Source organism: Nocardiopsis kunsanensis DSM 44524 (assembly GCF_000340965.1).
GTDB classification, from domain to species: domain Bacteria; phylum Actinomycetota; class Actinomycetes; order Streptosporangiales; family Streptosporangiaceae; genus Nocardiopsis; species Nocardiopsis kunsanensis.
This window is the reverse complement of sequence record NZ_ANAY01000019.1, coordinates 1-57,671: the sequence shown is the minus strand read 5'-3', so window position 1 is coordinate 57,671 and position 57,671 is coordinate 1. Positions and strand designations below refer to the sequence as shown.

The following is a 57,671-nucleotide window of genomic DNA, read 5'->3' as shown; positions in this document are numbered from 1 at the left end:
CAGTAATGACGACTATTGCGCGTGTCCAAAAACCGATCTCGACCGCTGTGAGTGACTCGTGTCACCGCTGTGTGACCGTTCCTGGTGGCGGGTCCTGCCCTCTGTTCAACCGGGACCAAAGTCCCAACTTTCATTCCGCAGGGCAATGGGTCTGTGACTCGGAGTAGTTGGTTCGATGAAATAGCCCCTGAAAGGGCACTTTACGTTGCCTAACGGGGGTCAGACCTACTAACTTGCGCAGGCGTCCGCCCTCTACACACGAGTAGAAATCCGAGGTGACCCTGCGTGGCCCTTCCTCCCCTCACACCCGAGCAGCGGCATGCGGCTCTCGAAAAGGCCGCCAAGGCCAGAAAAGAGCGCGCAGAGGTCAAGAACAAGCTGAAGAACGGCGGCGTCTCGCTGTCCGAGGTGCTCTCTGAAGGCCTCAAGGACGACGTCATCGGCAAGATGAAGGTCTCAGCGCTGCTCGAGTCCCTTCCCGGTGTCGGCAAGGTCCGTGCCAAGCAGATCATGGAGCGGCTCAACATCGCCGAGTCGCGCCGTGTGCGCGGGCTGGGCACCAACCAGCGTGCCGCGCTGGAAGAGGAGTTCGGCGACCTCACCAAGTAGATCCCCCGAACACCGCTGACCGCCCGCCCGCGTCCCCCCACGGACGCGGGCGGGCGCGTTCGTGTGCGGTGGTATAACTGGAGCTTCCCGCGAGCGCACGCGGAGCACCGCACATCCGTCGCGCGGGGCGGTGGCTGGGTCCGGACGGCCCCGCAGCCCGCACGGCGGCGCACAGCGAATGGAAGCCCGAACACACATGTCTGCTGAGCCCGGAGCCCAGTCCCACCCGGCCGAGAAACGGCTCATCGTCCTGTCCGGCCCTTCCGGTGTGGGCAAGAGCACCGTCGTGGCGAGCCTGCGCCGGGAGTACCCCGACGTGTGGCTGTCGGTCTCGGTGACCACGCGCCGACCACGACCGGGTGAGGAGGACGGGGTCCAGTACCACTTCGTCAGCGACGAGGAGTTCGACGAACTCGTCGCCCAGGACCAGCTCCTGGAGTGGGCCCAGTTCGCCGGCAACCGCTACGGCACCCCGCGTGCGCCCGTACAGGCCCGGCTGACCGCCGGACTGCCCGTACTACTGGAGATCGAGCTCCAGGGCGCCCGCCAGATCCGCGAGACGATGCCCGAGGCACTGCACGTGTTCCTCGCCCCGCCCTCCTGGGACGAGTTGGTGCGCCGGCTCACCGGCCGCGGTACCGAGGTGGAGGAGGTCGTCCAGCGCCGCTTGGAGGTGGCCAAGGTCGAGCTCGCCGCGGAGGAGGAGTTCGACACCACTCTCGTCAACACATCGGTTCAGGACGTGTGCGACGAGCTGCTAGCGTTGATGTCCGCGCCCAAGGTGTGATAGCTGGGCGTGTCCCCGCGGAACGCCGTACGGCGCCGCCCGAGTCCCGATCATCCACCTCACGGCTTTCGACGAGCCGGAGACCGTCCCTGGGGGTATTCGAAGTGGCTGGTACCGAGCCCGTCGCCGAAGGCATCACCAATCCGCCGATCGACGACCTGCTGGAGTGCGTCGACAGCAAGTACAGCCTGGTCACCATGGCCTCCAAGCGGGCCCGCCAGATCAACGCCTACTACGCCCAGCTCGGCGAGGGCCTGCTGGAGTACGTCGGCCCGCTGGTCGAGACGCAGGTACAGGAGAAGTCCCTGTCCATCGCTCTGCGCGAGGTCCGCTCCGGGCTGCTGACCGCCGAGCCCTACGAGGGCACCTGAGAGACCTCCGGCGGGTGACCGCCGAGGTACTCGGGAGTTCTTCGTCGGCGTGCCGTTCCGCCCCCGCACCGGGGATGGCACGGCGCGCCTGGTAGAACTCCTTGAGTGAATGACAGACACATTCCCCAGGTGGTCCTCGGAGTCGGGGGCGGCATCGCCGCCTACAAGGTGTGCGAGCTGCTCAGACGGCTGACGGAGTCGGGCCACCGGGCGCGGGTCGTCCCCACCGACGAGGCCCTGCGCTTCGTCGGAGAACCGACATGGGCCGCCCTGTCCGGGCAACCGGTCGAGACCGGAGTGTGGGACCGGGTCCACGAGGTCCCACACGTACGCATCGGACAGTCGGCCGACCTGGTCTTCGTGGCCCCTGCCACGGCCAACATCCTGGCCAAGGCCGCCGCCGGCCTGGCCGACGACCTACTCACCAACACCCTGCTGACCGCCCGATGCCCGGTCGTCTTCGCACCCGCGATGCACACCGAGATGTGGGAGCACCCCGCCACCCGGGCGAACGTGGCGACCTTGCGGTCCCGCGGCGCCCTCGTCCTGGACCCGGACGAGGGGCGCCTGACCGGGTCCGACAGCGGCCGCGGCCGTCTGCCCGACCCGGGAGAGCTCTACGAGGCCGCCCGCCTGGCCCTGCGCCGGGGTGAGAACAGCAACGATCTGTCCGGGCGCCGGATCGTCATCTCGGCCGGGGGCACCCGCGAGGCCATCGACCCCGTCCGGTACATCGGTAACCACTCCTCCGGCAAACAGGGCTACGCACTCGCCCGGACCGCCGCGGCCAGAGGTGCCCAGGTCACGCTCGTCGCCGCCAACGTCTCGCTGCCCGACCCGGCCGGGGTCGAGGTTGTTCCGGTCACGTCGGCGATCGAACTCGGCGAGGCCGTGCAGGAACGGCGGTCCGGTGCCGACGCGGTCGTCATGGCAGCGGCCGTTGCCGACTTCCGGCCGAGCAGCAGCGTCGGGTCCAAGATCAAGAAGTCCGGCGGGGAACCCGTCCCGATCGGACTGGCCGAGAACCCCGACATCCTCGCGGAACTGGTGCGGACCCGTCCTGAACGGGCCCCGGGCCAGACCGTGGTGGGTTTTGCGGCCGAGACCGACGACGTGATCGCCAACGGCCGCGCCAAGCTCGAACGCAAGGGGTGCGACCTGCTCGTGGTCAATCAGGTCGGGCAGGGGCGCGCCTTCGGTACCGACGACAACCAGGCTGTGATCCTGGGCACCGGCGGTTCGGCGACCGAGGTGCCGAACGGGCCCAAGGAGGATCTTGCCGACCGGGTCTGGGACCTCGTGGTTGAACGTCTGACCGGATAGATACCCCGACGGGTCTGGATTTCCTACCACCGGGTACTGCACACTTCACAAGGGCGACCGAGCGACCTGCCCACAAGGGAGGGTCGCCGGAAACCCCGTCGGAAGGTCCCTATACAGTGGACCGACGACAACCAACCGCGACGGTCGGTATTTCCCGCTCCGGCGGATCCCCGAAATACCGGGCGCCGCACTGTCCATGTCAGCCAGCAGCCGCTGCAAGGAGTCAGGTAACGTGTCCCGCCGCCTTTTCACCTCCGAGTCGGTCACCGAAGGCCATCCCGACAAGATGGCCGACCAGATCAGTGACGCGATCCTCGACGAGATGCTCGCCACCGACCCCAAGAGCCGGGTCGCGGTCGAGACGCTGATCACCACCGGTCAGGTCCACATCGCAGGTGAGGTCACCACCCAGACCTACGTCGACATGCCCGCCGTCGTGCGCGAGAAGATCCTCCAGATCGGTTACGACTCCTCAGCCAAGGGGTTCGACGGTGACTCCTGCGGGGTCAACGTCTCCATCGACGCGCAGTCCACCGACATCGCCCAGGGTGTCGACACCGCCTACGAGGCCCGCGTCGAGCGCGAGGAGGACCAGCTCGACCGCCAGGGCGCCGGTGACCAAGGTCTGATGTTCGGCTACGCATGCCGTGAGACCCCGGAACTGATGCCGCTGCCCATCAAGCTCGCGCACGCTCTGTCGGAGCGTCTGTCCGAGGTCCGCCGCAACGGGACGGTCCCCTACCTGCGTCCCGACGGCAAGACCCAGGTCACCGTCGAGTACGAGGACAACACCCCGGTCCGTCTGGACACCGTGGTCGTTTCCAGCCAGCACGCCGCGGACATCAACCTCGACGAGATGCTCGCCCCCGACCTGCGGGAGCACGTCATCCAGCCGGTCGTGGCCCAGTACGGCCTGGAGTCCGACGACTACCGTCTCCTGGTCAACCCGACCGGCCGTTTCGAGATCGGCGGCCCCATGGGTGACGCCGGTCTGACCGGCCGCAAGATCATCGTCGACACCTACGGCGGGTACGCCCGTCACGGCGGCGGTGCCTTCTCCGGCAAGGACCCGTCGAAGGTCGACCGTTCGGCCGCCTACGCCACCCGCTGGGTCGCCAAGAACATCGTGGCCGCCGAGCTCGCCGACCGCGCCGAGGTCCAGGTCGCCTACGCCATCGGCAAGGCGCACCCCGTCGGTGTGTTCATCGAGACCTTCGGCACCGAGAAGGTCGCCACCGAGCTGATCGAGAAGGCCGTCAAGGAGGTCTTCGACCTGCGTCCGGCCGCGATCGTGCGCGACCTCGACCTGCTGCGCCCGATCTACTCCAAGACCGCCGCGTACGGCCACTTCGGCCGCGAGCTCCCCGATTTCACCTGGGAGAGCACGGACCGCGCCGAGGCGCTGCGTTCGTTCGTCGGCGCCTGATGAGGCAACACCGCTGAACGGGGCGGACGGCTCTCGGGCCGTTCGCCCCGTTCCGTGTCGGGAGGGGCGTTCCGGGCGGGTGCCGCACGGCAGCACCAAATAAGTGCTACCACATGTTATGAGGTATGCACGTATTGTCATAATGCTGTGCGGAGGTTGCACCATGGCGGTGCCGACGGTCATGACCGCGATCGGCCTGGCGGCCGTGCTGACCCTGTCCGGGCAGGCCGTTCCGGCCGCGTCCCAGGAAGGGGCGGGGGAGGGGGCCCTGGACATCGTCCTGGAGGCTGACACCGCCGGGGACCGGCTCAACCCCGGCGACCGTGTCGAATACACGATCCGGGTGCACAACACCGGCGAGGCGGACCTGCAGGAAGCCCAGATCGTCCAGTTCGTGCCCGGGACCATGTCCTATGTCGGCGGGAGCGGCGACGCCGGCACGGAGGGTGCGCGTGTGCTCTGGGACCGTCCTCTGGGGCCGGGGGAACGGGCGAGCGTGGTCTCCACCGTCGAGGTGACCGGGACCCCCGAGAGCTCCTCGCACTCCTCCGCCACCGTGTGTGTCCGGCCCGAGGACGGTGCGGCAGTGAGATCGTGCACCTCGGTCGACCACCGCGTCCACGAGGCGCTGCCCTGGCCCATGGTGGCAGCCGTGGCCCTGCTGTTGTTCGCATCGGTCGTGGGGGCCGTGGGATACGCGCGCTACCGCAGCGCCCGCAGCCCCCGGCCCGAGCCGCCCACACCCAGTAACCACAGCCCCGGCTCGGTACCCAACGTACGTACCTTCCCAGGGGCGGCCCAGGTCTACCACCTGGACGCCCACCGCTGAGGGCGCAGACCCGCGACGTACCGACGGCCCGTACCGGGGACCACTGCGACACGAAGCGGACCGCACCCGTCCAGGGTACGGCCCGCTGTCCGGACGGAGCGGTTCAGCTCATCTCCTCCAGCGCCTTCTGCGCCTCGGCCAGCCACGAACGGCGCGCCTCCAGTGCCTCCTCGTGCTTCTTGGCCTTGCGCTCGTCGCCCTTGGCCCGGGCCTTGTCCAACTCGGCCTCCAGACCGGCGATGGCCGAGGACAGCTGGTCCACGGTGTCCTGGGCCCGCGCCCGCGCCTCCGGACTGGTGCGTTCCCACTCGGCCTGCTCCTCCTTGCGCACCCCGTCCTCGAGCTTGCGGAAGGCGCCCTCGAGCTGGTCGCGCACGTCACGGGGGAGCTGGCCGGCCTCCTCCCAGGCCTCCTGGAACTCACGCAGGCGCGTACGCGCCCGCCGCGGGTCGGAGATCCTGGGGATCTCCGCCTCGGCCTCCTCCAGGATCTTCTCCTTGGCCTCGGCGTTGACCCGCAGCTCGGCGTCACGCTCGGCGAAGACCGCGTTACGCGCGTCGAAGAAGGTGTCCTGGGCGGCCTTGAAACGTGCCCACAGCTTGTCCTCGCTGGCGCGGTCGGCACGGCCGCTGGCCTTCCACCGTTGCATGAGGTCCCGGTAGGCACGCGCTGTCGGACCCCAGTCGGTGGAGTGGCTCATCGACTCCGCTTCGGAGACCAGGCCCTCCTTGACCACACGCACCTCTTCGCGCTGCTGGTCCAGGTTGGCGAAGTAGGCCTTGCGCCGCTTGGAGAAGGAATTGCGCGCCGCCGACAACCGCTTCCACAGGCCCTGTTCGGTGGGGCGGTCCGCGCGCGGGGCCTTCTTCCACTCCTCGATGAGCTGGGTCATACGCTCACCGCCGGATTTCCAGTGGGTGGTTTCGTCCGCCACACGCTCGGCCTCGGCGACGATGCGTTCCTTGATGTCGCGCGCCTGGTCGCGGGCCTGGTCCTGCGCCTGCTTCTGCTCGACCTTGCGTTCCTCGGCGCGGGCGGTCAGGGCGTCCAGGCGCTCGGACAACGAGTCCAGGTCACCGACCGCGTTGGCCTCGCGCACCGAGCCGCGGAGCTTGTCGATGGCGGTCATGGCTGCGGAGGCGGACAGGTCGGTGCTGCGCAGGCGCTTCTCCAGCAGCTCCACCTGGGTCACGAGGGCGTCGTACTTCTTCCGGAAGAAGGTCAGGGCCTCTTCCGGGGCGCCTGCCTGCCACGATCCGACGACCCGTTCTCCTTCGCTCGTGCGCACGTAGACCGTGCCGTCGTCGTCTACGCGGCCCCAAGGGTCCGTGGTCACCGTGTCCTCCTGCTGTCATGGGCCCGGCGTGCGGGCTCGGGTCGTCGCGGTGTACAGCCCGGTTCGTACGGGATCGTGTCCTGCACGATATCCCTACGATCTGTCGGACGACGACGCGGCGTACTCGCGAACAGGGACAGAAACACCGCGGTCTGTGCCCTGCGCCTCATGTGTCGGCGGGCCGTGGGAAGCGGATCCGTGGATGCGCGGGCCGTTGCCTCGGCGCACACGATGGCGCTGACCAATATGGCATCACCGGGGACTCTGGCAAAGAGGGCTGCCGCGCGCAGTGATCGAATGGTGATCAACGCTCCCGTGGACCTGCCCTCCGAGCGGCCGGTCCGGTCCGGGGCCGCCGGCGTGCTCGGTAAGCTCGGGGGCCGGAGGGCGCACGGCCGGTACCGCCGCGCCGGGCCCCTACGATCCGTGGACACCGACCGAGGACAGGACGTCATCCCCGTGCTCATCGCCGCACTGCCCTCCGGGCCCCTCGCCGCGAACTGCTACGTACTCGCCCCGGCCGAGGGCGGTGAGTGCGTCGTCGTCGACCCCGGCCAGGAGGCCGCCGGGCAGGTCGACAAGGCCCTCGCCGAGCACCGGCTGACCCCGGTCGCGGTGCTGCTCACCCACGGCCACTTCGACCACGTCTGGTCGGCCGCCGAGATCGCCGACGCCCGCGGTCTGCCGGTGTACCTGCACCCCGAGGACCGCGGTCTGCTCACCGACCCCACCGCCGGTGTGGACTCGGGGTTCGCCGCGCAGCTCTCGGCGCTGCTGGGGACGGGGCCCTTCTCCGAGCCCGAGGACCTGCGCGAGGCCGTCGACGAGAGCACGCTCACGCTCGCCGGGCTGCAGATCGGGGTCCAGCACACCCCCGGCCACACCCCGGGTTCGGTCGTCTACACCGTCACCACCGAGGACGGTGTCCCGGTCGTGTTCGCGGGCGACCTCGTCTTCGCCGGTTCCATCGGCCGTACCGATTTCCCCGGCGGTGACGACGCGGCGATGAAGCGCAGCCTCGCCGACGCCGTACTCGCACGCTCCGACGACACCCGGCTCATGCCCGGGCACGGCCCCGGCACGACGGTCGAGCGCGAGCGGGCCACCAACCCCTTCCTGCGCCAGGCCTCCGCCTGATCCCCGGGAAGCCCCGCACGGGCCGCACCCCTGCCCCCGTCCGGTGCGGGGCGGTGCGGTGCGGCGGTTGGCGGTAAGATCCCAGGTGTTCAAGGGGTGTTCCGACGACCGGGCCCGGCCAGGGTGGTCCGGCGCTTTCGTTCAGCCGTGTAGTTAGTGGACTTGGTAACTCATGCATCGTTACAGGACTCATACGTGTGGTCAGCTCCGCAAGGAGCACGTCGGGGAGCAGGTGCGCCTCTCGGGTTGGGTGCACAACCGCCGTGATCTCGGTGGTCTGCTCTTCGTGGACCTGCGTGACCACTACGGGGTCACACAGATCACGGCCCGCCCCGAGTCCCCGGTGTTCGAAGAGCTCAGCCGGGCCCGCAAGGAGTCGGTGATCCAGGTCACCGGCCAGGTCTCCGCCCGGGACGCGGAGAACGTCAACCCGAACCTGCCCACCGGCGAGATCGAGATTCAGGCCGACGAGCTGGAGCTGCTCGGCAGCACCGAGGAACTGCCCCTCACGGTCTTCCCCGAGGACAACACCTCCGAGGACCGCCGCCTGACCCACCGTTTCCTCGATCTGCGCCGGGAACGCATGCACAACAACGTCATGCTGCGCTCGCAGGTGGTGGCGTCGATCCGGCGCCGGATGACGGACCTGGGCTTCAACGAGTTCCAGACCCCCGTCCTCACCAGCTCCAGTCCCGAGGGCGCCCGCGACTTCCTCGTGCCCTCCCGGCTGCACCCGGGGCGTTTCTTCGCGCTGCCGCAGGCACCGCAGCAGTTCAAGCAGATGCTGATGGTGGCCGGGTTCGACCGCTACTTCCAGATCGCTCCGTGCTTCCGAGACGAGGACAGCCGCGCCGACCGCTCGCCGGGCGAGTTCTACCAGCTCGACGTCGAGATGAGCTTCGTCGAGCAGGACGACGTCTTCGAGATCATCGAGGACGTCATGACCGATGTCTTCCGCGAGTTCTCGCAGGAGGGGTGGGAGATCACCTCTCCGTACCCGCGCATCGCCTATCTCGACGCCATGCAGTGGTACGGCACCGACAAGCCCGACCTGCGCGTACCCATGAAGATGGTCGACGTCACCGAACTGTTCGACAGGACCGACTTCCGCGCCTTCGCCGGCAAGAAGGTCCGGGCCCTGGCGGTGCCCGACGTGCAGGACCAGCCGCGCAAGTTCTTCGACGGCATCGGCGACTACGCCGTCGAACAGGGCGCCAAGGGTCTGGCCTGGCTCAAGGTCGGCGAGCAGGGCGAACTGACCGGGCCGATCGCCAAGTTCGTCGGTGAGATCAGCGACGAACTCCTCAGCACGCTCGGTGCGGGCCCCGGCCACGGCCTCTTCTTCTGCGCGAGTGAGAACGATGCGGAGATCAACCGCATCATGGCACCGGTGCGGGTCGAGGCGGGCAAGCGCGCGGGCCACTTCGAGGAGAAGGCCTACCGGTTCTGCTGGATCGTGGACTTCCCCATGTTCGAGCGCACCGACGAGGGCGAGATCCAGTTCAGCCACAACCCGTTCTCCATGCCCCAGGGCGGGATGGATGCCCTGCTCAACAAGGACCCGCTGGAGATCCTCGCCTGGCAGTACGACATCGTCTGCAACGGTGTGGAGCTGTCCTCGGGCGCCATCCGTAACCACTCGCCCGAGATCATGTACAAGGCCTTCGACATCGCCGGTTACGACCGGGATGCCGTCGAGGCGGAGTTCGGCGGCATGCTCAAGGCCCTGAAGTTCGGGGCCCCGCCGCACGGCGGGATCGCCCCGGGTATCGACCGCATCGTGATGCTCCTGGCCGACGAGCCGAACATCCGCGAGACCATCGCGTTCCCGCTCAACCAGAACGCGCAGGACCTCATGATGGGGGCACCCTCCGAGGTGACGGAGCAGCAGCTGCGCGACGTGCACGTGCGTTCGGTGCTGCCCCCGGAGAACACCAAGAAGTGATCCGTGGGCAGGACCGGGGGTGAAGGGGCGGTGCCTGTTTTCCGCCCCTTCACCGGTGCGGGGGCCGTCAGCGTTTGGCGGCACCGCACTGTTGGCAGCAGATGTCCTCGTCGTCGGGGTTGCTGTGCTCACAGAGGCGGCAGGACCAGTTCTGGAGTGTGCTGTCGTGCCGTGGGCTCGATAGTGCGGGCGGTCGGCGCATGAAGGTCCTCGGGGGGTAGGAAAAGGGTTTCCCTTGCGTTTCCCTTCCGGAGGGAAGTTGAACCTTCCCCAAACGACCACAAAGCCCTGACGGTAATAAATCGGACATATTTGTGTTCGAGAAAACGGCCGAAACCGGCCGCCACCCCTGTTGCGGATGCGACAGGGGTCCTTCATCCTCTAGCGTTGAGTGTGAATCACCTTTTCGTGCCGCGATGCTCCGGAGTGTCGCCGAAGAACACCGGACACGAGCGGGCACAAGCTTTTCTGTGGGGATCGGCGGAAAACAGACCGCCGAGGGGCCGCCGCATCACGCGAGCGTGACGAGCCTCCGTTCCCGAACGGATCCGGTCCTCGTGCCCACGGGCCCGGGCAACCCCAGGTCCCACTGCCGGTACGGGCCCTCCCGTGCTGGAACCACGCGATCGCCCCGGGCATCGACGTGGACCCGACCGGCCCCGAGACGCCCCGGGGCGGCCCTTACCTCGGACACTAGAATGAACCGATCGGAACGTTCCCAACGGGTGGCCGCGTCAGACGCGGGTGTGACGTCCGAGACGACATGAGGATGAGTCATACGTGAACCGAATGCGCGCCTCAGGCGATGACTCCGAGACCGTGCTCGCGGGAGCGTTCGAACACGCCCCTGAACCAATGGTGCTCACACGCACCGACGGCACCATCGTGCACGCCAACGGAGCCTTCACCGACCTCTTCGGGGAGCATGACACCCTGGTCGGACGCGCGTGGCACGAACTCCTCGACGGGGACGACGCCCAGCGCGGCGCCGCACTGCACTCCGAGGCCCTGACCGGGCGCCGGGAACGCCGGGTCCGCCTGCGGCTGGTGCCCCCCGGGGGCCATCCCCTCATATCCGAGGTCGAACTGCGTCCGCTGCCCGGTCAGGAGCGCGTCGTCGTCCTCACCCACCTGCTGTCCTCGGAGGAGGCCGACCTGCGGGTCGTCGGTGAACTGCGTACCGACAACTCCGACTCGGTCCTGTGGAGCCTGGACCTGAGCACCGGACACATGGACGAACTCTTCGGCCCCACCCCGCTGGGCGCCCTCCTGGTCGGGAACGAACCCGAACTGGAACGCATCCTCGAAAGGGTCCACCCCGACGACGTCGCCCGCGTACGCGACGCCGTCTCCGGAGCGTTCGCCGGCCGCGACTACGAACAGCGCTTCCGGGTCTTCGACCGCCTGGGCGACGAGCGTTCCCTGCACGTACGGGCCCGGTTCGTCTCCGGTGACCCCGACCGCCTCGTCGGGATCGTCGACGACGTCACCGAGCACGTCCAGCTCGTGCGCCGCCTGGCCGACCGCCGCCGTACCGAGGCCGAGCACGGCCGCCTGGTCACCGACCTGTCCGCCAAACTCGTGTCCGCGACCACCGTCGACGAGGTCATGGACCTGCTCAGCGAGGAGTTCCTGCCGATCTTCGGCGGCTTCCACGCCGTCGCCCTCTACGTCGAGAACGGCCTGCTTCGCACCTCGCCCAGTGCCCGCGAGCGCGGGAACGCCGAAGCCATAGACGGCCGTCCCGCCGACGACACCGATTACCCCATGGGCGCGGTCATCCAGGACCGTCAGCCGCGTTTCTTCGAGAGCCGGGCCGAGGTCGTCAGCCGTTTTCCGGCCGCGGTCGACCTGTTGCGCAGCACCAGCAGGTCCCAGGCCTGGGCGACCGTACCGATCTTCGGCGACGGCAAGGTCGCGCTCGGCGTATGGCAGATGGTCTGGGACCGCCCCCACCACGTCAGCCGCGACGAGCGTGCCCTCATGCTCACGTTCGCGGGTCTGGCCGGACAGGCCCTGCAGCGCATCAAGGCCCAGGAGGCCGAACTCGAACTCGCCGACGCCGTGCAGCGGCGCATGCTGCCCCGCCAGGTCGCCAGCTTCCCCGACATGGACATCGCCACCAAGTACCTGCCCTCCCGCGCGGGCTGGCGCGTCTGTGGTGACTTCTACGACGTCATCGAACTGCCGGAGAACAAGGTCGGCCTGCTCGTGGGCGACGTCCAGGGCCACGGCGTGGAGGCAGCCGCCGCCATGGGCCAGATCCGTGTCGCCTTCCGTGCCTACGCCAGCAACCAGTCCGACCCCGGGGTGGTCCTGGGCGAGACCAACCGCCTGCTCACCGATACCGGAGAGATCGTCTTCGCCACCTGCGGCTACTTGGTGGTGGACCGCGAGACCGGTGTCATGCAGGCAGCCTGGGCCGGACAACCGCCCGTGGTCCTGGCCTCGGCCGCCGGATACCGCATCTGGGAACCCGAGACCGGGCCTCCCCTGGGTGTGCTGCCCGACACCGAGTACACCGTGACCACCAGCGTCCTGGCGCACGACACCACCCTGCTGCTGTGCTCGGACGGCCTCGTGGAGAGCTCCGAGGTCAACATGCAGGAAGGCCTGGACAAGGTCGGGCAGGCGCTCTCCGAGAACGCCGCGGCCCTCGAGGAGGCCGCGCACGTACTCGCCGACATGGCCCCGGCCGGCCGCGGTGACGACATCGCGCTCCTGATCACCCGGATGACCCGGTCGGTGCGCAGCGTCCCGGAGACCTTCTCCACGGCCGTGCCGGCGACCTGACGCGCCGCCGGCACACCTCGCCTACCCTGAAGGGGTGTCCGAAACTCTCTTCGACGATGCCGGGGCCGAGGCCGCCAAGGGCCAGGAGCCCTTGGCGGTACGCATGCGACCGCGTGACCTGGACGAGGTCGCCGGCCAACGCCACCTGCTGGGCGAGAGCAGTCCTCTACGCCGCCTGGTCGAGGACGACGCACCCATGTCGGTGTTCCTGTGGGGGCCGCCCGGGACCGGCAAGACCACGCTGGCCAGCGTGGTCAGCCGGGTCACCCGGCGCCGCTTCGTGGAACTCTCCGCCGTCAACGCCGGGGTCAAGGACGTGCGTACCGTCGTTGACGAGGCCCGCCGCCGTCTGGGCATGCACGGCATCCGCACCCTGTTGTTCGTCGACGAGGTGCACCGCTTCAACAAGACCCAGCAGGACGCCCTGCTGCCCGCGGTCGAGAACCGTTGGGTGAGCTTCATCGGGGCCACCACCGAGAACCCCTTCTTCTCCGTCGTCAGCCCGCTGATGTCGCGCTCGCTGCTGCTGAGCCTGGAGTCGCTGGAGGACGAGGACGTCCGCCTGCTCCTGCAGCGCGCCCTGACGGAGGAGCGCGGTCTCAACGGCGGTTACGTGCTCTCCGAGGAAGCCACCGAACACGTGGTGCGCCTGGCCGGAGGGGACGGACGCCGCTCCCTGACCTACCTCGAGGCGGCCGCGCTCGTGGCCGGTCCCGCCGGGGACGAACCCCGCACCATCACGGCCGAGGACGTCGAACGCGCCGTCGACCGCCACGCGGTGCGCTACGACCGCTCCGGCGACCAGCACTACGACGTCATCAGCGCTTTCGTCAAGAGCATGCGCGGCAGCGACCCCGACGCCGCCCTGCACTACCTGGCGCGCATGATCGAGGCGGGGGAGGACCCCCGTTTCATCGCCCGCCGCCTGGTCGTGCACGCCAGCGAGGACGTGGGCATGGCCGACCCCACCGCGCTCCAGACCGCCGTGGCCGCGGCCCAGTCGGTGCAACTCATCGGCCTGCCCGAGGCCCGCATCAACCTCGCCCAGGCCGTCATCCACATCAGCCTGGCACCCAAGTCCAACGCCGTCATCACCGCCATCGACGAGGCCATGGGCGACGTACGCGCGGGCCGGGCCGGTGCGGTCCCCGCGCACCTGCGGGACTCGCACTACAAGGGTGCCGCCGACCTCGGGCACGGGAAGGGTTACCGCTTCGCCCACGACTACCCCGGCGGGGTCGCCCCCCAGCAGCACGCCCCTGAGGGCCTGACCGAACGCGAGTACTACCGGCCCACCGGGCACGGTGCCGAACGACGTTTCTCCGAGGTGTTGTCCCGGATCAAGGGCGTGCTCCGCGGAGGTTGAGGCGTGTACGGCACCCCCGGAGGGTGCGGGCCGCACACGCCTCCGGATCAATCGGTGAAGAGTTCGGTGATCTGTACGATCTCGGGGGGACCTTCACCCTCCATGGACTCCTCGTCGAAGGTGACCTCGACGATCATCACCGGGCCCCAGGAGAGGTAGTCGATGAACTCGGCCCCGGTCATCTCGTAGGTGCCGCGGAAGTCCTCGTCGAGGAAGACGTCTTCCGGCGCCGTGCAGAACTTCGCGCACAGCACCTCGGCCTCGGGGTCGATGTCGGCCTCGGCGGGTTCACCGTCCTCGTCCCACTGCAGGGCCCAGGCCTCGTGGGTGGGCACACCCTGGCCCCGGATCGGTGTGTCGTCGCGGTCGACCGGGGTGTAGACCCACGGCCCCTTCTCCGGATCTTCCTGTTCGGAGGGGTCGAAGCGTGCCACGATCGTGGTCTCCACCGCCTCCTCGGTTTCCTGCGCGTCCGCCGCGGCCTCGGCCGAGGACTCCTCCTGGTCCGAGGAGGGCAGGAACTGTCCGATGCCCCACACGCCGGCGCCGATCAGGCCGAGTGCGAGCGCGGCCGTCCCTGCGGCGAACAGCAAACGGGTGGGGCGTTTTCCGGCCATGCGGCCCTCCAGGCGCACCACTTCCGGGATCCGCGCCGGAGGTTCGATCGCGTGCCACTCCTGTTCCAGGATCCGGGAGATCTCTGCCCGGCCCGGTTGCTCTTCGTAAGGGTTGTGCTCGGCCTGCCAGACCGCGATGACCGAGCCCACGACTTCGCGCAGGCTCGGCCGGAGGTCCGGGTCGGGGGACAACGCGCGGTCCACGACCGGGCGCAGACCCGGTTCCAGACCTTCCAGGTCGAAGGCGCCCTCGGCGGTGCGTTCGGCGATCTCCCCGGCCTCACCGGTGCCGAAGGGCAGTCGGCCGGTCCCGGCGAAGGCGACCACGGCGCCCCAGGCGAAGACGTCGGAGGCGGGCGAAGGTGAGCCGCCCCGGTACCGTTCGGGGCTGAGCCAGGTGGCGCCGTTCCCGCGTATCCGCAGGGCCGACGGCGCCACCGCGCAGTCCATGATGTGTGGTCCGTCCGTCCCCAGCATCACCTCGCTGGGCCGCAGCGCCCCGTGGGAGACCGAGCGCGCGTGCAGGACGGACAGGCCCTCGGCCAACCCGACGGCCAGGGCGATGAGCTTGCCGCTGCCGAGCCCGCCCCGTTTGGTGACGTAGTGGGACAGGCGTTCCCCCGCCATGTACGGCATCGCCGCCCAGGGAGGGTTGGCGTCGGCGTCGTGGGCCAGGGGCGTGACCACCTGTGCGGCGTCGATCGCGGCCAACGAACGCAATCGGCGTGCCAGGGCCGGGTACGCCGAGGGGTCCTCCAGCTCGGGGGAGGTGAGCGTCTTGACCGCTACGAGGCGGTCGCCTGCGTTGTCGGAGGAAACGTCCACCGCAGCGTAGACGGTCCCGGCGCCCCCCTGGCCCAGCCGTCCCAGGACCAGGTAGGGGCCGATTCTCGACGGGTCGTCCGGATACAGCGGGGCGAGGCCCGGGGGTACCAGTACGGAGATCTCACGGGGAGAACGTGGGCTCATGGGGATCCTGTCGGTGCATCAGGGGCGGCCGTCAGTGGGCGGAGTGTCCGGACATCGTAATGAAGTCCGGGAGGAGGGGCACTCCGCCCGATGTCTCGATTGTCTTGCAGGAGCGGGCGGCCGTCGAACCCCCGATCGTGTACCGGGACCGGGTAGCGGGGGTTTCCGGACAGTCGTGGTGGTGACAGCAGAGGCGTGCCGTCGCTGTTCCCGGGCCGTGGACGCGATAGGGTCGGCCGAAAATCGGCCGAGTCCGTAACCGTTGACGGACGGCCGAGGACGTGGGAGGGCCGGACGCCACCCCCAGGGCCCCACCCTCCACTTCAACCCTCGATCTGCCTACGGAGCCCCACCAATGCTGACCGGAGGAGAGGTCGCCGCGCTCGTCGCAGCGGTGGTCTGGGCGGTGTTGGCCACCTTCTTGTGCGTGGCCCTCGTCAAACTCATCAAACTCATCAACGCGACGACCAAGGTCGTCTCCGAGCTGGGGGACCGTACACCGCCGATCCTGGAGGACATGTCCTCCACCGTCGATCGGGCCAACACCTCCCTGGAGCGCGTGGAGGAGATCACCGCGAACATGCAGTCCTCCTCCGAGGACGTCTCCTCCATGACCGCGCTGACCCGCTCGGTCTTCACCGGACCACTGGTCAAGATCGCCTCGTTCAGTTACGCGGTCCGCCGCGTGATGGGCCAGCGCCGCACCCTCGCCCTGGTGCGCACCCGCAAACGCAAGGAGGCGAGCCGGTGATCCGCCGTCTGTTCTACCTCGCAGCAGGTGCCGCCGTGGGCGGTTACGTCGTCCACCGGGTCGAACGCGCGCGGCGTGCCCTGACTCCGGACGGGATCGCCCACCGGGTCGGGGGCCACGTGACCGAGTACAGGGGTGCCCTGCGTGAGCTCAACGAGGACCTGGCCGACGCCGTGCGCGACCAGGAGGAAGAGCTCATGCGCAGGTACGCGCCCCGTGACCGCGGCCGGACCCTCACCGAGGGCGAGGCCGCGGGCTGAAGGGTTCCCCGTGAGTGAACCGGTCGTGGCGGGTATATGTCCAGGTGGGTGCAGGTAAGCGCGGGGCACCCGTTTTGTAGGGTTGGCCCTGCTCCCTCGAGCACCATCCACGTATACACACGGAAGGCTGGGCGATGCAGCCGCACGATCCCTACAACAACCCGGGCCAGGGCGGATACCCGTCGGGCCCGAATCCCCCACAGGGGGGAGCCCATCCCTCGGGAGGATACCCGCCCCAGGGCTACGGCCGTCCCGGTGCTCACCCGCCCCAAGGGCAGCCCGGAATGCCTCCCGGTCCGCCGCCCATGGGCCCCGGCGCGACCCAGCCCGAGGGCAAGATGCCCGGCACCGTGATCACCGCTCGGGTGTTTCAGTTCATCGGCGGGATCACCGGCCTGCTCATGGGCGGTGTGATGCTGTTCGCGGCCTTGTACATCACCGGTGACGACCAGGCCCTCCGGGAGATGGACGCCGTCCTCGACCAGGACGCGGCCGTCCCCGGCGGTATCGGAACGAACGAGGTGCTCGGAGGCCTCGCCGTGGCCGGGGCGATCCCCTTCGTCTACGGGCTGATCTCCACCCTGTTGGCCTCGTTCATGGGGAAGCGCAGCGGGATCGTCCTCTGGGGCACCGTGATCTTCCAGATCCTGGCCGCGTTGATCCTGGTCGTCTCGCTCGTGTTCGCGATGAACGTCCTTGCGATCGTCCCTCTGCTGTTCACCGTCGGCATCATCATCCTGATGGTGGTGCCGGTCTCGCGGGCCTTCTACTCGCCCGCTCCGCAGGGTTTCGCTCCCGGCCCTCAGTACTGATCCGCGGGCGGTGCACACGGACCCGGATCCGTGTGCACCGCCCCGATCCCTCCCGTGGCCGGCGCGGAGCAGGACCGGCACGGTGTCCTCGTCCGCCCCCGCCCTACGGAAGAAGGACCACGGTTCCCGGCCCCTCCCCGGAACCGCAGATGCATCCCTGCAGCCGCCGATCCGGCGTGCTCACGCGGCTCCCGTCGGTGCCCGGCGGCGTTAGCCTTGGAACAACGAGGCCGCCGCCGTTGTCGTCAACAGGACGGGTTCCCGGCGGCCACCCGCAAAAAGCACACGCGTTGGTGCGGATACACAGGAGGGCATCAATGGAGACGGCTGAGATCGCGCGCCGCTTCCTCAATTTCTTCGAGAAGAACGGACACACCGTGGTGCCCTCGGCAAGCCTCGTCGCCGAAGACCCCACGCTGCTGCTGGTCCCGGCAGGCATGGTCCCGTTCAAGCCCTACTTCCTCGGCCAGCGCACGCCCCCGTGGGAGACCGCCACCAGCGTCCAGAAGTGCATCCGCACCATCGACATCGAGGAGGTCGGCAAGACCTCCCGGCACGCGACCTTCTTCCAGATGATGGGCAACTTCTCCTTCGGCGACTACTTCAAGGAGAAGGCCATCCCCCTCGCCTGGGAGCTGGTCACCAGCCCCGTGGAGGAGGGCGGTTTCGGCATCGACCCCGAGAAGCTGTGGGTCACCGTCTACCTCGACGACGACGAGGCCGCCGCCATCTGGCGCGACAAGGTGGGCGTGCGCCCCGAGCGCATCCAGCGCATGGGCATGGACGAGAACTACTGGGACATGGGTGTGCCCGGTCCCTGCGGCCCCTGCTCGGAGATCTTCTACGACCGCGGCCCGGAGTACGGCGTCGAGGGCGGCCCCGAGGCGGACGAGAACCGCTACGTCGAGATCTGGAACCTCGTCTTCATGCAGTACGAGCGGGGTGAGGGGACCGGCAAGGACTACCCGATCCTCGGTGACCTGCCGCAGCAGAACATCGACACCGGCCTGGGCCTGGAGCGCCTGGCGGCGGTCCTGCAGGGCGTCGACAACATCTACGAGACCGACATCATCGGCCGCGTCCTGCACCGGGCCGCGGAGCTGACCGGGACGCGCTACGGCGACGACCCCGAGCAGGATGTCATGCTCCGTGTGGTCGCCGACCACGTGCGCAGCGCCGTCATGCTCGTCGGCGACGGCGTCAAGCCCGGCAACGAGAAGGCCGGCTACGTGCTGCGCCGTCTCCTGCGCCGCTCCGTGCGCAACCTGCGCCTGCTCTCGGGAACCGACACCGCGTTCCTGCACGAGCTCACCGCCGTCAGCATCGACGCGATGAAGGACATCTACCCCGACCTGGCGGACAAGGCAGAGATCATCCACGGTGTGATCGACACCGAGGAGCAGAACTTCGCCAACACCCTGCGTGCGGGTACCGCCCTCTTCGGCCGCGCGGCCGAACGTACCAAGGAGTCCGGCGGCTCGGTCTTCTCCGGTGCGGACGCCTTCCAGCTCCACGACACCTACGGCTTCCCCATCGACCTCACCCTGGAGATGGCCCAGGAACAGGGCCTGTCGGTCGACGAGGGTGCCTTCCGCGATCTCATGGAGCGCCAGCGCCAGACCGCCAAGGCCGATGCCAAGGCCAAGAAGCTCGGCAACGCCGACCTCTCGTTGTACTCGCAGATGCACGAGAAGGCCGGTGACACCGACTTCCTCGGCTACAGCGACGCCGAGAGCGAGTCCCACATCAGGGGCCTGGTCGTGGACGGCGAGGGTGTGCCCGCCGCGCGTGCCGGCCAGAAGGTCGAGCTCGTGCTGGACCGCACCCCGTTCTACGCCGAGAGCGGCGGCCAGCTCGCCGACACGGGCACGCTCACCGTGGACGGGCGCGGCACCGTGGACGTCGAGGACGTGCAGAAGCCGGTGCCGGGCCTGTTCGTGCACCGCGGCACAGTGCGTTCGGGCGAGGTGGTCCTTGACGACACCGTGCACGCCTCGATCGACACCGGCCGCCGCCGTGCGATCGAGCGTTCGCACTCGGCCACCCACCTCATCCACTCCGCGCTGCGCAACTCGCTCGGCCCCTCGGCCGGCCAGGCCGGTTCGGAGAACCGCCCGGGCCAGCTGCGGTTCGACTTCACCGCCGATAGCCAGGTCGGGCCCGAGCGCCTGGCCGAGGTCGAGGAAGAGGTCAACTCCGTCCTGAGCGGCGACATCGAAGTACGCACTCAGGAGCGCGACCTCGACGAGGCGCTCAAGATGGGCGCGCTGGCCATGTTCGGTGAGAAGTACGGCGACCGTGTGCGCGTCGTGGAGATGAGCGACTACTCCGTCGAACTGTGCGGCGGCACCCACGTGGGCTCCACGGCCAAGCTCGGCATCGTCAAGCTGCTGGGGGAGTCCTCCATCGGCTCGGGTGTGCGCCGTGTGGAGGCCGCGGTCGGTGCGGACGCCTTCCAGCGGCTGTCCAAGGAGTCGGCGCTGGTGGGTCAGCTCTCCGAGCAGCTCAAGACCCCGCGTGAAGAGCTGCCCGAGCGCATCGACTCCATGGTCACGCGCCTGCGTGCGGCCGAGAAGGAGATCGAGAAGCTGCGTGCGGACCAGGTGCTGCAGGCGGCCGGAACCCTCGCGGCCGGTGCGCGCCGGCACGGCGACGCCAAGGTCGTGGCGGAGCGCGCGCCCGAGGGTGCCTCCGCGGACGACCTGCGCACCCTGGTCCTGGACGTGCGCGGGCGCCTGGGCGCGGAGGACCCGGTGGTCGTGGCGATGACCTCGGTGCCCAAGGACCGCCCGGTCGTGGTGGTCGCCACCAACGAGGCGGCGCGTACGGCGGGCGTCAAGGCCGGTGACCTCGTCGGGGTCGCGGCCCGTGCGCTCGGCGGCGGTGGCGGCGGTAAGCCCGACATCGCCCAGGGCGGCGGCAAGGACGCCGGCAAGGTCGACGAGGCGCTACGTGCGGTGGAGGCGGCCGTGGCCGCGTCCTGACCGCCGGAACCGACCATCGTCAGGGCGTCCGCGGAGGGTGTTCCGCGGACGCCCCGCTTCGTGCCCCACGGTCTTCTGCCCGGCCCGGCGGTACCGCGTCCCCGGCGTGGTGATGAGCGCGCGTGCTCGTGTTCGGTGGCATCCTGCCTTCCGTGCGCCAGGCCACACATGAGGAGCGGAACCGCACGTGAAGACGTTGATCCGGTTCGTGAACAGGGCCCAGGACCGCCCAGGATGCCCCGAGGTCCCACGGGGGTGGCCTACACTCGGACGGTACCCGCGCGCACGGGAGACCGCTCTCGCGCGGAATGACGAACCGTGTGCCCAGCCGGGACCTCCCATACGGCTCGTGCACGAGCGTGCTGCGTGCCGTGACGGAATCGGGCATACTGTTGCGCACCGCAGCCGAAGCCACGTCTGTCTGCGCGGTGACGCCCCCGAGTTAGTTGATGAACAGGACCACCGTGTTGAGGATTTCCCAACCGCGGTGCGGTGCCGCCGACGGCACTCACCGCCCGAGTACCGCACCCGGAGCAGGGGAGACGGCCTCTTGAGGCACGGTGCACGTTTGGCGATCGACCCCGGCAACGCCCGGATCGGGGTCGCTGCCAGTGACCCCAGCGGCATGCTCGCCAACCCCGTCGAGACGATCCCGCGTGGCCAGGGCGACAAACAGCGCATCGCCCGGTTGGTGGTGGAGCGTGAGGCACGTGAGGTCGTGGTGGGCTACCCTGCCTCGATGTCGGGTGAGGAAGGCCCCTCCGCGCGCTCCGCGAGGGAATTCGCGCAGGGCCTCGCCCACCTCCTCCACCCCGTCCCGGTCCGACTGGTCGACGAGCGACTGACGACCGTGACCGCTCAGGGGCAGCTCCTCTCCGGGGCTTCCTTCGGCAAGAAGGGCGCCAAGGGGGGACGCGCGCGCCGGTCGGTGATCGACCAGGCCGCGGCGACGGTCCTCCTGCAGAGCGCCTTGGACCAGGAACGGTCCACCGGCCTGCCCCCGGGCGAGATCGTTCGCTCCAGCCAAGGAGAATGATGACCGACAGGGATGATTACCCCAACGATCCCTATCGTGGACATGCCGCGCGCGGTCATGACCACGACCCGCTCAGCGACCCGTTGCCCGCGCACCCCCCGCCGCGGGGCCGCCGGGCGCGCAGGGAGCCCGAGGAGTGGCCGCAGCAGCCGGAGGCGTTCCAGGAACACCAGGAACCGCGCCGCGGACGCCGACACCGTCCCGAGAACCCCGGACCGGGTGGTGAACCCCCGCGCCGCAGCGGTGCCGCCGACGCCCTCCGCGGCGGACGCGCGGCACGTACCGGTGGGGAACGCCCCGAGAACCAGGCCCCTGCCCAGGACGCCTTGGCGGCGCTGGCGGGGCTCGGCAGCGACCCGTCCTCCCCCCAGGCCCCCAGTACCGACGGTTCCTCGAGCGGAGCCTCACCGTGGAACGGTGCCCCCGCCGAACAAGCCCCCGCCGAGGCGGACGGGCCCCGGCCCCGCCGCGGACGCCGGCATCGTGCCGAGACCTCGGAATCCGGCCCCCAGGACGTGGAGGAACAGCCCTCCGGCCGTCGCTCGCGCCGCCGTGCCCGGCGCGATCAGAACTCCGAGGGCGGTTTCCTCTCCGAAGTGCCCGACGAGACCGAGGCATTCGACAGCGGCAACTTCCCGGGTGTGCACACTTCCGCCGATTCCGGGGTCTTCCCCCGCGTGGAGGAGGAAGGCGAGGACGAGGCACCCCGGCGTCCCCGCAGCCGTCGCCGTCGACGGGCCGAGGACAGTGGTGCGATGCCCGCTCCGGACCCCGGGGACAGCGGTGCCCACGACGCCGAGGCCCTGCACTCGGGGGCCTTTGCGGCCGCCGGTACCGAACCGGGACCCGAGCCGGAGGAGGAGGCCCGGCCCCGCGGTCGCTCCCGGCGCGCCCGCCGCGCGGCCGAACAGGAGGCCGGGACAGCTCGGGCGGCAGAGCCGGAGCAGGAGGACGGGACCGAGGAGGCACCCCGTTCCCGCCGTCGGGGCCGGGGTCGGCGTCGTTCCCGCCGCAAGGTGACGCCGGTCGAACCGGAACCGGCCGCGGAGACCACCGGGTCCGAGGAAGAGGAACCAGAGGAGGACGAGGACTACGAGCCCGGCCTGGCCGACATCGCCGAGGCCTACGGCGGCAGCCGCAAGAGCCGCCGCAAACTCAAGGAGGCCCAGCGCCGGGCCCAGAACAAGGGCAAGAAGACCAAGGGCGGCAAGCGGGGCAGGGGCCGGATGGGCCTGGTGGCCGTGGCCCTGGTGCTGGTGATCGCCGGCGGTGGTTTCGGTGTGGCGCGCCTCTACGTCTTCCCCGCCGATCACGAGGGCGAGGGGGCGGGAGAAGTCACCTTCGTCATCGAGGAGGGCGACAGCGGCGCAACCGTCGCGGAGAACCTCGCCGACGCGAACGTGGTCGCGAGCAAGCGTGCTTTCACCAACGCCCTGAGCGCCGCGGCCGACCAGAACCTCACCCCCGGCACCTACCGCCTGGCCGAGGAGATGAGTGCTGAGCACGCCCTCGATGCCCTGTTCGACTCGGAGAACCGCCTCGGGGGCCGGGTGAGCATCCGGGAGGGGCTGCGTGCCGAACGCATCATGGCCTCGATCGCCGAACAGACCGCCCTCAGCGAGTCGGAGCTGCAGGCGGCCTACGGACAGACGGAGGAACTCAACCTCCCCGATTACGCCACGGAGGGGCCCGAGGGTTACCTCTTCCCCTCGACCTACCGCTTCGAACCCGGCACCGAGGCGCTGTCCGTACTCAAGACCATGGTCACGCAGTACCGCCAGACCGCCGAAGAGATCGACATCGAGGGCCGCGCCGCAGAGATCGGCTACGACCCCAACGAGGTCATGGCCATCGCCTCGATCGTGCAGGCCGAGAGCGGCAACGCCGAGGACATGCCCAAGATCTCCCGTGTGGTGCACAACCGTCTCGACATCGACATGCCGTTGCAGATGGACAGCACCTGCTTCTACGCCATCGACGCCTACGGCATCGCGCTCGACAGCGACCAGCTCGCCGAGTGCGAGGCCGACACCAGCGGGTTCGACACCTACTACAGCACCGGCCTGATCCCGGGCCCGTTCGTGGCGCCGGGGGAGGACGCGATCGAGGCCGCCCTGGACCCGGACGAGGGCGACTGGCTCTACTTCGTGGCCACCGACCCGGAGAACGGCGTGACCGAGTTCACCGAGAGCCACGAGGAGTTCGAGGAGCTCAAGGCGAGGTTCCAGGAGAACTGGGAAGGTGAGGAGTAGATGCGCGCCGCCGTCCTCGGCTCCCCGGTGGACCATTCCCTCTCACCCGTCCTGCACGGGGCCGCCCATCGCTCCATGGGCCTGGACGGGTGGACCTACGGGCTCCACGAATGCGCGGAGGACGGGCTCGCCCCGTTCCTGCGCGGCCTCGGTGCGGACTGGGCCGGACTGTCGCTGACCATGCCGCTCAAGCGCAGGGCCATGGAGCTGGCCGACCGGGTCTCGCCCACGGCCCGGGCCGTGGGCGGGGCCAACACCCTGGTGCGCTCCGGCGACGGTTCCTGGGATGCCCACAACACCGACGTCGAGGGCATCACCACCGCCCTGACCGAGGCAGGCATCAAGGCCCCGAGCCGCTGCCTGGTACTCGGCGGGGGAGCCACCGCGGCCTCCGCGCTCGCCGCCCTGCGGGAGCTGGACGTAGGCGGGCCCGTCACCCTCCTGGCCCGGGACGTCGGGCGCACCGGAGAGGTCTCCGAGGCGGCCCGGAGGCTCGGCCTCGCTCTGGAGGTGGCCCCCTTGGAAACACTGGAGGAGCGCCTCGACACCGACCTGGTCGTGTCCACGCTGCCCTCGGGGGCGGCCGACCGCCACCGCGAAGCGCTGGCCGCTTCCCGCACCGACCTGTTCGACGTGGTCTACGCCCCCTGGCCCACGGAAGCCGCACGCGCGGTCGCAGGACGAGGGGGCCGTGTGGTCGGGGGCTTCCCGATGCTGCTGCACCAGGCCGCAGCCCAGGTGCGGCTGATGACCGGGCGTACCGACGTCCCGGTCGAGGCCATGCGCGCGGCGGGGGAGGCCGAACTGGAGCGCCGTGGGCGTGAGCCGCGGAACTGAGTGTCCCGTGCGCTCCCGGCGCCTGGTATATTGGTGGACAACGACTTGGTCCGGAGCGTGCCGAACGCCCCGGACTCGCAAGCGGAGGTGTTCCTCCCACCCGCCGGGTGCCGCCCGAGTGGGTCCGGTCCGCCGATACAGGACCGACGTCGTACGCACCACCGGTGGACCAGTGGTGCTACCCCGTCGGGCTGCGGCGGAATATCCGGTCGGTACACCCCGCTTGCATTCGCCGGCGGGGTTTTCGCGTTTCACGGGGACCCCGACCCGGTCGACCGGAACACCCGCGGGTGGCCGTGCGGCCGAGCGGACCGCCCACCGGGCGGCCGGTCCCAGGTAATCCGAGAAAGCTAGGGAGGGGTCCCATCAGCGCCGAGCCCCGCATCAATGACCGTATCCGGGTTCCCGAGGTCCGACTCGTCGGGCCCAACGGTGAGCAGGTCGGAATCGTCTCGGTCCAGGACGCTCTGCGCCTGGCCCAGGAGTCCGACCTCGACCTCGTCGAGGTCGCACCGACCGCCCGTCCTCCGGTCGCCAAGCTGATGGACTACGGCAAGTTCAAGTACGAGTCCGCGGTCAAGGCACGCGAGTCGCGCAAGAACCAGTCGAACACGATCATCAAGGAGATCAAGCTCCGTCCGAAGATCGACCCGAACGACTACGAGACCAAGAAGGGTCACGTCGTCCGGTTCCTCAAGGGCGGGGACAAGGTCAAGGTGACGATCATGTTCCGTGGTCGCGAGCAGTCCCGGCCCGAGCTGGGCCGTCGGCTGCTGGCACGCCTCGCGGAGGACGTCCAGGATCTCGGCCAGGTCGAATCCCAGCCGAAGCAGGACGGCCGCAACATGGTCATGGTGATCGGCCCGCACAAGCGGCGTTCCGAGCACAAGGCCGAGGCCCGCGCGGCTGCTGCGGAGGAGAAGTCCCGCCGCGAGCAGCGCGACAAGGCCTAGCGGCGACAGGGCTGGTCCTCCACCGCCCGGCCGGCGCCCAGGCGGACGACCGGGTGGTGGGAAGGGCTGTACGCCCAGCGGTCCAGATGCGCGACGCGGCGCCCTCACGGGCCCGCCGTAGCAGCGGAAGAAGAGCGTGACCCGCGCCGAGTGGGGCACGCGCCGACGGAGTAGGAGACGACGGCGACATGCCGAAGAACAAGTCCCACAGTGGAGCCAAGGACCGTTTCCGGGTCACCGGCTCCGGCAAGATCATGCGCCGCCGTGCCAACAAGAACCACATCCTCGAGCACAAGACCTCCAAGCGTAAGCGTCGTCTCTCCGACGAGGTCGTGCTCGCCCCCGCGGACGAGAAGAAGATCTCGAAGCTCCTCGGCAGGTAAGACCGGCTGATACAGCCGAGCCGACGAGTCTGTCGTCCGCCGGCGGTGAAGCGCAGACGCTGTGCCGCCGCCCCCGGGGACACCCCACACTTGAAGCGAACACGGCCGCCGGGGCTCGACCCGGGCCGGTCGGCGCGCCGTGCGCGCCGGAAGAGACTATGAGGGAGTCACAGTGGCACGCGTGAAGCGGGCTCTCAACGCCAAGAAGAAGCGCAAGGTCATCCTCGACCGTGCGAGCGGTTATCGCGGTCAGCGTTCGCGCCTGTACCGCAAGGCCAAGGAGCAGATGCTCCACTCGATGACCTACTCCTACCGGGACCGCAAGGACCGGAAGGGGCAGTTCCGTCGCCTGTGGATCCAGCGCATCAACGCTGCTTCCCGCGCTCACGGGATGACCTACAACCGCCTCATCCAGGGCCTGAAGCTGGCCGGGATCGAGGTCGACCGCCGCATGCTGGCCGAGCTGGCCGTCAACGACGAGGCCGCGTTCGCCGCGCTCGTCGAGAAGGCCAAGCAGGCCCTGCCGGCTCAGGCCGCAGCCTAACGGGACGGTAGCGCCTTGGCGAGTCACGAGTTCACGAGTATCCGGTCACCCAGGATCAAGGGGGTTCGGCGGCTCGCCAAGCGCACCTTCCGACAACGTGAGCGGCGTTTCCTCGTGGAGGGGCCGCAGGCGGTGCGCGAGGCCCTGGCGGTCGGAGGACGCCGGGGCGGGGGCGTGGTGGAACTCTTCGCCACGGCCGAGGCCATGCACCGCCATGTGGAACTGGTGGACGCCGCCCACGGGGCGGGACTGCCGGTGCACAGGGTCAGCCTCGAGGTCATGTCAGAGCTGGCCCAGACCGTCAGCCCGCAGGGCATCATCGCCGTCTGCGAGTTCGTCGACGTCCCTCTGGAGAGCGTCGGCGACCTCCGGTTGGCGGTCGTCCTCTCTCACGTCCGGGACCCGGGCAACGCCGGGACGGTCCTGCGTACCGCGGATGCGGCCGGAGCGGACGTGGTCGTCTTCACCGATGCTTCCGTCGACCCCTACAACGGCAAGTGCGTGCGCGCTTCCGCCGGGAGTCTCTTCCACCTCCCCGTGGTGGTGGGTGTCCCGGTCGACGAGGCCGTCGCGGCGCTGCGCCGTTGTGATGCCCGTGTGCTGGCCGCTGACGGCAGCGGTAACGAGGACCTGCACGAGGTCGCCGACGCCGGTGGCCTCGACGGTCCGGTCGGCTGGGTCTTCGGCAACGAGGCCTGGGGGCTGCCCAAGGACGTCGTGTCCTTGACGGACGGTGCGGTCAGTGTCCCGATCTACGGCGGGGCCGAAAGCCTGAATCTGGCCACGGCCGCGGCGGTGTGCCTTTACACGACCGCACGACAGCAGCGCCGGTCCTGATCCTTTCCCGAACCCGTGTGTATCGGTCCAGCTGGGCCCGGGTCCGGCTACGTACGGTAGTTGGTTCCGGGGCTCGGGCGATGGCTGTTCCGGGGTTCCGGAATCCTTTGCACCCATGGTCCGATGACCCGATCCATCCGAAATGCACGTGCACCATTGCTCCGGGCCGATAGGGTCTGACCCGGATCGCGGTGGTTCAGGTGTAGGAGCCGCGGACCCGGGACCCGTTACCCGTGTCGCGGGTAGAACGGTGCACCCGAGCCGTCGGACGGGCAGGCCCGACGACAACGCGTGAGTGTCGGACAGGGACTCCCGGTGGCCCGGGTGCGCGGAGCGCCGTGGGCCCCTATACGCTCGATCCCCGCCACGTGCGGCCGACCGGGGAGGTCAGGCGTACCGTTCGGGGGTGCGGGGTAGACCGCCTGCGGAGTTCTCGCGGGTACGACAACGAGCCGGTCGACGGTTCGCGGCCCGGGTGCTGTGATCGTGGACCTTCGAGGGAGCGGGGAGAGGCGTGGGCAGCGGCCGGAAGGCGGACCAGCCGACGGGGGACCTGGACGGCGCGCACACATACCCGTCCAACGGGATGGTGCCGGGGGCCGAGAGGGCCGGGGGCGCCGACTCCGGTCTCTGTGCTGACGACCTGCCCGACGGCCTCGTGGTGGCCGACGCCCGCGGCCGGGTCATCCTCTTCAACAGCCTGGCCGCCCAACTCACCGGGATCCCCGCCGAGACCGCCCTGGGCAGCGATTTCCGTTCCGCCCTGCCGTTCGTGGGCCCCGACGGACACGACTGGTGGGAGGCCAGCAACCCCTACGGCGGTGCCCGTGACCGGGTCCGCCAGGCCGAGCGTTCCCTCTCCCTGCCCGATGAACGCGAGGTCCTGGTCGCCGCCCGCTACGTGCGCGCACGCCCCGAGGGCGAACTCATCCGCCTCGTGGTCACACTGCGCGACGCCGCCACCCGGGCCGAACGCAGCAGGGCCGACCTGGTCTCCGAGGTCGCCCACGAACTGCGTTCACCGCTCACCAGCGTCAAAGGTTTCACCTCGACCCTGCTCACCAAGTGGGAGCGTCTGACCGACAAACAGAAGTTCTTCATGCTGGAGACGGTCAACGCCGATGCCGACCGCGTCACCCGCCTCATCCACGACCTCCTCGACGTCTCCCGTATCGAGTCCGGCCGCCTCGAGGTGCGCCGCCAGGTCGTCGACCTGCACGAGGCCGTCCAGCGCGTGGTCGCGGGCCGTGTCTTCTCCGGGGAGGACGAAACACGCTTCGACGTCCGTGTCCACGGCGAGATCCCGCAGATGTGGCTCGACCCGGACAAACTCGAGCAGATCCTGACCAATCTCGTGGAAAACGGGGTACGGCACGGCGCTGGTACTGTCAGTGTGGTGATCGAGCCGTGTGAAGGAGGAGCAGCGGTGTCGGTGCGCGACGAAGGCCAGGGCATTGCGCCCGAGACCATTCCGCGCGTCTTCCGCCAGTTCTGGCGCAGCAAGCGTCGGAGCGGCACCGGCCTCGGGCTCTTCATCGTGAAGGGTCTGGTGGAGGCCCACGGCGGAACGATCACCGTCGGACGCGCCCCCGGTGGCGGCGCCGAGTTCCGATTTACCGTGCCCGCCGGGGCGCCCGAGTTCGCCTGACCAGATCAGGCACTCCAGCACCCCCGGTGGGCGCAACGGCCGGCCCCGGTGTCCCGAACTCCGGCTCTCCCGTGGTCTGCCCGAAATCCGTCTGTGCTTCCTGTCGGCTTCGTCCGCTCCGAGCGGACCGTGACTGCCGTGAGCCCCGACCCCTGGGTCGGGGTCAGCGGCGAGGCAACCCATCATGTCTGCACCCAACAATTCCTACGACCCGGTCGAGGTGACACCCCTGCACCCCGACGAGGTCGCCCGTATGCGCGAGGAAGCGCTGTCGGCCATCGAGGCCGCCGGTGACCTCGACGAACTCAAGGAGGTCCGGCTCGCCCATGCCTCGGACCGTTCCCCGTTGGCTCTGGCCAACCGGGAGATCGGTGCACTGCCGCCGACCGCCAAGGCCGACGCCGGCAAGCGTGTGGGCGGGGCCCGCCGCGACGTCGGCCAGGCCCTCAAGGCCCGCCAGGCCGTACTGGAGGCCGAGCGCGACGAGCGGGTCCTCGTGGAGGAGCGCGTCGACGTCACCCTGCCCTGGGACCGTGAACTGCGCGGCGCGCGCCACCCGCTGACCACTGTCGCCGAGCGCATGACCGACGTCTTCGTCGGCATGGGTTTCGAGGTCGCCGAGGGCCCCGAGGTCGAGGCCGAGTGGTTCAACTTCGACGCCCTCAACTTCGAGCCGGACCATCCCGCCCGCACGATGCAGGACACCTTCTTCGTGGAGAGCGAGGACAGCGGTGACTCGGGCATGGTCCTGCGCACCCACACCTCCCCGGTCCAGGTGCGCGCCCTGCTCGGGCGCGAACTGCCGGTCTACGTGGTCGCCCCGGGCAAGACCTTCCGTACCGACGAGCTCGACGCCACGCACACCCCGGTCTTCCACCAGCTCGAGGGCCTGGTCGTGGACCGGGGCATCACCCTGGCCCACCTGCGCGGTGCCATCGACTCCTTCGTCGGAGCCGTCTTCGGCGAGGGGCTGCGCACGCGGTTCCGCGCGTCCTACTTCCCCTTCACCGAGCCCTCGGCCGAGGTGGACATGGAGTGCTTCGTGTGCCGCGGCGACTCCGTGGGCGACCCCGACGCCTCCTGCCGCACCTGCTCCAGCGAGGGCTGGATCGAGATCGGCGGCTGCGGCGTGGTCAACCCGCGGGTGCTGACGGCCGCCGGGGTCGACCCCGAGGTCTACAGCGGCTGGGCCTTCGGCCTGGGTATCGAACGGACACTGATGTTCGCGCACGGGGTGCGCGACATGCGCGACATGGTCGAGGGCGACATCCGCTTCTCCTCGGCGTTCGGGAGTGAGATCTGATGCGTGTTCCCATGACCTGGCTGCGGGAGTACGTCGACCTGCCCGCCGACGTCACCGCTCGCGACCTCGCCGGCCGTCTGACCCTGGCCGGCTTGGAGGTCGAGACCGTCGACACCCTCGGCGCCGACCTGAAGGGCCCGCTCGTTCTCGGTCGTGTCCTGGAGATCGAGGAGCTCACCGGTTTCAAGAAGCCGATCCGTTTCTGCCGCGTCGACGTCGGCGAGGCCAACGGCACCGGCGAGCCCCAGGAGATCGTCTGCGGCGCACGCAACTTCTCCGAGGGCGACCTGATCGTGGCCGTCCTGCCCGGCGCGGTCCTGCCCGGCGGTTTCGAGATCGGCGCCCGCAAGACCTACGGCCGGATGTCGGCCGGCATGATCTGCTCGGCCACCGAACTGGGCCTGTGGGAGGACCACTCCGGCATCGTCGTGCTGCCGGAGGGCTTCGGCGAGCCGGGCCGGGACGCCATCGCTCTCCTGGGCCTGCGTGAGGACGTGCTCGACATCGCCGTCACCCCCGACCGCGGGTACGCGCTGTCGATGCGGGGTGTGGCCCGCGACACCGCCACGCTCTACGGGGTCGACCTGCACGACCCCGCCGAGATCGCCGTCGCCGAGCCCGCGGGGGAGGGACACCCCGCAGTGATCGCCGACCCGGCTCTGGCCGATCGGCTCGTCCTGCGCGGGGTCACCGGGTTCGACCCCGAGGCACCCACCCCGTTGTGGATGAAGCGCCGCCTGCACCAGAGCGGTGTGCGCCCCGTCTCCCTGGCCGTGGACGTGACCAACTACGTCATGCTCGAACTCGGCCAGCCGTTGCACGCCTGGGACCGGGAGCGCCTCCGGGGCACCGTCACCGTGCGTGCAGCCGAGACGGGGGAGAAGCTGGAGACCCTGGACCACGTGCGCCGCTCCCTCGACCCGGACGACATCGTCATCGCCGACGAGGCCGGCGCGCAGGCGATCGCCGGTGTCATGGGCGGGCTCGACACCGAGATCGGGCTGAGCTCCACCGACGTGCTGGTCGAGTCCGCCCACTTCGACCAGATGCACATCGCTCGGGCCTCCCGCCGCCACCAGCTGTCCTCGGAGGCCTCGCGGCGTTTCGAGCGCGGTGTCGACTCGGCCGTGCAGCTCGCCGCCGCCACCCGCGCCGTCGAACTCCTCGCCGAACTGGGCGGTGCGAGTGTCGAGAGCGCCTACACCCACGTCACACGGCCGGCACCGGCCCGCACCATCACGATGCGTGCCTCCCACCCGGGCTCGGTGGCCGGGGTCGACTACCCCGAGGGCACGGCCGAGAAGCACCTGCGGGCCCTCGGCTGCACGGTGGAAGGTGAGGGCGCCACCCTCACGGTCACCCCGCCCACGTGGCGGCCCGACCTCGAGGACCCCAACGACCTCGCCGAGGAGGTCATCCGGTTCGAGGGCTACGAGAACATCCCGGCGGTGCGCCTGAGCGGGCCCGGCCGCGGCCTGAGCGACAGCCAGCGCCTGCGCCGTGCCTTCGGGCGTACACTCGCCGACACCGGACACACCGAAGTTCTCAGTTACCCGTTCGTGGGCGAGCGCGACCTGGACGGCCTCCAGCTCGGTGCGGACGACCCCCGCCGTGACAGCGTGCGCCTGGCCAACCCGCTCAACGACGAGGAACCGCTGCTGCGCACGACGTTGTTGCCGGGGCTGTTCAAGAACCTGGCCCGCAACGTCAGCCGCGGGTTCCACGACGTGGCGCTGTTCGAGACGGGCCTGGTCTACCTGCCCAGCCACGGCGGTGACGCACCGATCCTGTCGGTGGAGCGAGGTCCGGACACCGAGGAGATCGCGCGTGTGGACGCCGCTCTGCCGCGCCAGCCCCGCCGCACCGGTGTGGTCCTGGCCGGCCGAGCCGAGCGCGGTGGCTGGTGGGGCCCGGGGCGCGAGGCCACCTGGGCCGACGCGATCCAGGCCGCCCGTGACCTGGCCCGTGCCGCCGGTGTCGGACTGGAGGTCGAGGCCGCCGAGTACGCACCGTGGCACCCCGGCCGCTGCGCCGCGCTGTACGTGCGTGTGCACGGCGAGCGTGTGCTGGCCGGCCACGCGGGGGAACTGCACCCGCGCGCGATCCAGGCCTTCGGCCTGCCCGCCCGCACCGCGGCCGCCGAGATCGACCTGGACGTGATCGAGAACGCCCGTACCCCGGTGCGGGCTCCGGAGGTCTCCACCTACCCGGTCGCCACTCAGGACGTGGCGCTGGTCGTGGACGAAAGTGTCCCGGTCGGTGTGCTCAGCGATGCCCTGGCCGAGGGCGCCGGTGATCTGCTGGAGGGCGTGCGCCTGTTCGACGTCTACACGGGTGACCAGGTCGGCGAGGGCTACAAGTCCGTCGCTTTCGCGCTGCGCTTCCGTGCCTCCGACCGCACTCTGACCGCGGAGGAGGCCGGGGCCGCACGCGATGCCGCTGTCGCCGCGGCCACCGAGCGCACCGGGGCGGTTCTGCGCGGCTGAGGCCGCCGGTGCATCGACACAGGGCGGGACGGGTCCTACCCGAGGAGGATGACCCGTCCCGCTCTTGTGTGTTGAATCGGTTCCGGAGCCCCTGCGTACCCCTGCCATGGGACGAAACGCTCGATGGAAGCCCCCCTGGAACAAAAAATTTTCGCGGCTGTTTTTCCTGCGTAGGGCGGGTTTTGGGGAGAAGAGGCGGGGGTAGCTCGCATGATCTTCGAGTTTCGGGGCATGACGCTTCGTTTTGCCTCTTGCCGTGAGGCGCTCATCACGTTTAGCCTGCAAGTACCTGCCACAACCGGGCGTCCGGGTGTAGGTCGGATTCAACCTGGGTTCATCCACTGCGCTCTGCGCAAGTCACGGCTCGGAGGTCGCCATATGACCGAAACGGTTGTCTCATCCGCACTCGCTCCCAAAGATCACCGGGAGCCCAGTCGTCTCTGGCACACGTTCTGCGATATGAACACCGTGGCCAAGGGGCCGGAGTTCGTGGTGTCCCGCGCAGAGGGCGTGTGGCTGTGGGACGATTCCGGTGACCGGTTCCTGGACGGTACGTCGAGCCTCTGGTACTGCAACGTGGGACACGGCCGTACCGAGATCGCGGACGCCGTCCACCGCCAGATGAGCACGCTGGACGCGTACACCGTCTACAACGACTTCGCCAACGTCCCCGCGATCGAGCTCAGCGAGCGCCTCGCCGCGCACGCGCCCGTGGTCGACCCCCGTGTGATCCTCACCTCCGGGGGAGGGGAGTCCATCGACACCGCGGCCAAACTGGCCCGCCGTTACTGGTACGCCCTGGGGCGTGGGGACAAGACCCACCTCATCAGCCGTACCGCCGGTTACCACGGCCTCAACGGCTTCGGTACCAGCATGATCGGGATGAACCGGTTCCGTACCGGCTTCGGGGAGATGGTCCGTGACACCTCCGTGGTTCCCCACGACTCGGCCGCCGCGGTCGAGGAGGAGATCCTGCGGGTCGGTCCGGAGAACGTGGCCGCGTTCTTCGCCGAGCCGGTCATCGGCGCCGGCGGTGTGTACGCGCCCGAGCGCGACTACTTCACCGAGGTGGCCCGCATCTGCCACCAGTACGACGTCCTGTTCGTCGTCGACAGTGTCATCTGCGGGTTCGCGCGTCTGGGCAACTGGTTCGGGATCGAGCGCTTCGGCGTCAGCCCGGACATGATCGTCTTCGCCAAGGGTGTCTCCAGCGGGTACCTGCCCCTGGGCGGCGTCGTGGTCAACGGCCGGGTGGCCGACCCCTTCTGGAACCAGGAGGGCAATCCGTTCGTGCACGGCACCACCTATGCGGGGCACCCGACCTGTTGCGCGGCGGCGATGGCCAACCTCGACATCCTCGAGCGGGAGGACCTCTTCACCGTCTCGTTGGAGGTCGAGCGCCACCTCGACAGCGCTCTGCGGGGGTTGGAGTCCCACCCGCTGGTCGGGGAGGTGCGTTCGGGCGTCGGTGTGATGGGCGCGGTGGAACTCACCGAGGAGGCCCTGACCGAGCGCGGTGTCACCACGGCGGAGGTCTTCGCCGAGGCCCGTGCCCGCGGGGTCGTCGTCCGTCCGATCCCCGATGCGCTCCTGGTCTCCCCGCCGCTGATCATCACCTGGGAGCAGATCGACCATCTCGCCTCGACGCTGTACGGGGCGTTGGACGCGGTGACCGCTCGCCATTGAAAGGGTCCCGACGGCCACACCGTTGCCGGTGGCCCCTCGTGATCGGTTGAGGCCGGTTGCGGTGGGCCACCGGCTTGTTCTGTGTGCTCTCGGCTCACGCGGACCCTCTGTTCTTCTCTCCTTCATGTAGTAATATTTTCTAGGAAGATACTTCTTATGCGCGGGGCGTGGGTGCCTCGCGGGAGCGAAGAGGACGGGTATGGGCGCAGACGTGAGCGACGACGACCTCATCACCGCCTGGGGGCTGGTGCATGAGGCGATGAACTCGATACAGCCGAAACTGCTGGGTGGTATCACCCCTGACGGCAAGGACATGTCCGGTCCCTGGTTCGAGGTCCTCATCCGGCTCCAGCGCACCCCTGAGCACCGCCTTCCCATGAGTCGTTTGGCGCGGGAGGTCAGTCTGAGTACCGGAGGGTTCACCAAACTGGCCGACCGGCTCGAGCGTGAGGGGTACCTGGTGCGGGAGAACTGTGCCCACGACCGCCGTGTCGTCTACGCCTCCCTCACCGAGGGAGGGGTCGACTTCGTCGACGAGGTCAGGGCCAAGCACGTCCGGCGTCTGCGCGAACACGTGCTCGAGCCCCTGGGGGAGGACGGGGTTCGACAACTCACCACAATCGCACGTACGCTCCGTGACAGCTCGCATGCGTAATGTTTTCGGATTCTGCTCCGAGGTCCGCTCGGTCCGGTTGACGAAAGTCTGGATCCACCCGAATCATCAGAAAACGCGCGGCAACTCGCTGTTCGCATGTAAATTGGCGTGAGGTTCGGGGGAGCCACGCGGGGTGGCTGTGAGTACAGAGGTTCCGGGGGAAAGATGCGACTCTTCACTGCTGCCGCACAGATGAGGCCGATCCCTCGGTCCCCACGTTTTGTCAACGGCGCCGTCTCCTTCTGGTACCGCGAGCTCGGCCGGCCCCGGCGCCGTGCACCGCTCGGGGGCGACGCCGATTACGACGTCTGTGTCGTGGGCGCCGGGTACACGGGGCTGTGGACCGCCTACTACCTCAAGAAGGAGCAGCCCGACCTCCGGGTGGCCGTCCTCGACCGTCACTTCGCGGGGTTCGGTGCCTCGGGCCGCAACGGCGGATGGCTGTCGGCGGAGTTCCCCGGCCCGCGCGAGCGCTACGCACGCTCCCACGGCAAGGCTGCGATGATCGCCTTCCAACGCGCGCTGATGCGTACCGTGGAGGAGGTCGTGCGGGTGGCCGGGGACGAGGGCATCGACGCCGACGTCCATCAGGGCGGCATGCGCCTGGTGGCCACCAACACGGCCCAGCGCGAACGGCTCGCCCGCGACATCGCGCACCTGCAGGAGTGGGGCTACTGGCCCGACGACCTGCACATGGTCGACCCCGACCAGGACCAGGGCGTTGCCGTGGACGGGATCACCGCGGCCGCCTACTCGCCCCACGCGGCACGCATCCAGCCGGCCAAGCTCGCGCGCGGTCTGGCCGACACCGTCGAAGCGCTGGGTGTGGACCTGTACGAGAGCACGACCGTCACCGAGATCCGCCCGCGGCGCGGTGCGGCCCGCCCGGCCGCCGTCACCGAGCTCGGCACGGTCCACGCCGACCACGTGATCCGCGCGACCGAGGGCTACACCGCCACGATGCGCGGTCTGCGCCGCGACTGGCTGCCCATGCACGCGTCGATGATCGCGACCGAACCCGTGCCGGCCGAGCTGTGGGAGCGCATCGGTTGGCAGGGCCGCGAGGTCCTCGGTGACAGCGCCCACACCTACGTCTACGCCCAGCGCACGGCCGACGACCGGATCGCCGTCGGCGGGCGGGGCGTGCCCCACCGTTTCGGCTCCGAGCCCGATGCCGAGGGCGCCACCCCGCCGCACACCATCGCCGAACTGTGGCGTTCCCTGGTCCGGTTGCTGCCCGACGTCGCCGAGGTCCCCATCGAACACGCCTGGTCCGGGGTGCTCGGTGCGCCCCGTGACTGGCTGCCCACGGTCGACCTGGACACCGGGACCGGGCTCGGATGGGCCGGCGGTTACGTCGGCAGCGGGGTGGCCACCAGCAATCTGGCCGGACGCACCCTGCGTGATCTGCTCCTGGGCCGGGAGACCGAGCTGACCCGTCTGCCGTGGGTGGGGCGCCGGGTCCGCGGCTGGGAGCCCGAGCCTCTGCGCTGGGTCGGCACGCGGGTCACCAACGGGCTCTACCGCACCGCTGACCGGCGCGAGTCCGGTTCTGCCGGACACACCTCGCGCTTGGCGGGACTGGCGGGCCGGATCTCCGGGCGCTGACCGGGCCGGCCCGGCGGGTGCATGGCTACACGCTCCCAGTGGGGAGATGACGCTCACATCGCGCGCTGAGCACCTCAGAGTCCTTGCATAAATTTACAGCCGAATGCATGATGGTTCAGTCAGGAGCGATTGGGGAGACCATCATGGGATACACGGCGGCCATCGCCGGAGCCAGCGGCTACGCCGGGGGCGAGCTGCTGCGTCTGCTGCTCGACCACCCCGAGATCGAGGTCGGTGCCGTCACGGCGGGAGGCAATGCCGGGACCCCGCTGATCGAGCACCAGCCGCACCTGCGACCCCTGGCCGACCGGATCCTGGCCCCCACCACGGTCGAGGAGCTGCGTGGCCACGACGTCGTCTACCTCGCCCTCCCGCACGGGCAGTCCGCGGAGATCGCCGAACAGCTCGGCGACGACGTGCTCGTGGTCGACTGCGGTGCCGACTTCCGGCTCACCGACGCCGCCACCTGGGAACGTTTCTACGGTACGCCGCACGCCGGCACCTGGCCGTACGGCCTTCCCGAACTCCCGGGACAGCGCGAGCGCCTGACCGAGGCCCACCGCATCGCCGTTCCCGGGTGCCACGTCACCGTCGCGACCCTGGGACTCTTCCCCGGGCTGGCCGAACAGCTCGTGGAACCCGACCTGACCGTCGTCGCGGTCACCGGCACCTCCGGAGCGGGCAAGGCACCCAAGCCCCACCTGGTCGGCAGCGAGGTCATGGGCGCCCTCAGCCCCTACGGGGTCGGCGGCAAGCACCGCCACAACCCCGAGATCATCCAGAACCTGACCGCTGTGGCGGGCCAGAGCGTGTCCCTGTCCTTCACACCCGTCCTGGCCCCCCTACCGCGCGGCATCCTCTCCACCTGTACCGCGCCCCTGGCCCCCGGCGTCACCGCCGACCAGGTCCGTGCCGCCTACGAGGCCACCTACGCCGACGAACCCTTCGTCGACGTGCTGCCCGAGGGCACCTGGCCCAACACCGCCATGACCCTGGCCGCCAACACCACCGCGGTCCAGGTCACCGTCGACCCCGACGCCGGCCGTATGGTCGCCGTCGCCGCTCTGGACAACCTCACCAAGGGCACCGCCGGCGGCGCCCTGCAGAGCACCAACCTCGCCCTCGGCCTGCCCGAGGCCACCGGCCTTCCGCGTACCGCAGTGGCCCCGTGACCCAGAAAGGCTCCACCGTGAGTGTCACCGCACCGCGCGGCTTCCGCGCCGCGGGCGTGGCCACCGGTACCGGGCCCACAGAGGCGCGGGACCTGGCCGTGGTCGTCAACGACGGGCCCTCCCGGGCAGCGGGTGCCGTCTTCACCACCGCCGACGGCCCCGCCGCACCGGTCCTGTGGTCGCGCCAGGTCGTCAGCGGCGGCCGTGTGCGCGCCGTGGTCGTCGACACCGGCGCCACCGACCCCGCCACCGGACCCGCCGGGTTCCAGCACGTGCACGCCCTGGCCGAACACACCGCCGAAGCCCTGTCCGACTCGGCCGCCGAGATCGTCGTCTGCGCCGCCGGGGCCCCAGGGGTGCGCTCCGACGACCATGCCCTGCGCCGGTCCGTGGCCGAGGCCGTGTCCCGATCCGCACGGTCGGGCGGCCTGTCCGCCGCCGACGCCGTACGCACCGCCGACAGCGTGGCCAAGTTCGCCTTCCAACGCGGCGAGGGCGTGACCGCCGGCGGCATGGCCAAGGGCCCCGACGCCGCCCTGAGCACCGCCCTGTGCGTGCTCACCACCGACGCCGAACTCACACCCGCCCAGTGCGGTGCCCTGGCCGAGACCGTGGCTGCACGCACTCTCGCCCCGCTCACCGGCCCCGACGACACCGTCGTGCTCCTGGCCAGCGGGGCCTCCGAGACCACGGTCGACGAGCAGGCCGTCGCCGCGCTGCTGACGAAGGTGTGCGAGGACCTCGCCGCCCAGATCGCCGCGGACACCACCACCGAGGACGAACAGGCCCACACATGATCGCGCGCCCTTCACAACCCGGAGAGTCGGACGAACAGGCGGAGGCCCGGGACAAGGCCGCCAACCTCATCGAGGCGCTGCCCTGGCTCTCGCGTTTCCACGGCCGCACCGTCGTGGTCAAGTACGGCGGCAACGCCATGATCAACGAGGAATTGCGCGTCCGTTTCGCCGAGTCCATCGTCTTCCTGTACTACGCCGGGCTGCGCCCGGTGGTCGTGCACGGCGGCGGGCCGCAGATCAACGCCATGCTCGACCGCGTCGGTGTGGAGTCCGCCTTCACCGCCGGGCTGAGGGTGACCACCGACGAGGCCATGGACGTGGTCCGTATGGTCCTGACCGGCCAGGTCAACCGCGAGATCGTCGGCCTGGTCAACCAGCACGGCCCCTTCGCCGTCGGCGTCTCCGGTGAGGACGCCAACATCGTGCAGGCCGAGCGCAAACAGGTCGAGGTCGACGGCGAACCCACCGACATCGGCCGCGTCGGTGAGATCTGCGACGTCACACCCGGCCCCGTCTCGGCGCTCATCGGCGACGGACGCATCCCGGTGATCTCCAGCGTCGCCCGGGCCGACGACGGCGGTGTCTACAACGTCAACGCCGACACCGCCGCCTCCGCGCTCGCCGTCGCCCTGGGGGCCAGCAAGCTCATCATGCTCACCGACGTCGAGGGACTGTTCGCCGACTACCCGGACAACACCGAGCTCATCAGCCGCCTCGACGCGGACGAGCTGCGCGCGCTCCTGCCCTCCCTGTCCTCGGGCATGCTCCCGAAGATGGAGGCCTGCCTGCGGGCGGTGGAGGGCGGCGTGCCCCAGGCCCACATCATCGACGGCCGTGTCCCGCACTCCCTGCTCCTGGAGGTCTTCACCGACCAGGGCGTGGGCACGATGGTCGCCGACGCCGAGCTCGAGGCCGCCCTGCTCTCCGGGAACGGACACCTGCCTCGGACCCAGCGGCACCAACAGACCGACCAGACCAGCGGAGAAGCACAGTGACCACCAGCAGCGACCTGCGTGAGCGTTTCACGGACGCGCTCATGCCGAACTACGGCCGGCTCCAGATCGCCCTCGGCCTCGGACGGGGTTGCGAGGTCTACGACACGGACGGCCGCCAGTACCTCGACCTCATCGCCGGGATCGCAGTCTCCGCACTCGGGCACGGCCACCCCGCCCTGGTCAAGGCCGTCGCCCACCAGTCGGCCACACTCGCCCACACCAGCAACCTCTTCATCAACGAGCGCGAGGTCGAGCTCGCGGAACGCCTCGTCTCCCTCGTGGGAGGGCACGCCAAGGTCTTCTTCGCCAACTCCGGGACCGAGGCCAACGAGGCCGCCCTCAAGCTGGTCAAGCGTGCCGCCTCCCCCGGCCGCCACTACTTCGTGGCCGCCGCCCACGGGTTCCACGGCCGCAGCTCGGGCGCTCTGGCCCTGACCGGTAAGGACGCCATCCGCGAACCCTTCGGCCCCTACGGGATGGACGTGCGGTTCGTCCCGTACGGTGACCTGGAGGCCCTGCGCGGGGCCGTCGACGAGCACTGCGTCGCCGTCTTCACCGAACCCCTGCAGGGCGAGGCCGGCGTCGTGCCCCCGCCGGAGGGCTACCTCTCCGGGGTCCGCGAGATCTGCGACGCCACCGGCGCCGCCTTCGTCCTCGACGAGATCCAGAGCGGTATCGGCCGCACCGGCCACTGGTTCGCCCACCAGGCCGAGGACGTGCGCCCCGACGTGGTCACTCTCGCCAAGGGACTGGGCGGCGGACTGCCCATCGGGGCCTGCATCGGCCTGGGCCGGTTCGCCGACGCCTTCCACAAGGGCGACCACGGCTCCACCTTCGGGGGCAACCCCGTGGCCTGCGCGGCTGCCCTGGCTGTCCTCGATACCCTTGAACAGGAGGGGCTGCTCGCCCACACCACCGTCATGGGTGACCTGCTGGCCGAGCAGATCGATGCGCTGGACCACCCGCTGCTCTCCGGACAGCGGGGCGTGGGCCTGTGGCGCGCCCTCACGCTCACCGAACCGCACGCGGCCCATGTACAGGAGCAGGCAGCAGTGCGCGGCTTCCTGGTCAACGCCGTCGCGCCCGACGCGATCAGGATCGCCCCGCCGCTCGTCATCACACCCGAGCAGATCGGGGTCTTCATCGAGGCCCTGCCGACCATCCTCGACGCCGCAGAGGCCGCAGCCACCAAGGAGACGCCTTGACCCGCCATTTCTTGCGCGACGACGACCTCAGCCCCAGTGAACAGGCCCGGGTGCTGGACATCGCCGACGACATGAAGGCCGACCGCTTCGGGTACCGTCCGCTGGCCGGTCCCCGCACCGTCGCGCTCCTGTTCGACAAGCCCTCCACCCGCACACGCCTGTCCTTCTCCGTGGGCGTGTCCGACATGGGCGGCAGTCCGCTCGTCCTGGACTCGGACACCACCCAGATGGGTCGCGGTGAGCCGCTCGCCGACACCGCCCGGGTCCTGGAACGCCAGGTCGCCGCCATCATCTGGCGTACCTACGAGCAGAAGGACCTGGAAGAGCTGGCCTCGCTCGTGAGGGTCCCGGTCGTCAACTCGCTCACCGACAGCTTCCACCCCTGCCAGGTCCTGGCCGACCTGCAGACCGTCCGGGAGCACAAGGGCGAGCTCGCCGGCCGTACGCTCGCCTACCTCGGCGACGGCGCCAACAACATGGCCCACTCCTACCTGCTCGGCGGTGCGACCGCGGGCCTGCACGTGCGCATCGGAGCACCGGAGGGACACCACCCCGACGGGCAGGTGCTCGCCCGTGCCGAGGAGATCGCCGAAGGGACCGGAGGGTCGGTCACCGTCACCACCGACCCGCGCGCGGCCGCCGAGGGCGCCGACGCCGTGGCCACCGACACCTGGGTCTCGATGGGTCAGGAGGGGGAGGCCGCCGACCGCGACGGACCCTTCCGGCCCTACATCGTCGACAGCGCTCTGATGGAGGCCGCCGACCCCGGGGCGATCGTGCTGCACTGCCTGCCGGCCTACCGCGGCAAGGAGATCAGTGCCGAGGTCCTCGACGGGCCCCGGAGCGCGGTCTGGGACGAGGCCGAGAACCGGCGCCACGCCCAGAAGGCCCTGCTGGCCTACCTGCTCCACGTCGCGGACACACCCGAGGACGAGCCCGTGGACCGACAGTGACCGGAACGGAGCCCGGCGGGGGCACCCCCATGACCAAGGCCGCCCGCCACGCACGGATCACCGATGTCCTCCAGAGCGCGGACATCCGTTCCCAGGGCGAGCTGGCCAGGCGTCTGAGGGAGGCAGGGGTTCAGGTCACCCAGGCCACCCTCTCCCGCGACCTGGACGAACTCGGTGCGGTCAAACTCCGCACCGCCGACGGGTACCTGGCCTACGTCATGCCCGGGGAAGGGGGCGAGCGTCTGCAGCGCACCCGCCCCGACACCCTCGACCTGGGTCAGGTGTCCGGCGCGCGGCTCACCCGCCTGGCCGAGGACCTGCTGGTCTCGGCCGAGGCCTCCGCCAACATGGTCATCGTCCGTACCCCGCCCGGCGCGGCCCAGTACCTGGCCTCGGCCATCGACCACACCGACTTCCACGCCGTCCTGGGCACCATCGCCGGCGACGACACCATCCTCGTCATCTCCCGCGACCCCCAGGGCGGTGACGACGTCGCGGCCGCCCTGCTGCGCCTGGCCGACCGAAGACCCTGACCGGCCGCGTCCCCGAACCGGCGGCCCAGGGCCTCCCGACCCTGCCGTACGTCCGCCACGCGTGCGGGCCGGGAGGACCGGCCGGTACCGCACGCCCGCGGCGCGCTGCGCCGCCCGACCGACAACCATCAGAAGGAGGCCGTCATGGCCGACCACTCCGGCACCGAACAGCCGGGTGAGACCCAGACCGAGGCACTGCGGCTGTGGGGCGGCCGGTTCGAGGGCGGCCCCGACCAGGCCCTCGCCCGGCTCTCGCTGAGCACCCACTTCGACTGGCGCTTGGCCCGGCACGACATCGCTGGTTCCCGCGCCCACGCCCGGGCCCTGCACCGCGCGGGACTGCTCGGCGACGAGGAACTCGAAGGCATGCTCGAAGGTCTGGACCGCCTGGAGGCCGATGTCGCCTCGGGTGCGTTCACCCCCGTGCTCGAGGACGAGGACGTGCACACCGCCCTGGAGCGCGGCCTCCTGGAGCGTGTGGGCCCCGAGCTGGGCGGGCGCCTGCGTGCGGGCCGTTCGCGCAACGACCAGATCGCCACCCTGGTGCGGATGTACCTGCGTGAGGAGGCGCGTGCCCTCGCCGACCGGCTCCTGGACCTGGTCGGGGCCCTGGCCGACCAGGCCGCCGACCACCCCGACGCGGCCATGCCCGGCCGTACCCATCTGCAGCACGCCCAGCCCGTGCTCCTGGCACACCAGCTCATGGCGCACGCCTGGCCGCTCGTGCGCGACGTGGAGCGCCTGCGCGACTGGGACCGCCGTGCCGCCGTGTCCGCCTACGGTTCCGGCGCTCTGGCCGGGTCCTCCCTCGGCCTGGAACCCGAGGCGGTCGCCGCCGAGCTGGGGTTCCCCGCGTCCGCCGAGAACTCCATCGACGGGACCTCGGCGCGCGACGTGGTCGCCGAGTTCTCCTTCGTCACCGCGATGATCGGCGTGGACCTGTCCCGGCTCTCGGAGGAGATCATCGTCTGGGCCACCAAGGAGTTCTCCTTCGTCACCCTCGACGACTCCTTCTCGACCGGTTCCTCGATCATGCCGCAGAAGAAGAACCCCGACGTGGCCGAGCTGGCCCGCGGGAAGTCCGGTCGTATGATCGGTGACCTCACCGGTCTGCTGGCCACCCTCAAGGGGCTTCCGCTGGCCTACAACCGGGACCTGCAGGAGGACAAGGAACCGGTCTTCGACGCCGTCGACACGCTCCACCTGCTGCTGCCGGCCATGTCGGGGATGGTCGCCACTCTGACCTTCCACACCGACCGCATGGCCGAACTCGCACCCCAGGGCTTCTCCCTGGCCACCGACATCGCCGAGTGGCTGGTGCGCGAGCGGGTGCCCTTCCGTGAGGCCCACGAGATCGCGGGCGCCTGTGTGCGTGTGTGCGAGGAGCGCGGCATCGACCTTCCCGATCTGACCGATCAGGACTTCGCCGAGATCTCGCCCCACCTGACCTCCGGGGTGCGCGAGGTCCTCGTGGTCCCCGGTTCGCTCGCTTCCCGCGCCGGCAAGGGCGGTACCGCGCCCGCGCGTGTGGCCGAACAGCTCGAGCGCCTGCGGGCCGGCGTACGGGAACACCGCGAAGCCTTCGCTGCGCAGGACTGAACCCGGGCCGTAGCGTCCACCCGTGGCCCCCGCGCCGTGAGCACCGACGAATCGATGCTCATGGGGCGGGGGCTTCTTGTGTTTCGAGTTTCCCCTCTCACGGGACTTCGGTGTGCGATAGCGTCCTGACTCTGCGGGCACTACACGTGGTCCTTCCTGTGCGCACCGTCATCGACGCATGTCCTCGTCGGTTCCGTCCCTGCGCAGCCCACACCACCCCCGGTGTCCGCGATCCGTCGGGAGGAGCACCATGGGGCAGTCAGGAGGCACACGCCGCGGTATCGGGACGCAGCTCAAGAAGATCGTGCTGATCCCCAGCATCACGTTCTTGATGCTGTTCGTGGTGATCAGTGCCGGCACCCTCACCCAGGCCGTCTCCCTGCGTGCGGCCGCCACGGAGGGGGACGCGGGGTCCGAGCTCGCCCGTGCACTCACCGACCTGCAGAGCGAACGCCGTCTGCACGCCGAGTACGCGGCCGACCCCGGGGCCGAACGTGAGACCGCCCTGGCCGAGGGGATCGAGCGCTCCGACGCCTCTCTGGAGACCGTCCGCTCCTTGCGCGAGGACTTCGGCGGCGGCGAGGACCCCTTCACCGGGGCTCTCGTCGGAGGATTCTTCGAATCGCTCGAGGGGGTCGACGAGCTGCGCAGTACCGGCTCCGGCGGCTCCGACGACATCGATGCCGTCCTGAGCACCTACACCTCCGCGCTCCGTGAGGGCGTGCGCCTCTACAGCAGCCTCACCCACACCCTCGACGACGGGACCGCCGCCGCCGAGGCCGCCGCCGCCACAGACCTCATGTGGGCCCAGGAGAGCTTCGGCCACGCCGACGCCCTCGTCAGCGCCACCCTCGCCGGGCAGGAGCTCACCCGCTCCGACCAGAACCGTATCGCCGCCCTGATCACCGACGCCCGCCACCGCGTGGCCACCGTCCACCCCGGTCCGGGCGCCGTCGACGGTCCGACACCGGGGGACCTGCTCTCCGGCGACCACTGGCAGGATGCTCTGGAGGCCGCCGACATGCTCGCCGCACACGAACCCGATGTCACGGTCGAACCTCTCACCGGTGAGCAGGAGAGTGAACTGTCCCCGCCCGCGACCCTGGACGACTGGCGCGAGGACGCCGACCCCGTCAACACCGGACTTGCCGGGATCATCGACACCCGCACCGAGTCGGTCGTGGAGACGGCCGAGTCGGCCGCCTCGTGGATGATGACGGTCTCGGTCGGCGGCGGGGTCCTGTCGCTGTTCGCCGGCGCCCTCTCCTACGGGGTCGCCGCGCGCTCCGCGAGCCGCCTCACCTTCCGCCTGGCCAAGCTCCGGGCCGAGACGCTCGGCAGCGCACGCAAGGACCTGCCCCGCATCGTGCGCCGCCTCGAAGCAGGTGAGAGTGTCGACCTCGACACCGAACTCCACCAGCTCGACCACGGGAACGACGAGGTCGGACAGGTCGCCGACGCCTTCAACATCGCCCAGCGCACCGCCGTGAGCGCCGCTGTCAAACAGGCCGACCTCCGCGAGGGCGTCAACCGGGTCTTCCTGGGCATCGCCCACCGCAACCAGTCGCTCGTGCAGCGCCAGCTCCAGCTCCTGGACCGGGTCGAGCGCGAGGAGGACGACCCCGACCTGCTGGAGAGCCTCTTCCAGCTCGACCATCTGGCCACACGCGGTCGCCGCCATGCCGAGAACCTCATCATCCTGGGCGGGGCCCAGCCCGGACGCCGCTGGCGCCATCCCATCCCGCTGGTGGACATCCTCCGAGGTGCGATCTCCGAGAGCGACGAGTACGCACGGGTGCGCCTGACCAGTATCCCGGACCTGTCCCTGTCCGGGACGGTCGTGGCCGACGTCATCCACATGCTCGCCGAACTCGTCGAGAACGCCACCGCCTACTCGCCCCCGCACACCGAGGTCACCATCGCGACCGAGACCGTGCCCAAGGGTGTGGTCGTCGAGATCGAGGACCGTGGACTGGGGATGACCGAGGACACCCTCTCGCAGTCCAACACCACCCTTGCCGAAGCCCCGGAGTTCGACGTCATGGCGGCCGGGGTCGACGCCCGTCTGGGCCTGTTCGTGGTCGCACGCCTGGCCGTCAAACACGACATCGCTGTGGAACTGCGCCCCTCGCCCTACGGGGGGACCCGTGCCGTGGTGCTCGTGCCCGGGGCCCTCATCACCCCCTCGGCCGATGCGGTACCCGAACGCCCGCGTCTGGGCGGTGCGGCCCGACGCAACCAGGGGCCGGCCGCGGTGTCCGAGGCGGAGAGCTCCGACCTGCTGTCCTCGGCAGGGCAACGCGGGGCCCGTGCGGTCCTGCGCCCCGTGCCCGAACCGGGGGAGGAGAAGAGCGCGGAGCGCTCCGCGGGACCGGTCCTTCGGGGCGTGCCCGATCTGGTGTCCGCGCCCGAGGAAACGGAAGGGACGGACCCGGAACGGCAGAGCGCGCAAGCACCCCTGCCGCGCCGCCGGGGCGGCAGGGTCGGTACGGAGCAGGGCCGGCCCGGTCTGCCCCGGCGCCGGCGCCAGGCCAACCTCGCCCCCCAACTGCGCCGTGAGCCCCCCGGGGAACCGGAGCCCCGGGAGGAGGGAGGGGCGGTCGCGTCCAAGGAACGCAGTCCCGAACAGGTACGGCAGATGATGAACGCCTTCAGCACGGGTACCCGACGCGGCCGGGAGGAACAGATCGAGACCACGGGAGGCGAACGAAGCAGTGATGGTCAGGTCGGCGGCGACGCCGACGAGCACACGGGAGAGAGCGACTGAGATGGTGGGCAAGAGCAAGGCCGCGGACAACCTCGACTGGCTCCTGGACGACCTCGTCGGTCTGGTGGTCGGTGCTGATCACGCGATCGTACTGTCCTCGGACGGTCTGTTGCTGGGCAGTTCCCGGACCCTGGGATCCGAGGACGCCGAACACCTGGCCGCACTGGCCTCGGCGTTCCAGAGTCTGGCCCGGGGGACGGGCCGGCATTTCGACGGGGGAGGGGTGCGCCAGACCGTCGTGGAGATGGAGTACTCCTACCTCTTCGTCACCGCCGCGGGCGACGGAGCCTGTCTCGCCGTGCTGGCGGGGGAACAGGCGGACGTGGGCCTGGTCGCCTACGAGATGAACCTGAGGGTCAAACAGGTCGGCCAGTTCCTCACCGCGGCCCCGCGTAGGTCGGACCACCTCACGACAGCTGGGGGAGGCGCCGGGACATGACCGCGCCTCGATACAGGAGGCCGGAGGGCCCGTGGGAGGGCGGTCGAGAAGGCCAGGAGACCGGTGGAGGCACGTCCGTGGGGGTCGTCGGCGGTTCCACGGCCGGTCCGCTCGTACGTCCCTACACCATGACCAAAGGCCGTACCAGGCCCACCGGCCAGGGCGGACGGCTCGACCTCATCACCCTCGTGGTGGCGGTCTCCGAAGGGGAGGAGGAGGGCCGGGAGCCCGAGCACGGGGCGATCCTGCGCCTGTGCCGCAGACCCGTCTCCGTCGCGGAGATCTCCGCTCGGCTCGACATCCCCCTCACCGTCGTCAGGGTCCTCCTGAGCGACCTGCTCGCCGAGGGCGACCTACGCACCCGGGCGGCCCCGCCCGTGACCGAACTCCCCGAGAAGAAAGTGCTTCAGGCGGTACTCGATGGCATCCGCAGACTCTGACACACAGCCGACAGAGGCGATCCCGCACGCGGTCAAGATCATCGTCGCCGGAGGGTTCGGCGCGGGTAAGACGACCCTGGTCTCCTCGGTCAGCGAGATCGCTCCACTGAGCACCGAGGAGCTCATGACCGAGGCCAGTTACGGGGTGGACGACCTCGGCGGGGTGGAGGAGAAGACCACCACCACCGTGGCCCTGGACTTCGGCCGGATCACGATCGGCACCGACATCGTCCTCTACCTGTTCGGCACCCCGGGCCAGGACCGGTTCTGGTTCATGTGGGAAGAGCTCGCCGCAGGCGCTCTGGGAGCGGTGGTCCTGGCCGACACCCGTCGTCTGGACACCTGCTTCCACGCGGTCGACTTCTTCGAGCGCAAGGGGGTGCCCTTCATCGTGGCCGTCAACCGCTTCGAGGGTTCCACCGAGTACTCGGCCGAAGAGGTGCGTGAGGCGCTCGACGTCCCGGAGGGCGTTCCGGTGGTGGCGGCCGACGCCCGCGATCGAAAGTCCAGCAAGGAGGTGTTGGTGGAGCTCGTCACGCACGTACTGCGCAGCCGCCAGGCCGCGATGAGCGGTTGAGCTCCGGGCCTCGGCCCGATGCCGCCGGGCGCTCGCCGGGTGTACGTTCGGTGGGTGCGCTCGTGAATGTGGTGTTGAACGCTACAATGTCGCGGCAGTGACCTTGGCTCTGATCTGCCCGGATCACCCCATCCGCCTCTCATCTGAATCCCTGGTATGCAAAACTCTGACCGACTTCCCCCGCGCGAACTGCCCAAGCGACGCTCCGGACGGCACCGGAATCCCTTGTCCTTCGACAACTGGTTCGGGACCCCGGCGCTGATCATGGCGGTTCCCGGTACGGCTGAACAGGCCAAGGACGCCGACGGTGAGTCGATCGGTGCCCGGATGGCCGATCTGGTGCGCGCCTATCGCCCTGAGGTGACCATCCGCCACGGACACACCGAGGGCGACGAGGAAACCCTGGCCGATGCGCTCAGCGTCCTGGACGAGGGCGGTGAGCGTCCCCTGGACGGGGTCGTCGTACCGCTCGTCACCGCCCCGCACACTGCGGTGTCGGCCGCCGTGGAACGTGCTGTGGCCGACAGCGGCGCCGATGTGCGCGTCACCGAGGGCCTGGGGCCGCACCCCATGCTCGCCGAGGTCCTGCACCTGCGACTGGCCGAGGCCGGTTCGGTGCGTGCGGACCGGATGCGTCTCATCAGTGTCGTGGCCCGCAACACGACGATGGCCGACGGGGTCGTCGTCGGTGGTGTGGGCGGTGAGGGCGCCGTGGGCGCTGCCGGTGTGACCGCGGTGCTGTTGGCCGCCCGCCTGGGGGTGACCGTGCTCCCTGCCGACCTGGAGAACGAGACCGCTCTGGAGCGCGTCGTCGGCCAGCTGCGCGAGGGAGGCTCGCAGCGCCCGGTCATCGCTCCCAGCGCCCTGGGGCCGGAACTGTCGTGGGAACACCTCGAAGCGGTGACGGAGCGGCTCGACGTGCGGCTGGGCGACCCGCTGGGCGCCGACAGCCTGCTCGGCAAGATCGCCGCGCTCCGGTACGCGGAGATCCTCAACTCCCTCGGGGTGGAGCAGCCGCCCACCGCGGAGGAGCTGCCGGCGCCGGTGGGTTCGCGCCACCGTCCCGATTCCTGACCGGCGACACGCCGGACCGCGAACGGTATCGGGGCCTGCCACACACGTGGCGGGCCCCTTCGTCGTGTGTGGGCCCCTCCCACCTGGTCAGGAACGCCCCGCTAACACACGTTTCGGCCACTTGCGAGCTTTACGAATGTAACTAGTAGTGATTATTTGACAACGCAAAGCAATGAATCTTCGATAGTCTCAGGCACGACCGAGAGTCGCCGGGGCGTCCGAGGAGGAGTCCGGCACACGCACCGGCTGGAGGGGCCATGCGAAAGAAAGGCGACGGCGCGCCCGCGATCCGAGGACAGCTCAATCGCATCGTGCTGATCCCGAGCCTGTGCTTCCTTGCCCTGTGGCTCGTGGTGGCGACGGTGGGAACCGTCCAGGCGGCCCAACTCATGGGCGCGGTGAACCAGGCCAAGGAAGGCGCGGAGATCTTCTCCGGAGCCGCGGAGGAACTGCGGGCCGAGCGGCGCGAGGCGTTGGTCCAGCTCGGCTCCGTCGAGAGCGGTGCACGGCGGACCGTCGACACCGCTTCCCTGGAGGAGGGCCGTGAGGCCACGGACGAGGCGCTCACCGAAGCGGTGGCCACCGCAGCCGACCTCGGAACGGAGTGGGACGGCGAGGTCGACCGCATCGTCACCGACCTGCAGGAGACGCCCGCGTCCGTGGAGGGGCTGCGCCGGGGCGTCGACGAGGCCGTCCCGAACCGCGAGCGTGTGCTGCTCGAGTACGGGGAGATCCTCGACCTGCTCCAGGAGACCGTCACCGTACTGGTGCACGCCACCGACGGGGGAGAGAACCTCTCCGACGCGGTGCTGGCCAGTGACCTGATGAGCGCACGGTCGGAGTACGCCGAGGCCGATGCCCTGCTCGCCGGGGTGATCGCCGCCGAGGGGATGGACCACCAGGAGAGCGCCCACTTCACCTACCTGACCGCTTCCTACCGGGACACCCTCGAGGAGGCCGGGGACTCGCTCCACCCCGAGGTGCGCTCCCGGTACGAGGAGATGCTCGACGGCCGGTCCTGGGGCCGGGCCGAGGAGATCAGCCGTGACGTGGTCACCCGGCCCCTGTTGACCGAGACCGGGGCCGTCACCGCCACCGGTGAACCCGTCCTCGAAGCCAACACAGACGTCGATGTCTCCGCCGATGACTGGGAGGGGTCATCGTTCCCCGCGCTGGGTGAACTCGACGCACTCGCCCTCGCCCAGACCGAACACACCGTCGATCTCGCCTGGAGCGCAGCTCTGCTGCGTGTCTCCCTGGGGGTGGCCGCGGCGGGAGCGGTTCTGGTCGCCGGCATGGTCGCCATCGCCGTCGTCGGGCGCTCCTCCCGCCATCTGACCGGGCGCCTGGCCCGGCTGCGCGGCCAGATTCTCGACCGGGACGACGACCTCCCCGAGATCATCGACCGCGCTCAGCGCGGCGAACGTGTCGAGGTGCAGGACGAACTACCGCCCCTGGACGAACACTCCGAGGACGAGATCGGACAGGTCGCCGAGGCCTTCGACAGCGCTCAGCTCGCCGCCGTCGAGGCCGCCGTCCGCCAGGCCGAGATCCGACGGGGCGCCAACCGTGCTTTCCTCGGGGTGGCCTTCCGCAACCAGGCCCTGGTCCAGCGGCAGCTGCGCCTGCTCGACGAGATCGAACACGACGAACAGGACCCCGACGCCCTGCACCGTCTGTTCCAGCTCGACCACCTGGCCACCCGGGGCCGCCGCTACGCCGACAACCTGATCATCCTCGGCGGCGGACAGGCCGACCGGCGCCGGAGCAAACACCGGCCGCTCGTGGACGTGCTGCGCGCCGCCATCAGTGAGACCGAGGACTTCGGCAGGGTCCGTCTGACCTCCGCGCCGCGCATCCTCCTGCACGGCCAGGTCGCCGCAGACGTCGTACACATGCTCGCCGAACTCGTCGAGAACGCCACCCAGTTCTCCCCGGCCGACAGCCCCGTCGACGTGAGTTGCTCACCCGTGGTCGGCGGTCTCGTCGTCGAGGTAGAGGACCGCGGACTGGGCATGTCCGAGCAGGGCTACGCCAAGGCCGAACAGACACTCGCCCGTCCGCCGGAGTTCGATGTGATGGCCATGCCCGACGACCCGCGTCTGGGCCTGTTCGTCGTCTCCTGCCTCGCCGAGCGCCACGGGGTCCAGGTATGGCTGCGACCGTCCCCGTACGGGGGCACCCGTGCCACCGCCCTCATCCCCGAGTCCGTGCTCGAACCCGCGGAGAACCCGGTGCCGGTCACCGAGAACTCCGACACTCCGGCCCCGGACGGTTACTGGCAGGAGCTCGACACCCCCGCCCCCAGCGGCTCGCAGCGTCCCCTGCCCCAGCGCACCCCCCGGGTCCCCGCAGGGCTCGGATCCCCGGAAGCGGTACGCAACCCGGCCGGCTCCGGTCCGCAGCAGTCCCTTCCGGCGCACGCGCAGAACACACCCGCGCCCCAGGACCGTCCGGAACCGCAGGGCGGCCTCGCCCCCGAGGAGGGGCGGCACCCGCTACCGGTGCGCACCCCGCGTTCCCAGCAGCCCGCCGGGCCGTCGGAGGGCCCGTCCACGGACCGGCCGGGGACACCGGTGACGCTCCGCCCCGAGACGCCGGAAACGGGGCAAGCAGTCGACGACCGGGACCACGGTCCGCTGTCCGGAGTTCCGTACTGGGACGACTCTCCCCACCCCTCAGGTCCTCTCGAACCCATGGACCCGCCCACACCCGCCGGGGGCTCTGCGACGCAACAACCCAGCCCCGGCCCGGGGAACCACCCGTACGAGGGGTTCCCCTCCACCGTGCCCGGAGACCAGGGGGGACACCGTGAACGCTGAGAGACAGCGGCCGCAGGACGAGGCCGCAACCGAGCTCACCCGCAGGGCACCGGTGGACCTCCCACCGCCCGAGGGCGAGGAGGAACGGTTCCTGCGTCCCTTCGCCGTGGACGCGGGCGTACTCGCCCCCCGCCCGGGCGGGCCCGTAGAGCAGTTGGAGATGCTCAGCCGGGTCGTGGCTGCCCGCACCCCGGGACGGAACGAGTGGTTGCGGCCCGAACGCGAGACGATCCTGACCCACGCCCAACGCGCCGGCACGGTCGTCGAACTCGCGGCCGAGCTCGGCCTCCCGTTGGGGCAGGTCCGTGCCATCGCCGCCGAGATGCTCGCCGAGGGATCCCTGCAACGCTGCGGGCCCACACGCTCACTGGGCCATTCCGACATCCTGCACGCGGTCCTGGTCGGCCTGCGTTCCCTGTGACGCAGGCACCCGCCCCGGTGGTCCACGGCACAATCGCCCTTGTTAGCGTTCGGCCATGCGCAGCACCGGACACATCGGAGTCATCGGGGCGGGGATCGTGGGCCTGGCCCTGGCCCGCGAACTGGCCCTCCGCACACCCGGAGCACGGGTCACCGTCCTGGAGAAGGAGGACCGGGTCGCCGCTCACCAGAGCGGACGCAACAGCGGGGTCGTGCACGCGGGCCTGTACTACCGGCCCGGTTCGCTCAAGGCCGACCTCTGCCGACGCGGGGCCGGCCTGCTCAAGGAGTACTGCGCCGAACACGAACTGCCCTACCGAGAGGTCGGCAAGGTGCTGGTGGCCGCCGACACCGAGGACGAGGCCCGCCTGGAGGAGATCGAACGCAGGGCGAAGGACAACAGTGTTCCCGGCGTGACCCGTCTCGGCCCCGAGGGGTTGCGCGAGATCGAGCCACACACCAGCGGTGTGGCGGGGCTGCACTCGCCCTCGACCGCGATCACCGATTACGTCGCCGTCGCCGAGCAGCTCGCCGACGACGTGCGCCGCGCGGGCGGTCTGGTCCTGCTCAACACCCCCGTCCTCGACCTGCGCCAGGACCACAGCCGAGTCGAGGTCCTCACCGGTGAGGTGGACGGTGAACGCGCCATCCACCGTTTCGACCGCATCGTGGTCTGCGGAGGCCTGCAGACCGACAGCCTCGTCCGCATGGTCGGAGCACCCGATAACCCCCGCACCGTCCCTTTCCGAGGCCAGTACCACGAGCTGGTCCCGGAACGCCGCAGCCTGGTCAACGGCCTCGTCTACCCCGTTCCCGACCCCCACCAGCCCTTCCTCGGCGTGCACCTGACCCGACACGTGCACGGTGAGGTCATGGCCGGCCCCAACGCCGTCCTGGCCACCGCGTCCGAGGGCTACAGCGGGCGCGACTGGCGTCCGCGCGAGTTCGCCCGCACGCTGGGCTGGCCCGGCACCTGGCGTCTGGCCCGCCGCCACTGGGGCGTGGGCGCCCGCGAGATGCTGGTCTCCGCCTCCACCCGGGCCTTCGCCTCCCAGGCCCGGCGCCTGATCCCCGAGCTGGAGAACGCCGACCTGGTCCCCGCGCCGTCCGGGGTGCGCGCCCAGGCGTTGGGGCGCGACGGACGGCTCCTGGACGACTTCCGGGTGGAGACCCACAGCCGGGTGGTGTGTGTGCGCAACGCGCCTTCCCCGGCGGCCACCTCGTCCCTGGCGATCGCGGAGTTCCTCGCCCGGGAGTACGTTCCGGCCGGCTGACGCGGCGGTGTGTCGTACAGAGTTGTCCACAGGCACGAAAGACACTCTGGAAAGCGGACCGGGCAGAGCTCACCATGGGCGTCGTCGGTGCGGGAAGGCCCCGTCACCGTCCACGGGAGGAACCCATGCCCTTGGTCCGCCTGACCGCACCGGCCCTGGCCTTCGTACTCGCGCTCACGCTCACGGCAGCGGGAGCGGTGCCCCGAGGAGGAATGTTGGACGGATTCACCATCGGACACCTGCCCGCGTCCACCGAGGGGGCCTCGACCTCCGACTTCACCTACGAGTGGGGCGAGGTCGCCTTCAACAGCCGTGTGTGGGAGAAACGCCTGGAGGACGGCGCCGCACGGGTCGTCCTCCAGGTCCTGGTGATGCGCGGCGACCGGCTCGCCGACCTCGACACCACCAGCGCCTTCCTCACCGAGTACCACGAGCGGGCCGAGGACCGGGCGCTCACCGAGTTCGACAACGCCGGAGCTCCCGGTCTGCACGGGAACGCCGAAGCGTTCTGGGTCCCCGAGACCGGGGTCGCGGTCGAGGTACGCGACCCCTTCGGACTCGTGGGGCCCGACGAGCTCATGGCCACCGCCCGGGGCATTGCCGCTTCCCCCGCTTGAGCGGACGGACTCAGCAGGCCTCGAGCACCTCGCGCAGTGCCTGCTCCTCGTCCGGGTCCACCGTCAGGTCCCAGGTGTGCTTGACCTCGATCCAGGAGGCCACATAGTCGCAGTGGACCTTCTCCGACGGGGGCATCCAGTCGGAGGGGTCGGAGTCCCCCTTGGACCGGTTGCTGGAGGCGCTCACCGCCCACAACTGGGAACTGTCCAGGTCGTTGGCGAAACCCCGGCGCTCCTCGGTCGTCCACGCGTGGGCACCCGACCGCCAGCCCTCCTTGAGGGGGACCATGTGGTCGATGTCGATCTCCTGTGCGTCGGTGAGGACCTCGTCGTCGTAACGGCTGTCCCACCGGCCGGAGACCGGCTGGCAGTCGTCGTCGACCTCGACGTCCTCACCGTCGCGTTCCAGCACCACCTGCCGGGACGTGCAGTTGTCCTCGACCCCGTGGTCCCAGTGGGGGAACAACGCCCGGTCGTACTCGGCCGGTTCCGCCTCGTCCTCGATACGCAGTTCCTCGAGCTGCTCCTGTGCCCGGCCCTCGGACGCCCGGCCCTCGGACGCATCCGACGGGGTAGCGCCGGGGGATGGGCCGGCCGGGAGGTCGCCGAGGTCGACCACACCCGCCTGCTGCAACGCCACCACAGCCACCGCCACGGCGGCGACGAGGGCGCTCAGAGCCGCTGTTGTCCTGGAACGGGGGCGGCGCGGACCGGACCTGCCGCTCCGGGAGGAAGATTTCTTCGACATCTGCAGGACTCCAACAATGTGCTCCCCGCTCCACGGGGAGGCCGTTCGTGCCCTTCAAGCTTGGCCCATGGCCGGAACCGCGCGGGAGAGGCCACCCTGGGGGGAGGGGCTCATCCGTGCTCGTCCGCGCCCGGCACGAGCATGCGCACGCAGCTCTCCACGAGCACGTCGAAGCTCGTGTCCACGTCCGCGGGGAACCCGAACCCGCCGTTGGCCTCCAGGTCCACGAACCCGTGCAGCGCGCTGCGCAGCGCCCGCATCACCGGCACGTGTCTGCTCTCGGCCACGCCGAGACCCTGCAGTACCTCCGCGAGGACGGAGACCGGGTCGGGGGACAGGGGTGCCTCCTCGGTCCCGGAAGGCAACAGCGGCGCGCGCTGCAGTGCCGTGTACCGGCCCGGGTGGGCGTGTGCGAAACGGCGGTAGGCGTGGGCGAACACCCGCCACGCGTCGGGGCCGGTCCTTCCGTCGAGGGCCTCCCGAAGACAGGCACCGAGCTCCTGGGCCCCCGCGCGGGCCACCGACCGGCGCAGCCCGCCGAGGCCCTCCACGTGTTTGTACAGGCTCGGCACCGAGACCCCGAACCGCTGAGCGACACCGGAGAGGGTGAGAGCGTCGAACCCTTCCTCGTCACTGAGCAGTGCAGCTTCGCGGACCACCCGTTCGGGGGTCACACCGGCTCTAGGCATCGGCACGCACTCCACCGACGGCCTCCTCCCGGCCCCGGGGACCGCAGTCCGCCGGTGTGCGGGCCTTACCGTGCAGGTTGTGGATAGCGCGTACGCGCGTGCGGTCGCAATGGTGCATGGTGTGCCTCCGGTTCGTCCGGGACCGGTATCGGACCCCCACGGAGTTAAGCATCTTAACCATGAGTAGCAGGAGCCGGGTGGGGCAATTGTGCGATGCCGCCGGGACCAGGTCCGTGCCCGTACCCGATAACGTGGGAGCGAGCGATATCGGAGCAGAGGCCCGGCGCCCTTCCTCCTGAGCTCACGGCAGATCGGGTCCGTCCCGCCTCGCAACAGAAAGCAACACAGTGACCGACATCATCGACGAACTCCAGTGGCGCGGCATGCTCGCGCAGACGACCGACCTTGACGCTCTCCGCAAGGCGCTCGCCGATGGTCCGATCACCCTGTATTGCGGGTTCGACCCCACCGCCGGGAGCTTGCACGTCGGGCACCTCGTCCAGATCGTCACCCTGGCCCGCTTCCAGCAGGCCGGGCACCGTCCCATCGCCCTCGTCGGCGGGGGGACCGGTCTCATCGGGGACCCGAAGCCCAGCGCCGAGCGCAGGCTCAACTCCCGCGAGACGGTGAAGGGGTGGGTCTCCCGGCTCGGCCGGCAACTGTCGACCTTCCTGCGCTTCACCCCCGAGGGTGAGACGGAGCAGCCCACCGACGCGATCCTGGCCGACAACGCCGACTGGCTCGGTGAGCTCAGCGCACTCGAACTCATGCGCGACGTCGGCAAGCACTTCAGCATCAACCAGATGCTGGCCCGGGACACCGTCAAGAACCGCCTCGACGGCGACGGCATGAGCTACACGGAGTTCAGCTACGTGCTGCTGCAGTCCTACGACTACGTGCAGCTCTACCGGCGCTACGGGTGCACGCTCCAGACCGGAGGCTCCGACCAGTGGGGCAACATCACTGCCGGCCTGGACCTGGTGCGGCGCATGGACGCCAACGAGCCGCACGGTGCTGCGCACGGGCTCACCTTCAACCTGCTCACCAAGGCCGACGGCTCCAAGTTCGGCAAGAGCGAGTCCGGCGGCAACTTCTGGCTCGACCAGGAGCTGACTTCGCCGTACGCCTTCTACCAGTTCTGGTTCAACGCCGACGACCGCGACGTGGTCCGCTTCCTCAAGACCTTCAGTTTCCGCTCCCGGGAGGAGATCGAGGACCTGGAGCGTCAGACCCAGGAGCGTCCGCAGGCCCGGGCGGCCCAGCGAGCCCTGGCCGAGGAGCTCACCACACTGGTGCACGGTGAGGAGGAGTGCCGCAAGGTCGTCGATGCGAGTCTGGCGCTCTTCGGCCGCGCCGACCTGAGTGAGCTGGACGGGCGCACCCTCGAGGCGGCGCTGTCCGAGGTGCCCAAGGTCGAGACCGAGGTCCCGGTCGGTGAACTGCCGAGCGTGGTCGACCTCTTCGCGGAGAGCGGCCTGACGCCGAGCAAGTCGGCGGCTCGGCGTGCCATCAAGGAGGGCGGGGCCTACGTCAACAACGTGAAGGTCACCGGGGAGGACGCCGTGATCTCCGCCGAGGACCTGCTCGCGGAGCGGTTCGTCGTCCTGCGCAAGGGCAAGCGCAACATCGGTGGGGTCGTTCTCCGGGGTTGAGCCCACGGTGCGGGGCGGCCACATCCGGGCGTGGCCGCCCCGCGGTGCTTGTGCAGGTCACAGCCGGGCGCATACCCCTTGATCCCGACGGCTCCCGACGGATAAACTCCTGTGGGTAGAACAAACCGACGTGGGCGCGCAGACGATTGCTTCGCCGGCGCACACGAGGGACCGACAAGCCGCCCGCACGGGGCGCCCGGAGTCCGGATCGCCGGCGAGAGCATGGCTCCGGGCTCTGATTTGACGCCCGGCGAAGGTGTGCCTACACTCGATCGAGTCGTTGTAGGACGGCGAGCCACCGGCACGGTCGGCTCAGCGCCGCGACGCACCGACGATCCTCTCTTCTTCGGAACTT

Annotated in this window: 48 protein-coding genes; 44 read left to right on the top strand and 4 right to left on the bottom strand. The window is 70.0% G+C overall.

All coding sequences use genetic code 11. The features are described 5' to 3' along the window. Positions 1–285: 285 nt before the first annotated feature. From mihF to D456_RS0113825, 6 genes are all read left to right on the top strand, one after another. The gene (gene mihF, locus D456_RS0113850) at positions 286–609 is read left to right on the top strand and encodes an integration host factor, actinobacterial type (RefSeq protein ID WP_017576782.1); all 324 of its coding nucleotides are present in this window, start codon (positions 286–288) and stop codon (positions 607–609) included. A gap of 196 nt (positions 610–805) precedes the next feature. Next, entirely contained in the window at positions 806–1,396 is a 591-nt protein-coding gene (gmk, locus tag D456_RS0113845; RefSeq protein WP_017576781.1) for a guanylate kinase, read from the top strand. A gap of 104 nt (positions 1,397–1,500) precedes the next feature. Beyond that, positions 1,501–1,767: a DNA-directed RNA polymerase subunit omega gene (gene rpoZ, locus D456_RS0113840; RefSeq protein WP_017576780.1), complete on the top strand. Its 267-nt coding sequence runs from the start codon at positions 1,501–1,503 to the stop codon at positions 1,765–1,767. A 129-nt stretch (positions 1,768–1,896) separates the two neighbouring features. Continuing rightward, positions 1,897–3,090, top strand: coding sequence for a bifunctional phosphopantothenoylcysteine decarboxylase/phosphopantothenate--cysteine ligase CoaBC (coaBC, locus tag D456_RS0113835; RefSeq protein WP_017576779.1), 1,194 nt, complete (start codon positions 1,897–1,899; stop codon positions 3,088–3,090). Positions 3,091–3,322: 232 nt separating this feature from the next. Continuing rightward, positions 3,323–4,516, top strand: coding sequence for a methionine adenosyltransferase (gene metK, locus D456_RS0113830; RefSeq protein WP_017576778.1), 1,194 nt, complete (start codon positions 3,323–3,325; stop codon positions 4,514–4,516). Positions 4,517–4,679: 163 nt separating this feature from the next. Continuing rightward, positions 4,680–5,345 (top strand): DUF11 domain-containing protein, encoded by a 666-nt coding sequence (locus D456_RS0113825; RefSeq protein WP_017576777.1) that lies wholly within the window; start codon positions 4,680–4,682, stop codon positions 5,343–5,345. A 103-nt stretch (positions 5,346–5,448) separates the two neighbouring features. Here the strand turns inward: D456_RS0113825 and D456_RS0113820 are convergent, their stop codons facing one another. Next, positions 5,449–6,681 carry a DUF349 domain-containing protein gene (locus tag D456_RS0113820; RefSeq protein ID WP_017576776.1) on the bottom strand — a complete coding sequence of 411 codons (1,233 nt, stop codon included), beginning with the start codon at positions 6,679–6,681 and terminating at the stop codon, positions 5,449–5,451. Between the two features lie 459 nt (positions 6,682–7,140). On the opposite strand from D456_RS0113820, the gene D456_RS0113815 reads away from it, so the two are divergent. The 4 genes from D456_RS0113815 to D456_RS0113800 all read left to right on the top strand — a co-directional run bounded on the left by D456_RS0113815 (position 7,141) and on the right by D456_RS0113800 (position 13,922). Continuing rightward, entirely contained in the window at positions 7,141–7,818 is a 678-nt protein-coding gene (locus D456_RS0113815) for an MBL fold metallo-hydrolase (protein WP_026115860.1), read from the top strand. A gap of 172 nt (positions 7,819–7,990) precedes the next feature. Continuing rightward, positions 7,991–9,763, top strand: a complete 1,773-nt coding sequence (gene aspS / locus D456_RS0113810; protein ID WP_083904583.1) for an aspartate--tRNA ligase — start codon at positions 7,991–7,993, stop codon at positions 9,761–9,763. A 789-nt stretch (positions 9,764–10,552) separates the two neighbouring features. Then, positions 10,553–12,556, top strand: a complete 2,004-nt coding sequence (locus D456_RS0113805; RefSeq protein ID WP_017576773.1) for a SpoIIE family protein phosphatase — start codon at positions 10,553–10,555, stop codon at positions 12,554–12,556. A 34-nt stretch (positions 12,557–12,590) separates the two neighbouring features. Continuing rightward, positions 12,591–13,922, top strand: a complete 1,332-nt coding sequence (locus tag D456_RS0113800) for a replication-associated recombination protein A (RefSeq protein WP_017576772.1) — start codon at positions 12,591–12,593, stop codon at positions 13,920–13,922. Positions 13,923–13,969: 47 nt separating this feature from the next. Here D456_RS0113800 and D456_RS0113795 read toward each other — a convergent pair whose 3' ends face one another. Then, the gene (locus D456_RS0113795) at positions 13,970–15,508 is read right to left on the bottom strand and encodes a serine/threonine-protein kinase (RefSeq protein WP_017576771.1); all 1,539 of its coding nucleotides are present in this window, start codon (positions 15,506–15,508) and stop codon (positions 13,970–13,972) included. 355 nt (positions 15,509–15,863) lie between these two features. On the opposite strand from D456_RS0113795, the gene D456_RS0113790 reads away from it, so the two are divergent. From D456_RS0113790 to D456_RS0113630, 33 genes are all read left to right on the top strand, one after another. After that, positions 15,864–16,259, top strand: a complete 396-nt coding sequence (locus D456_RS0113790) for a DUF948 domain-containing protein (protein WP_017576770.1) — start codon at positions 15,864–15,866, stop codon at positions 16,257–16,259. Further along, the gene (locus D456_RS0113785) at positions 16,256–16,519 is read left to right on the top strand and encodes a hypothetical protein (RefSeq protein ID WP_017576769.1); all 264 of its coding nucleotides are present in this window, start codon (positions 16,256–16,258) and stop codon (positions 16,517–16,519) included. Before D456_RS0113790 ends, D456_RS0113785 begins: the two co-directional genes overlap by 4 nt. A 284-nt stretch (positions 16,520–16,803) precedes the next feature. Then, a complete protein-coding gene (locus D456_RS0113780; RefSeq protein WP_230480231.1) occupies positions 16,804–17,331 on the top strand; it encodes a hypothetical protein in 528 nt (175 codons plus the stop codon). 317 nt (positions 17,332–17,648) lie between these two features. Continuing rightward, positions 17,649–20,315: an alanine--tRNA ligase gene (alaS, locus tag D456_RS0113775; protein WP_017576767.1), complete on the top strand. Its 2,667-nt coding sequence runs from the start codon at positions 17,649–17,651 to the stop codon at positions 20,313–20,315. Between the two features lie 550 nt (positions 20,316–20,865). Further along, positions 20,866–21,351: a Holliday junction resolvase RuvX gene (gene ruvX / locus D456_RS0113770; RefSeq protein ID WP_026115858.1), complete on the top strand. Its 486-nt coding sequence runs from the start codon at positions 20,866–20,868 to the stop codon at positions 21,349–21,351. Next, on the top strand, positions 21,351–23,603 hold the full coding sequence (gene mltG / locus D456_RS0113765; RefSeq protein ID WP_017576765.1) for an endolytic transglycosylase MltG: 2,253 nt from the start codon (positions 21,351–21,353) through the stop codon (positions 23,601–23,603). Before ruvX ends, mltG begins: the two co-directional genes overlap by 1 nt. Then, the gene (locus D456_RS0113760) at positions 23,604–24,440 is read left to right on the top strand and encodes a shikimate dehydrogenase (RefSeq protein WP_017576764.1); all 837 of its coding nucleotides are present in this window, start codon (positions 23,604–23,606) and stop codon (positions 24,438–24,440) included. 290 nt (positions 24,441–24,730) lie between these two features. Beyond that, positions 24,731–25,393 carry a translation initiation factor IF-3 gene (infC, locus tag D456_RS0113755; RefSeq protein WP_017576763.1) on the top strand — a complete coding sequence of 221 codons (663 nt, stop codon included), beginning with the start codon at positions 24,731–24,733 and terminating at the stop codon, positions 25,391–25,393. Positions 25,394–25,581: 188 nt separating this feature from the next. After that, complete coding sequence (gene rpmI / locus D456_RS0113750; protein WP_017576762.1) at positions 25,582–25,776, top strand: 50S ribosomal protein L35; 195 nt, start codon at positions 25,582–25,584, stop codon at positions 25,774–25,776. 172 nt (positions 25,777–25,948) lie between these two features. After that, positions 25,949–26,320, top strand: coding sequence for a 50S ribosomal protein L20 (gene rplT / locus D456_RS0113745; protein WP_017576761.1), 372 nt, complete (start codon positions 25,949–25,951; stop codon positions 26,318–26,320). 15 nt (positions 26,321–26,335) lie between these two features. Further along, the gene (locus D456_RS0113740) at positions 26,336–27,157 is read left to right on the top strand and encodes a TrmH family RNA methyltransferase (protein ID WP_017576760.1); all 822 of its coding nucleotides are present in this window, start codon (positions 26,336–26,338) and stop codon (positions 27,155–27,157) included. A gap of 514 nt (positions 27,158–27,671) precedes the next feature. After that, positions 27,672–28,805, top strand: a complete 1,134-nt coding sequence (locus D456_RS0113735; RefSeq protein ID WP_017576759.1) for a sensor histidine kinase — start codon at positions 27,672–27,674, stop codon at positions 28,803–28,805. Positions 28,806–28,989: 184 nt separating this feature from the next. Beyond that, a complete protein-coding gene (pheS, locus tag D456_RS0113730) occupies positions 28,990–30,108 on the top strand; it encodes a phenylalanine--tRNA ligase subunit alpha (RefSeq protein WP_017576758.1) in 1,119 nt (372 codons plus the stop codon). Next, positions 30,108–32,594 (top strand): phenylalanine--tRNA ligase subunit beta, encoded by a 2,487-nt coding sequence (gene pheT / locus D456_RS0113725; RefSeq protein ID WP_017576757.1) that lies wholly within the window; start codon positions 30,108–30,110, stop codon positions 32,592–32,594. The genes pheS and pheT overlap by 1 nt, the downstream gene beginning before the upstream one ends. A 459-nt stretch (positions 32,595–33,053) precedes the next feature. Continuing rightward, the gene (locus D456_RS0113720) at positions 33,054–34,280 is read left to right on the top strand and encodes an aminotransferase family protein (RefSeq protein WP_017576756.1); all 1,227 of its coding nucleotides are present in this window, start codon (positions 33,054–33,056) and stop codon (positions 34,278–34,280) included. Positions 34,281–34,479: 199 nt separating this feature from the next. Further along, a complete protein-coding gene (locus tag D456_RS0113715) occupies positions 34,480–34,935 on the top strand; it encodes a MarR family winged helix-turn-helix transcriptional regulator (RefSeq protein ID WP_017576755.1) in 456 nt (151 codons plus the stop codon). Between the two features lie 192 nt (positions 34,936–35,127). Then, the gene (locus D456_RS0113710) at positions 35,128–36,543 is read left to right on the top strand and encodes an NAD(P)/FAD-dependent oxidoreductase (RefSeq protein WP_017576754.1); all 1,416 of its coding nucleotides are present in this window, start codon (positions 35,128–35,130) and stop codon (positions 36,541–36,543) included. Positions 36,544–36,686: 143 nt separating this feature from the next. Beyond that, positions 36,687–37,715, top strand: coding sequence for an N-acetyl-gamma-glutamyl-phosphate reductase (argC, locus tag D456_RS0113705; RefSeq protein WP_017576753.1), 1,029 nt, complete (start codon positions 36,687–36,689; stop codon positions 37,713–37,715). Positions 37,716–37,732: 17 nt separating this feature from the next. Next, positions 37,733–38,512, top strand: coding sequence for a bifunctional ornithine acetyltransferase/N-acetylglutamate synthase (locus tag D456_RS0113700; RefSeq protein WP_026115856.1), 780 nt, complete (start codon positions 37,733–37,735; stop codon positions 38,510–38,512). Further along, complete coding sequence (gene argB / locus D456_RS0113695; protein ID WP_017576751.1) at positions 38,509–39,507, top strand: acetylglutamate kinase; 999 nt, start codon at positions 38,509–38,511, stop codon at positions 39,505–39,507. Before D456_RS0113700 ends, argB begins: the two co-directional genes overlap by 4 nt. Then, on the top strand, positions 39,504–40,712 hold the full coding sequence (locus D456_RS0113690; RefSeq protein WP_017576750.1) for an acetylornithine transaminase: 1,209 nt from the start codon (positions 39,504–39,506) through the stop codon (positions 40,710–40,712). The genes argB and D456_RS0113690 overlap by 4 nt, the downstream gene beginning before the upstream one ends. Continuing rightward, the gene (argF, locus tag D456_RS0113685; protein WP_017576749.1) at positions 40,709–41,665 is read left to right on the top strand and encodes an ornithine carbamoyltransferase; all 957 of its coding nucleotides are present in this window, start codon (positions 40,709–40,711) and stop codon (positions 41,663–41,665) included. The genes D456_RS0113690 and argF overlap by 4 nt, the downstream gene beginning before the upstream one ends. A gap of 29 nt (positions 41,666–41,694) precedes the next feature. Then, complete coding sequence (locus D456_RS0113680) at positions 41,695–42,198, top strand: arginine repressor (RefSeq protein ID WP_040699311.1); 504 nt, start codon at positions 41,695–41,697, stop codon at positions 42,196–42,198. A 144-nt stretch (positions 42,199–42,342) separates the two neighbouring features. After that, positions 42,343–43,797, top strand: a complete 1,455-nt coding sequence (argH, locus tag D456_RS0113675) for an argininosuccinate lyase (protein WP_017576747.1) — start codon at positions 42,343–42,345, stop codon at positions 43,795–43,797. Between the two features lie 250 nt (positions 43,798–44,047). After that, entirely contained in the window at positions 44,048–46,564 is a 2,517-nt protein-coding gene (locus tag D456_RS0113670) for a sensor histidine kinase (protein WP_017576746.1), read from the top strand. Between the two features lies 1 nt (position 46,565). Beyond that, positions 46,566–47,003 carry a roadblock/LC7 domain-containing protein gene (locus tag D456_RS0113665; RefSeq protein WP_017576745.1) on the top strand — a complete coding sequence of 146 codons (438 nt, stop codon included), beginning with the start codon at positions 46,566–46,568 and terminating at the stop codon, positions 47,001–47,003. After that, positions 47,000–47,443, top strand: a complete 444-nt coding sequence (locus D456_RS0113660; protein ID WP_230480233.1) for a DUF742 domain-containing protein — start codon at positions 47,000–47,002, stop codon at positions 47,441–47,443. Before D456_RS0113665 ends, D456_RS0113660 begins: the two co-directional genes overlap by 4 nt. Continuing rightward, a complete protein-coding gene (locus D456_RS0113655; RefSeq protein ID WP_017576743.1) occupies positions 47,424–48,020 on the top strand; it encodes a GTP-binding protein in 597 nt (198 codons plus the stop codon). The genes D456_RS0113660 and D456_RS0113655 overlap by 20 nt, the downstream gene beginning before the upstream one ends. A gap of 156 nt (positions 48,021–48,176) precedes the next feature. Then, positions 48,177–49,094, top strand: a complete 918-nt coding sequence (locus D456_RS0113650; protein ID WP_026115854.1) for a sirohydrochlorin chelatase — start codon at positions 48,177–48,179, stop codon at positions 49,092–49,094. A 257-nt stretch (positions 49,095–49,351) separates the two neighbouring features. After that, on the top strand, positions 49,352–51,916 hold the full coding sequence (locus tag D456_RS0113645) for a sensor histidine kinase (protein ID WP_026115853.1): 2,565 nt from the start codon (positions 49,352–49,354) through the stop codon (positions 51,914–51,916). Beyond that, a complete protein-coding gene (locus tag D456_RS0113640) occupies positions 51,906–52,337 on the top strand; it encodes a DUF742 domain-containing protein (RefSeq protein ID WP_017576741.1) in 432 nt (143 codons plus the stop codon). The genes D456_RS0113645 and D456_RS0113640 overlap by 11 nt, the downstream gene beginning before the upstream one ends. Before the next feature lie 55 nt (positions 52,338–52,392). Beyond that, a complete protein-coding gene (lhgO, locus tag D456_RS0113635; protein ID WP_017576740.1) occupies positions 52,393–53,610 on the top strand; it encodes an L-2-hydroxyglutarate oxidase in 1,218 nt (405 codons plus the stop codon). A 125-nt stretch (positions 53,611–53,735) separates the two neighbouring features. Then, the gene (locus tag D456_RS0113630) at positions 53,736–54,227 is read left to right on the top strand and encodes a hypothetical protein (protein WP_017576739.1); all 492 of its coding nucleotides are present in this window, start codon (positions 53,736–53,738) and stop codon (positions 54,225–54,227) included. A gap of 10 nt (positions 54,228–54,237) precedes the next feature. Here the strand turns inward: D456_RS0113630 and D456_RS0113625 are convergent, their stop codons facing one another. Continuing rightward, a complete protein-coding gene (locus D456_RS0113625; protein WP_026115852.1) occupies positions 54,238–54,975 on the bottom strand; it encodes an HNH endonuclease family protein in 738 nt (245 codons plus the stop codon). 110 nt (positions 54,976–55,085) lie between these two features. After that, positions 55,086–55,664 carry a TetR/AcrR family transcriptional regulator gene (locus tag D456_RS0113620; RefSeq protein ID WP_051049459.1) on the bottom strand — a complete coding sequence of 193 codons (579 nt, stop codon included), beginning with the start codon at positions 55,662–55,664 and terminating at the stop codon, positions 55,086–55,088. Between the two features lie 347 nt (positions 55,665–56,011). Here D456_RS0113620 and tyrS point away from each other — a divergent pair, with 347 nt between their 5' ends. Beyond that, the gene (gene tyrS / locus D456_RS0113615; protein ID WP_017576736.1) at positions 56,012–57,316 is read left to right on the top strand and encodes a tyrosine--tRNA ligase; all 1,305 of its coding nucleotides are present in this window, start codon (positions 56,012–56,014) and stop codon (positions 57,314–57,316) included. The last annotated feature ends 355 nt before the right edge of the window (positions 57,317–57,671 follow it).

Coding starts and splice junctions, on each gene's coding strand:
- gmk (WP_017576781.1), top strand. CDS start 806: ATGTCTGCTGAGCCCGGAGCCCAGTCCCACCCGGCCGAGAAACGGCTC.
- D456_RS0113825 (WP_017576777.1), top strand. CDS start 4,680: ATGGCGGTGCCGACGGTCATGACCGCGATCGGCCTGGCGGCCGTGCTG.
- aspS (WP_083904583.1), top strand. CDS start 7,991: ATGCATCGTTACAGGACTCATACGTGTGGTCAGCTCCGCAAGGAGCAC.
- D456_RS0113805 (WP_017576773.1), top strand. CDS start 10,553: ATGCGCGCCTCAGGCGATGACTCCGAGACCGTGCTCGCGGGAGCGTTC.
- D456_RS0113795 (WP_017576771.1), bottom strand. CDS start 15,508: ATGAGCCCACGTTCTCCCCGTGAGATCTCCGTACTGGTACCCCCGGGC.
- D456_RS0113790 (WP_017576770.1), top strand. CDS start 15,864: ATGCTGACCGGAGGAGAGGTCGCCGCGCTCGTCGCAGCGGTGGTCTGG.
- D456_RS0113780 (WP_230480231.1), top strand. CDS start 16,804: ATGCCTCCCGGTCCGCCGCCCATGGGCCCCGGCGCGACCCAGCCCGAG.
- alaS (WP_017576767.1), top strand. CDS start 17,649: ATGGAGACGGCTGAGATCGCGCGCCGCTTCCTCAATTTCTTCGAGAAG.
- mltG (WP_017576765.1), top strand. CDS start 21,351: ATGACCGACAGGGATGATTACCCCAACGATCCCTATCGTGGACATGCC.
- D456_RS0113760 (WP_017576764.1), top strand. CDS start 23,604: ATGCGCGCCGCCGTCCTCGGCTCCCCGGTGGACCATTCCCTCTCACCC.
- rpmI (WP_017576762.1), top strand. CDS start 25,582: ATGCCGAAGAACAAGTCCCACAGTGGAGCCAAGGACCGTTTCCGGGTC.
- pheS (WP_017576758.1), top strand. CDS start 28,990: ATGTCTGCACCCAACAATTCCTACGACCCGGTCGAGGTGACACCCCTG.
- pheT (WP_017576757.1), top strand. CDS start 30,108: ATGCGTGTTCCCATGACCTGGCTGCGGGAGTACGTCGACCTGCCCGCC.
- D456_RS0113720 (WP_017576756.1), top strand. CDS start 33,054: ATGAACACCGTGGCCAAGGGGCCGGAGTTCGTGGTGTCCCGCGCAGAG.
- D456_RS0113715 (WP_017576755.1), top strand. CDS start 34,480: ATGGGCGCAGACGTGAGCGACGACGACCTCATCACCGCCTGGGGGCTG.
- D456_RS0113710 (WP_017576754.1), top strand. CDS start 35,128: ATGAGGCCGATCCCTCGGTCCCCACGTTTTGTCAACGGCGCCGTCTCC.
- argC (WP_017576753.1), top strand. CDS start 36,687: ATGGGATACACGGCGGCCATCGCCGGAGCCAGCGGCTACGCCGGGGGC.
- argB (WP_017576751.1), top strand. CDS start 38,509: ATGATCGCGCGCCCTTCACAACCCGGAGAGTCGGACGAACAGGCGGAG.
- D456_RS0113680 (WP_040699311.1), top strand. CDS start 41,695: ATGACCAAGGCCGCCCGCCACGCACGGATCACCGATGTCCTCCAGAGC.
- argH (WP_017576747.1), top strand. CDS start 42,343: ATGGCCGACCACTCCGGCACCGAACAGCCGGGTGAGACCCAGACCGAG.
- D456_RS0113670 (WP_017576746.1), top strand. CDS start 44,048: ATGGGGCAGTCAGGAGGCACACGCCGCGGTATCGGGACGCAGCTCAAG.
- D456_RS0113665 (WP_017576745.1), top strand. CDS start 46,566: ATGGTGGGCAAGAGCAAGGCCGCGGACAACCTCGACTGGCTCCTGGAC.
- D456_RS0113660 (WP_230480233.1), top strand. CDS start 47,000: ATGACCGCGCCTCGATACAGGAGGCCGGAGGGCCCGTGGGAGGGCGGT.
- D456_RS0113655 (WP_017576743.1), top strand. CDS start 47,424: ATGGCATCCGCAGACTCTGACACACAGCCGACAGAGGCGATCCCGCAC.
- D456_RS0113650 (WP_026115854.1), top strand. CDS start 48,177: ATGCAAAACTCTGACCGACTTCCCCCGCGCGAACTGCCCAAGCGACGC.
- D456_RS0113645 (WP_026115853.1), top strand. CDS start 49,352: ATGCGAAAGAAAGGCGACGGCGCGCCCGCGATCCGAGGACAGCTCAAT.
- lhgO (WP_017576740.1), top strand. CDS start 52,393: ATGCGCAGCACCGGACACATCGGAGTCATCGGGGCGGGGATCGTGGGC.
- D456_RS0113630 (WP_017576739.1), top strand. CDS start 53,736: ATGCCCTTGGTCCGCCTGACCGCACCGGCCCTGGCCTTCGTACTCGCG.
- D456_RS0113625 (WP_026115852.1), bottom strand. CDS start 54,975: ATGTCGAAGAAATCTTCCTCCCGGAGCGGCAGGTCCGGTCCGCGCCGC.
- D456_RS0113620 (WP_051049459.1), bottom strand. CDS start 55,664: ATGCCTAGAGCCGGTGTGACCCCCGAACGGGTGGTCCGCGAAGCTGCA.